Origin of the sequence: Ciceribacter sichuanensis (genome assembly GCF_024055605.1) — a bacterium.
GTDB lineage: Bacteria > Pseudomonadota > Alphaproteobacteria > Rhizobiales > Rhizobiaceae > Allorhizobium > Allorhizobium sichuanense.
The window spans coordinates 56,953-106,276 of the sequence record NZ_JAMXLX010000012.1 but is presented as its reverse complement, the minus strand read 5'-3'; the positions used below and the strand labels follow the sequence as shown (position 1 = coordinate 106,276).

Below are 49,324 nucleotides of genomic sequence, written 5' to 3'. Positions count from 1 at the left end.
GGCCGAGAATTCTCATGTGCCGCTGCGAAAACGGGAGCGAGTGATGCAAGGCCTCCGTTCACCGGGAGGCCTTCGGCGCTTCGTCTCGGTTTTCTCCGCTGTCCGTAACCTTTGCGTCCCACCCCGCACAAAACGCTCCGCATTCCAAAACCGCGTTCACCGCATCCAGGCGATCGCAGAGTGAAAAGCTGCGACCGGATCCATGGCCTGAGATCAATCCCCAAGGCCGAACGTCTCACGTGCATCCAATTCAAGTTAACGTGACATCCTCAGCAGGGCTGACATAAAGTATCTTCTGGGTGAGGTCGGAGAAGAGCCAGGAGGCATTCCATGCCGTTTCTCAATCGCAGTGAAGCGGGAAAAAGGCTCGCGGAGGCATTGCGGGACTACGCCGGTCTTCCCGTGGTCGTCTTTGCCCTGCCCCGTGGCGGATTGCCGGTTGCCCTGGAGGTCGCCAAGGTTCTCAGGGCGCCGCTCGAACTGGCGCTGGTGCGCAAGGTCGGGCTTCCCTTTTACCCTGAACTGGCAATGGGAGCCGTCATCGACGGAAAGACGCCGGCTGTTATCCGCAACGAGGGCGTGATTGCCGCCAACGGGATCTCGGAGGACGATTTCCTGGCCTGCTGCGAGCGGGAACTGGAGGAGATCAAACGGCGGCGTCACCTTTATCTCGGCGACCGGCCGGACAGGGACATCAAGCGCAAGATCGCGATCATCATCGACGATGGCCTCGCAACCGGCGCCACCATGCGCGCGGCGATCAAGGGTCTGCGACTGCGTCATCCGGACAGGATCGTGGTTGCCGTTCCCGTTTCCGCCGTCGACGTTCTCGACGTCGTGCGTCGGGAGGTTGATGACATCGTCTGCCTGGAAACACCCGCCGGCTTCCAGGCGGTCGGGCTCCACTACCGCGACTTCCCTCAACTTACAGACCAGGACGTGCTTGATGCCCTGGCTGAGGCGAAGGCAACGGCGCGAGGCGATCATGGCGAACAATAGGCGAAATCGGCCTGCGGCGCTGATCGCGGCACTGAAATACATGGAGCTTGGCTGGGTTCCCCTGCCGGTCGTGCCGCGCGCCAAGCAACCGCTGATATCCTGGGCCGATCTGCAGCAACGCCAGCCGGAAAAGGATGAGGTGCGAGGTTGGTACGAGAAGTGGCCGCATGCTGGCGTCGCCGTCGTGACCGGTATTGCATCGGGACTGGCGGTTCTCGACGTCGATCCCGCGCATGGCGGAAACGAGGCGCTTGCCGAGCTTGAGCGGCTGCACGGCAAGCTGGCCGAGACGGTCGAATCCGTGACCGGTGGAGGCGGGCGCCATCTCTATTTCGCCCACCCCGGCGGCAATATCCGCAACCGGACGGGACTTGCGCCCGGCATCGACCTGCGCGCCGACGGCGGGATGATCGTCGCTCCCCCGTCCATCCACCCGAGCGGCAACCCCTATCGCTGGCGGGAAGGGCATTCGCCGCAGGAGATCGCCCTTGCCCGCCTGCCCGTCTGGCTTCGCGACCGCCAGGAGCCGGAGGCGCATGGGCTCGGACACCCTATGTCTTACTGGCGGGGACTGGCGCGGGAGGGCGTGGAGGCGGGCCGCAGGAATACGACGATTGCATCCTTCAGCGGTCATCTCCTGTGGCACGGCATCGATCCGGAGGTCGTCACGGAGCTGGTGCTTGCCTGGAATCGTTTCCGTTGCCGCCCTCCCCTTTCCGACGACGAGGTCGTCCGCACGATCCGTTCGATCGAGGAAACGCAACGCCGCCACAGAGGGGATGCGAAGGTCGCCGACGACATATGATAAAGGGAGCACAAGATGGTATTCACGCTGACATCGCCCGTATTTGCCGACAATGGAGAGATCCCGATCCTTTATACCTGCGAGGGAGAGGATATCTCGCCGCCGCTCCGCTGGACGGGCGTGCCCCCGGAAGCGAAGAGCCTGGTCCTGATTGTCGACGACCCGGACGCGCCGGACCCTGCCCATCCGAAAATGACCTGGCTCCACTGGGTTCTCTACAATCTGCCGGCCGAGCTCACCGGCCTTGCCGAAGGCATTTCGCGATTGCCCGGGACAAGCGTGACCGGCGTCAACAGCTGGAACCGCCACAACTACGGTGGACCCTGCCCGCCGATCGGCAGACATCGCTATTTCTTCAAGCTCTATGCCATTGACCGTCTTCTCGACCGTCTCGTGCCCGGCTCCGGGGAACAGGTCGAGGCGGCGATGCGCGGTCACGTCCTTTCCAGCACACAGATCATGGGCACCTACCAGAAGACAAGGAAATAACGGCGAAAAACGAACGCTGCTCTGGTGAGCGCCCCTGAGACGGAACGTCTCGCCCCCGCGGTCATTCATCATTTGCCGGCTTCAGGCGGACAAGCCTTCTCCGCCTCGCTCAATTTTCTCCTCTTCGGGAAGCTCGGTCATCGTCGCTTCCGTGAGCAGCAGGATACTCGCCACGGAAACAGCATTTTCGAGCGCGACCCTGACAACTTTCGTTGGATCGATGATCCCGGCTTCGAAAAGGTCCACATAACGGTTCTGCGCTGCGTCAAAACCTGTATTGCCGGTTCCCTCGAGCATCTTGGCGACCACGACACCGCCGTCGACGGCGGAGTTTTCCGCGATCTGCCGCGCCGGAGCGCTTAGAGCGCGGCGGAGGATTTCAAGCCCGGTCTTCTCGTCCCCATGGCTTGCGGTCTCCTCCTTTTCGAGCGCAACGGTGCAGCGCAACAGCGCCAGCCCACCGCCCGGCACAATCCCTTCGGACACCGCGGCCTTGGTCGCGTGGATTGCATCGTCCAGGGCCTCCTTCCTGCTCTTGAGCTCCGCCTCGGAGGGCGCCCCGACGCGGATGACGGCGACCCCACCGGAAAGCTTTGCAGCTCTTTCCTCCAGTTTCTCCCGGTCATAGTCGCTTTTTGTTTTTTCGATCTGCGAGCGGATCTGCCGGATGCGGGCTTCGATAGCGTCCTTCTGTCCGCCGCCGCCGATGATCGTGGTCGTCTCCCGGTCGCTGACAACGCGCTTGGCATGGCCGAGATGGTCAATCTCAACCAATTCCAGCTTGGTGCCGAGGTCTTCCGAAACCAGTTGTCCGCCAGTTAGCGTGGCGATGTCTTCCAGCATCGCACGCCGCCTGTCGCCGAACCCTGGGGCCTTCACTGCGATGGCGTGGAAGACGCCGCGAAGCCGGTTGACGACGAGCGTCGCCAGAGCTTCTCCATCGACATCCTCCGCGATGACGAGGAGCGGCCTCCCAAGTTTCGCGATCTGCTCCAACAGAGGAACGATATCCTTGATGTTGCTGATCTTCCGGTCGCACGCGAGAACAAGGGCATCCTCGACGACAGCCTCCATCTTATCGGGATCGGTGATGAAATAGGGGGAGATGAAACCGCGGTCGAACTGCATCCCCTCGACGATTTCGAGCACGGTCTCAGTGGAATTGGATTCCTCCACCGTAATCACACCCTGATCCCCAACCTTTTCCATAGCGTCGGCGACCAGATCGCCGATGGTGGGATCGTTGTGCGCGGAGATCGAAGCGACCTGCGACTTTTCCTTCCGCGTATGGACCGGTCTGGACATCGAGCGCAGCGTCTCGACACAGATCTTCAGGCCGCGGTCGATACCGCGCTTGAGGTCTATGCCGCTCGCGCCAGCCGTTACATTGCGCGTACCGTCGGAGAAGATCGCATGGGCGAGAATGGTCGCCGTGCTCGTCCCGTCGCCGACGGCGTCTCCCGTCTTCTCGGCGGCCTGCCGCAGCATCTGTGCGCCGAGATTTTCTTCCGGGTCCGCCAGATCGACTTCCTTTGCTATGGTGATGCCGTCATTGCAGACGATGGGCGTGCCCCATTTTTTCTGGATCAGCACGGATTTCGATTTGGGCCCAAGCGTGATGCGGACCGCATCCGCGAGGGCGCCGGTCCCCCGCAGGATTTTTTCCCGTGCCGCGGAGTGAAAGAGAATGTTCTTGTGCGCCATGATGGTCCACTTCTCCGGTTCGACAGCGACTGACTTTGGGATTTTTACCCCTTTCTCCGGCGGCCCCGCTTGATGGCCGTCAATGCACCGCGCAGGCCGGGCTGGAAACCTGCCCTTTGCCACGAAATCAATGGAGATAGGACCATGGCATATCGTAGCTGGCTGCCCTCACTGTGGGGCGAAAAAGAAAGCGTAGAAAGCCCGTTCGGTGATCTTCGCAAGCGCATCGACAGCCTCTTTGACGACTTTGACCGAGGTTTTCCGGCGCTTGCGGGGAGTTTCGCCGTTCGATCAAATGTCAGCGAGACCGACAAGGAAATCTGCATCACCGCCGAATTGCCCGGCGTGGAACAGAAAGACATCGATGTTTCGATCAGCGGCAACCGCATCTTCATCAAGGGCGAGAAGATGTCGGAAAAAGATGAAAAGAAGGAGGACAAGGGTCGGGAGTTTCATCGGATCGAGCGCTCGTCCGGCTCTTTCCAACGGGCCATGACCCTGCCCTTCGAGATCGATGCCGGAAGCGTCAAGGCCGATTTCAAGAACGGCGTGCTGACTGTCACGATCCCGAAGCCGGCCGAGGCTGTAAAGGAAACCCGCAAGATCGAGGTCAAGTGAGACAGTTTGCGGTTCGCTGCCAGGGCCTTTCCGGCACCTTGAAAAAAGGTGCCGGAGCTAGGCTACCTTCTCCGCAAGATAGTCGACAATACCTGTGAAGCTTCGAAGCCTCGGATAGTCGTCCTCCGGGACAGGAAGGGAAAAGCGCTTGCTCAACACTGCGATCAGGTTGAGAAAGTCGATGGAATCAATGTCGAATTCTTCCCGCAGGTCTCCGTCCCTGTCGATCTCTCGTGGATCGACCTCCGGTGCTATATGTCGAAGCGCACCCGAGAGCAGCGCTTCCAGTTCCTGCTTGGTCATAATCCCTCCGGCTTTTGCAGAAGATGGTCTATGTGGGAAAGAAAGAGTGCGCCGCGATGGCCGTCATTCACCCGATGGTCGCCGGCAAGGGTCATGTGTACGACGGTGCGCGGGCCGATAAGACCCTGAACTGCCCGGACTTCGGTCATCGGCGTTCCGAAACCCACAATCGCCACCTGGGGCGGATAGATGACGCCGTAAAGCGTCGCCACTCCGCGATCGCCGAGGCTGGAGATCGTGATGGTGGGATCTGACAATTCGGATGCGCGGAAACGGCCCGCCCTTACCCGCGCGATAAGGTCGCGCATGGCAGCCATCAATTCGGGAACACCAAGGGCGTCGGCATCATGGATGGCGGGCGCGACGAGGCCGGTGCCACGGATATTGATCGCCAGGCCGGCGTGAACAACCGGGCTTTGCCGGAAAATTCCATCGATGAAATGCCCGTTGAATTCCGGGAATTTCCGGATCGAGAGCGCTACGGCCTTCACGAAAAGCGCCCCGACGACCAGGCGTTCCTCCGGGTCACGCCGGGTGTTGAAGTCAGCGACCCAGGCTTCGGCTGCAGTCAGGTCGACGGAATGCTCCAGGTAGTAGTGCGGGATTTCACGTTTCGATCGGGCCATGGCCGCCGCAATAGCCGCTCGCATTCCCTCCATTGGCCGGAGAGCCTGTGCCGGCGCAGCTTCGGCAGGAGGTGTGGGTGCTCGCATACCTTCGACATCGCCGAGCTGGATTTCGCCATGCAGTCCGCTGCCGCGGACCGAGACAAGGTCTATCCCATGCTCGGCTGCATATCGCCGGGCCGCGGGCGAGGCACGAACCCTTTGTCCGCCGGAACCGGCCACGGGCGCGAACGGCACGACTGTAACGGGCGCGGCGCTCGCCTCCTGTCCGCTTGCCGGTTCCTGCCCCTTGCCCGCCGTCGCCGCTGGACGTGCCGGCTCGCCCGACACCGCCTCCTCGTGCGTGCGATGGATACGCGCAATCGGTGTCCCGACAGGTACCCTTGCCCCGATATCCACCATGGGGCCTTCAAAGATGCCGTCCTCGAAATTCTCGATCTCGATCGCCCCTTTCTCGGTTTCGACCACGGCTATGACATCGCCCCGCCGCAGGGCTGTTCCGGGCGCGACCAGCCATTCGACGAGCGTTCCGGCCTGCATGTCCGCACCCAGCGAAGGCATCAGAAACTCGGCCATCGTCACGCCTTCCCGAACATTGCGCGGACGGCGGCGACAATCCGGTTCGTCTGCGGGATCGCCGCCTCCTCGAGATGCCTCGCATAGGGAATTGGCACTTCCTCGCTGCAGAGCCGGGAAATCGGCGCATCGAGATCGTAGAAACATTTTTCGGCAATCCGCATGCCGATTTCCGCCGAGAGACTGCCCGAACGCCAGCCCTCGTCGACGATCATGGCTCGGCGGGTCTTCGCTACAGAGGCAAGGATCGTCACCTCGTCGAGCGGCCTCAGGCTACGAAGATCGACAACTTCCGCCGACAGGCCGGCGGCCTCCAGTTCCGCGGCGGCATCGAGTGTCTTGAACAGCGACCCGCCATAGGTGATGAGTGAAACGTCGCGGCCCTCCCTGCGAATGGCGGCGCGGCTGATGTCGACCGGTCCGGCATTGGGAGCAAGGGGGCCGCTACGATTGTAGAGCATGACATTCTCAAAGATCAGGACCGGGTCCGGATCTTCAAGGGCGGTCCAGAGCATCCCGCGCGCATCTTCCAATGTCGCCGGCGTCAGGACGCGGATGCCCGGTATATGCGCATACCAACCTTCGAGGCTGTGGGAATGCTGGGCCGCCAGCTGCCGGCCCGCCCCCGTGGCCATACGGATTACCAGCGGAACACCGAACTGGCCATTCGACATATGCCGAAGGGTCGCAGCCGTATTGAGGATCTGATCCAGAGCCAGCATCGAGAAGTTGACCGTCATGACTTCAACGATCGGGCGCATTCCGGCGACGGCCGCGCCAATGCCCGCGCCGGTGAACCCGGACTCCGAAAGCGGCGTGTCCCGGATGCGTTCCGGACCGTATTTCTCCAGGAGCCCCTTGCTGACGGCGTAACAACCGCCATACATGCCGACATCCTCTCCCATCAGGAAGGTCCTGTTGTCACGGTCCAGGGCATCTTCGATCGCCATCTTCACCGCCTCGCGATAGGTCGTTTCCACCGGAGGGCCAGTGGGCTCGATCCTTGGCGGAGAGGCCGGACGGACGGAGGCCACCACATGCCGGCCGAGGCTGTCGACGGGTTCGAGACTTCCGCTTTCCGCATAGGCGACGGCCTCGGCGATTTCGGCATCAACCTCCGCGGTGATCCTTTCGACATCGCCGGAATGAATGATGCCGTTATCCAACAACCATGACTGGAAGCGGACGATCGGCCCCTTGTTCCGCCATTGCTCGACCTCCTCCTTCGGCCGGTAGAGCTGGGCATCGAACATCGAATGGGCACGAAAGCGGTAGGTGTGGCATTCGAGAAAATAGGGTTCGCCCACCTCGCGGATCGTCTCCAATGCTCGCCTGGCTGCCGCCTCCACCGCGACGACGTCCATTCCGTCAACGACTTCGCTAATCAACCCGTAGCTTTCGGCCTTCCTGTGAATGTCGACAACCGACTCCGAACGCTCCAATGCGGTGCCCATGGCATATCGATTGTTTTCGCAGACAAAGAGGACCGGCAAATGCCAGAGCGCCGCGATATTGAGGCTTTCATGAAATTCACCCTCGGCAACCGCGCCCTCGCCGAAGAAACAGGCCGTGACATGGTCGTCTCCGCGCATCTTGTCGGCCAGCGCCAGACCGGCGGCGAGCGGCAGGCCACCGCCGACAATCGCGTTTCCGCCGTAGAAATTGGCAGCGGCTGAAAACAGGTGCATGGAGCCGCCGCGCCCGCCGGAACAGCCTTCCAGCTTGCCATACATTTCCGCCATTACCGTTTTCATCGGCAGGCCGCGCATCAGCGCATGGCCGTGCTCGCGATAGGTTGCGACGACGCGATCCTCCTTCCCCAGGACAGGGATGATGCCGGCCGCGATCGCTTCCTCGCCATCATAGAGATGGAGGAAGCCACGGATCTTTTCCTCCGTATAGAGTTCAGCGCATTTGTCCTCGAAGCGGCGTATGCGGATCATCTGTGCGAGCAGTTCGAGGACGTGCCCGCGTGTCAGATGGGGTTTCAGTGGGCGCCCGGTCATCGTTCGTCACTCTCAAGCGTCGAGATATCGCCTTCCGGCAGCCCCAGTTCCCGCGCCCTGAGCAGCCGGCGCATGATCTTGCCGGAACGGGTCTTCGGCAGGTTGCTTCTGAAGGCGATATCCTTCGGTGCGACGGCGGGTCCCAGGCGCTTTCGTGCATGGCCCAGGAGGTCGAGCATGAGTTCCTCGTTGCCTTTATAGCCGGGCTTCAGGGCAACAAATGCCTTGACCACCTCGCCGATCGTGTCGTCCGGTATTCCGATCACGGCCGCCTCGGCAACGGCGGGGTGCTCCATCAGCGCGCTTTCCACTTCGAACGGGCCGATCAGGTGGCCGGCGCTCTTGATGACGTCATCGTCGCGCCCGACAAACCAGAAATAGCCATCGTCGTCCCGCATCGCCAGGTCGCCGCTCAGATACCATCCGTCGACGAAGCATTTGCGGTAGCGCTCGTCTTCGTGGAGATAGGCCCGCATCATCGACGGCCAGCCCGGCTTCAACGCCAGTTGGCCGATCGTCATCGGTTCTGCGATCTCGTGCACGCCGCCATCGTGACGGCCGACAATCCCCGCCGCGATGCCGGGGAGCGGCTTTCCCATGGAACCCGGTTTGACGTCCATCGACGCGTAATTGGCAATCATGATGCCGCCGGTCTCCGTCTGCCACCAGTTATCGTGAAACGGCTTGCCCAACGTCCTGTCGCCCCAGATCACCGCCTCCGGATTGAGCGGTTCACCGACGCTGGCAAGGAAACGCAGCCTGGAAAGGTCGTATTCTCTCGCCAGGTCCGGGCCGGCTTTCATCAACATGCGGATGGCGGTGGGCGCCGTATACCAGACCGTGACCTTCTCGCTTTCCAGAATACCGTACCAGCGACCCGCATCGAATTCCGCCTCGTCGACAATCATGGTAACGCCGTTGGTCAATGGCGAAACGATGCCGTAGGAGGTGCCGGTCACCCAGCCCGGGTCTGCCGTACACCAGAAGACGTCGTCCGGGTGGAGGTCGAGCGCAAGACGGCCGGTCATGTTGTGCGCCACGACCGCCCGGTGGACATGGACGGCACCCTTTGGCCGACCGGTGGTACCGGACGTGAAATGCAGCAACGCCATGTCTTCCGGACCGGTCTCGGCCACGTCGAAATCGGCGTCCGCATCTGCCATCAAGGCACCTAAATCATGGCTCCCCATTTCGTACTGCCCCTCGCCTCCGATCAGCAGGAGGGCGCGGAGATCCTTCAGTTCGTGGCGCCAGGGTGCAATCTTCTTTCTGTAGAGCGCATGCGACGTCACAAGAACACGTGCATCGCCAATCGTCATGCGCGCCTTGATCGGTTCGGGACCGAAGGCGGAAAACAGCGGACAGAAAACGGCACCGTATTTGAGGGTACCAAGGGCCGCAATGTAGAGTTCCGGCACCCGGCCGAGCAGGGAGAACACCCGCTCGCCCCTGGCTGTCCCGAGACGGCTCAGTACATTGGCGAAGCGAGAGGTCTCGCGCTGCAATTCGAGATAGGAGAAATCCCGACGCACGCCCTCTTTGGACATCCATCGTATCGCCGTCTTGTCGCCATGCCCATGGATAACGTGACGGTCGACGGCCTGAAACGCGATGTTCAGACTGTTGCCGGGAAACCCGTCAAGCAGCGCCTCCGCATCCTCCCATCGGAAGGACGCACAGTACTCCGCATAGTCCTGCAAATTAGCGAACTGCTTCGAGGCATCGCTCTTGCGGATTACTTCCATCGAGCCCTCCCGCTCGTGAAAAAAACTGACGCAGACGACTATTGCGACCGGCAAGAACCAGGGAAACTTCAAGGGTTCGCCACTTCGAAAACCTCTCACCAAGGTTCGCCAATGACAGGTTCCGGCGGATAGTCTTCGCCTCTGTCATTCGTAAGGCGCACTCGGCGCGGGGGCATTGACGCGCGTCAACGATGCCCGCTCGTCGATTGCCTCTCAAACTTAAGTCGGGATTCATCGTTCCGCAGATCACGCAAGCTGAAAGCGCAAGGCGGCTGCGAACGTACCGCGCCGGCGCTCACTTCGAAGCCGCTTCGCCGGCCCGCCGGGAGCCTGTAGCCGGGCTGAATTCGGTCACCGCGGGCTTATGCTCCCCCGGCAACGAGTGCTCCTTCCGCCACTCCTCCCAATGCTGTTTGGAAAGTGTCTGCAGGCGCCCAAGGTTGAGAATCTCGAAATGGGACTTGTCCATGATGCCGATGATCCGTTGGCGGGCAAGCGTCTGGATATGCCTGCTGATCGTCTCTACGGTCGTGCCCAGATAGCCGGCGATATCACGGCGTCCGATGGGAAACTCGATGACATGGTCATCGCCAGCCAGTCCCACCATTCTCATCCGCCTTCGAATATGGAGCATGAAGCTGACGACACGTTCAAGAGTGTTCTGGCAACCGAGAACCATCATCCATTCCCGGCTGACCTCAAGGTCGCGCAGCAGACCCATCATGACCATGTGTTCTACATCGTGATCTCTGGCCATCATCGCCTCAAAGGCGCTCTGGGCATAAACGCAAGCCGTCACGTCTGTTGCGGCCTCATACAGGAAAGTGCTGCCGCTGCGAAAGAAATGCCCGAAAAATTCGCCCTTTATGGCAAGTCCCACAATCTGCTGACGGCCGTCGTCAAGGGTTTGCGTTATGCGCACCACTCCGGAAACAACATGGCCGACAATTGTCGGCTCATCGCCCTCCGCTATCAGGGTGCTTCCAGCTTCGTAATTTTTCGTGCGACCTATGCAACTCACACTCCGCTGCAAGTCATCGCAGCAGTTGAGGTCGGGCATGTTTCGGCTTCCGGAGGGCGATGCGAACGCCCTTATCGTGACTGAACTGCCTGGCATGCTCCCCTCCTCAAAGAAGTGCCTCTACCCAGTCATTTCCAAGCGTTAACGAGTGCGTTCAATCTTGAGGCGTGGCATTGATCCATGTCAACCGCGCCCCGGGAACCCATCGACGAATAGAAGTAGCGAGTATGGGCGCTAACCCGATTGCCAGCTAATCCCTTTGGTGGATCTCTGGCTGACCTCAAGCACGGCGGGCGGGCCGAGGATGGGAGAAATTGTCGAGCGGAGCAATTCCACCAAAAGCAGGAACCGGTCTTGCGTCCGGAATTGTGAGAAAACAAAAAGACAGAGCATGGAGGGCGACTTGGTTCCCGCCGGATACTCTAGGGTTTAGGCAATGCGCGGGGCGAAGACGCCAGCATTGCACGGGCGAAGGTCGCGGAAACATCTACGATCTCCAGGCGGGAGATTTGTTTTTCGCAAGCGACTGTATTTGCCACGCAGATCGCGCTTATAAATGGATCGGACAGTGTGTCCGCAGCACCGGCGCTGAACAGGCCGTGTGTTGCAGCCAGAAGAGCGTCGATCGCGCCGCGCTGCCGGCACGCCTCGGCGGCGCGCATCATGGTCGTTCCGGAACTGATCATGTCATCGAAAACGACGACCCTGCGGCCGGCGACGTTACCGGCAAAAAGGTCTCCCGTGACCACGCCCATGGAGCGCTGCTTCTCCATGAAAGCTTTCTCGACCGGTCTGCCCAGATGGCTCTCCAGTGCCGTTCGAAACGCCTCGGCCCGTTTCGCGGCCCCCATATCCGGCGCCACGACCGTGACGTCGCTACCGTGAAGTCGCGCCACAAGGTGGTGGGCAAAGGCATCATGGCTTTCGAGGTGGATCAACGTACACCGGAAACCGTTCTGCAATGCGGCGATATTATGCGCCTCCATCGTGATCACCTGATCAGCACCGACCGCTTCGAGGAGCTGCGCGACATACCGCGAGGTCAGCGGATCGTATGGCTTCGTCTGCCGATCCTTGCGCTGGTAACAAAGATACGGGATCACCGCCACGACGCGGGCCGCCCCGTTAGTCTTGAGCGTGCCGATGAAGAAGAGCAGCCGGCAAAGTCGGTCATTGACAGATTGCCTTTCATCGCGATGGAGACTGGCGATGATGAAGGCATCCTGTCCCGATACATCGACCAGGGGCCGGGCCTTGTGCTCGCCGTCTTCGAATTCGCGCTCCTCAAGAGGCGCAAGTTCGAGCCGGAGGGAACGGGCAATCGCTTTCGCGAGGGACTCGTCACGCGCGAAAGCAAACACCTTCGGCGCGCGAGAATTCCACTGACGCCCATTGATTGCCGGCACGGCCCGCAGACCCGATCTCCAGGAAACGCCAACAGCCACCGCCTCAAGCGCGTCTCCACTCCCGGATAATGGAAGGGCGAGCAGTTCGTAGGCCAGAATGGCATCCCCGTTACCCTGTTCCGCCGTAAATTCCACAAGCAAAGGCTCCCCGGTTTGGATGACCTTATCGAAGACGCGGCGGCAACGGGCGGCATTGCGCCTGTAAGGCGCCTGCGACAAGCGCTCACCTTCATGCAATCTGCCCAGAAGCCGCCTCGCGAATTGCTCGCCCATACGAAGCCGATAGTCCCTGCGCCCCTCTTCCTTAACGAAGATCAGCAAGGCACCCGGCATCATCGTTTCGAGGTCTAAAAGGCCAGGCGCCAACCGGTCTGCTTTCGCCCCGGACCAGCTCTCGAGCAGCAGCTGCGTGTCCCGTGCGTGAGGCTGCGGCGCACTGTCGATACGCGAGAACAGCCGGCCGAACGCCGGAGCCGTCAATGCCATCGTCGTCATCGAAATCTCCCTGATGCCGATGACAGTTGCAGCATTGGCGAAACCGCGCGTTGACGCCCGTCAATGGCCAGACCCGAAGATGGTGTCTTGACTGGCATCAACGCCGTGGATCGCCGGCTACCACACCCGACACGAAAGAAGACGCTGATGGTCGCCTCCGATTGCACAATCAAGGACAAGGTCGAATTTCTGACGCGACCTGCCGCCTATCCCGCTCTTCCGGCTACGGTCGACATCATCGAGACCCATATGTCCTGGGTTTTCCTGGCCGGCAGTCATGTCTACAAGCTGAAGAAGCCCGTCGTCTTTCCGTTTCTGGATTTCACGAATGTGATGGCGAGACGCACCAATTGCGAGGCGGAGGTGCGGCTGAACAGGCGGTTGGCGCCGGATATCTATCTCGGCATCGAGGCCCTGACGCAGGAGAAGGATGGATCGCTTCGGCTGGGCGGCGCAGGCGTCCCGGTGGACTGGCTCGTCCACATGAAACGATTGCCGCGAGACCTGATGCTGGATGTCATGATTATGGAGAAACGGCTCGCGTCAAACCACCTTGACGCACTGGCGAATACGCTCGGCCGCTTCTACCGTTCAGCCGAACGACCGAGCACCGATCCGGCGGTGCATCTCGAAAATCTCGAACAGCAGCAGAAATGGAACCGGGAAACGCTTGGAGACAGGGCGGTTCCACTCGATCATGCCCTCGTGGAACGGCATCTCGCCGAAATGGATGCGGCAAGGCAGCGGGTAGCCTTCCTGATAGAGGACCGCATCCGGAGGAAATGCTATGTCGACGGTCACGGCGACTTGCGACCCCAGCATGTCTGTTTCAGCGATCCGATCGCCATATTCGATTGCCTCGAATTCGATGACAGGCTTCGCTTTGTCGATCCCTTCGACGAAATCGCATTTCTTTCTCTTGAATGCGATTTCCTGGGCGCGGCATGGGTGGGACGCGAAATCCTGGATCGCATGAGCGTGCGCCTGGCTGACGGAGCGCCGCCCGTGCTGGTCGATTTCTACACCGCCTTTCGCGCCACGTTGCGTGCCCGTATGGCCTTGAGCCATCTTGCGAGGGGCGCCGTTCCTTCCTCCACGCCCTGGGTTGCCAAGGCAGGGCGCTATCTGGATTTGGCGCATGCGGCGCTCGTGCGTATCCGCGTTGGCATTTAGGGTCGAAACGCAATCAGGACGGGTGAGTCGCCCTGAATCATCTGGCCTTGAGTTCCGAATTCAGATGATCGGCCAGTCTGATTGCAAAGGCGATAATCATGAGGGTGGGAGCAGGCAGGCCCTGGCTCACGAGAGCTGCGCGTGAATAGCCCCTAGATTTGTAGACGCCTTATTTTCTAATTTTGAGGCAAGAAGAGCATCATGAGCAAATCGAATTTCAGCGAAGATTTTAAGCGTGACGCGGTGCGTCAGATCACGGAGCGAGGATATCCAGGACGAGCTGCCTTACTACGGATATCGACGCGTAACGCACGAGCTTCAGCGAAGAGGCCACCTCGCCAATCATAAGCGCGTCGCCCGCGTCATGCGGGCCAATGACCTCGGGATCAAGCCTCGCAAGCGGTCTGTTCGCACTACGGATAGCAACCACGCTTCGCCGATCTACCCGAACCTCTATCGCAATGTGATCCCGCCCCGGCCCGATATGGTTTGGGTGGCCGACTTCACCTACATTCGCATCGCCGTCGGCTTCTGCTACCTGGCTGTCATTCTCGATGCCTGCAGCCGGAAAGTCATTGGCTATGGCCTGTCAAAACGCCTGGACACGCCGCTGGCATTGGCAGCTTTGCATTCCGCGCTCGATAACCGAAAGCCTCCTGCCGGCTGCATTCACCACACCGACTACGGATGCCAATACGCAAGTGAGACCTACCGAAGGGCGCTCGATGTCGCTGGTCTACAGGGATCCATGAGCGCCGTCGGCAGCCCTTATCACAATGCGCAGGCAGAAAGCTTCATGAAGACCTTGAAAGTCGAGGACATCTATCCCACCGGCTACGAGACCTTCGCAGACGTGGCCGAACACTTGCCCAGGTTTATCGAACAGATTTACAATAACAGACGGCTGCATTCAGCCCTTGGCTACTTGTTGCCAGCAGAATTCGAAACTCAACTCGCCCAGCAGGCGGCTTAGCTTGAAGCGTTTCGATGGTCCAGCCCGAGGGGTTCACTCCAAAACCGGCTCAGTTCTCGGTGGAAACCAACAATGGGTCTGACGCCAGAAATCTGTGTTTTCGTCCGTAGTCAAACGCAATATCTCGTCGCGCGGCGACCATTGACGAGGTTCATTGTGCCAGATGCCTCTGTCGAGCATATACTCTCCCTGTTCTCTGAAATCAGACATAGCATTCCCGTGTCGATCACGGCAAAAACTGGGAACCACCACTGGTGCTCAATGGGTTTTTTGCCCGCAAAGAGCAGGGCTGCCGTCGCCGATCCGATGACGATGAGGCAGCCGAGCGTCGCAAGGGCAGAAATGGGCGATAGGGTGCTGCTGCCAGTCACCAAGGCTGCGTCTCCCATTTGCACAAAACCCAGGAGCGCCGATGCAAGCCCGGCCTGCCGACCGAATGGTTGCAGGGCAGCCGCTGTCATAATCGGAATGGCAAGCCCAAACCCGGCGAGGAAGACCACGATGGCCGCAGCGAAGCTCCAGAATGAAGGCGCATGGACCGACAGGAACAACAGGCAGCCACCGAACAGCGCAAGTGAAAGGCCCACAACAATGGTGAAATGGACGCCAGTGCTGCGCGCCAACCCGGGTGCGGCCATGCCAGCACCAAAGACCACGAACACGGTGGCTGCATAAAAAAGTCCAAGATGCACCGGCGCGAGCGAAGGGAATGCAGGCAGAATGATCGTGGTGGACAGCGTGCCAAGGGCCGCGAAGGCTGCAAGCATGGGCAGAATGTGCCGACCGTCCGGTCGCAGTTCATCCGTCGATTCGAGGTCACGTATCGGCGAAGCATCAGGCATTATTGGCACCTCAGCGAGCGATCGGCGGCGGCCAACGGGACTGGTTGCACCGCAAAGACACCGGCTCCCTCTGAAATGAAGGGAGCCGCGTTGGATCGCTGCAGTCGGTACGCGAGAGGCGAATGGATGTCTTCGATACCGGCACCAATCACCCAGAATCGGTTTGAGCCCGGTTTGTCGACCTCTGTCAGTTGCGGTATCGCGCTGCCGGCTGCGCATTGCTGAAGCCGCGTGCCAAAACCATGCGCGCCTGTTCGAAGGCCTCCCAATTAGCAGCATCCGGAACCGGGGGAATGGTGACGAGCTCCTTCCGGTCAAAGCCGATAAGTGCTGCTTCGACGAGATCATCGACCTCCATCACATCCGGCACCTTGCTGATATCGCCGCCCATGCGATCGTAGATTTCTGTGCGGGTAGCGGCTGGAAGCACTGCTTGGACATAAACACCTCTCGAACCGACCTCAGCATGAAGGCTCTGCGACAACGTCAAAACGTATGATTTCGTCGCGGCATAGATCCCATGCGAATATTCCGGCAGAAGGGCCAGAACGGACGCGATATTGATAATCGAGCCATGGCCGCGATTGAGCATTGCCGGAAGCACAGCGGCCGTGAGCAGGGTGGGCACCAGCGAATTGAGCCGAAGCAGATTTTCCAACGCGACCGGATCGGCGTTGGACAGACCGCCACTCAAACCGGCACCCGCGTTGTTGACCAGAATCTCGACGGGAGGATCGGAAAGCAGGCGCTTGGCTACGGTCTCCGTCTGTGTCGCATCGGTCAAATCGGCGGTTATCACTTCGATGGTCACGCCATGGGCGGCGCGAAGCTCGTTGGCCAGGGTATTCAGGCGGTCGGTCGCACGGGCGACCAGAACGAGATCATGGCCGCGGGCAGCAAGACGGCGTGCGTAAACCGTGCCGATGCCACTGGAGGCGCCGGTAATGAGGGCGATTGTCATTGTTATATCCTTGAGTTGTTTCGCGACGTAACCAACGTCGCAATCTGAGCGAAGGCGCCTCGTGTCTTGAGGCACGGTGCCTTGAAGTCGTCAGCCGCGGGCTTTCAGGTGCAGCATCGGGTGATGCTCGTAATGGCCCACACCATTCGCCACGATTGGATCGCGAGAGGTGAATGATGCGATATCCTGGTCATCGGCGATCCGGTAAAGCGAAACGCCATAGCCGCCAGCTGGGTCCATAACTGGGCCGTGGGCCACGATCACACCCTGTTCCAGCAGGTCGTCAAGAAAGGCGCCGTGCCCAGCCATCCACGTCTTCTCGTCGGCGCTCATCGTCGCCAGAAAATCCTCGCGTGGGGGAATAAACTTGCAGAGGTAGAATTTCATCAGGGGTCGCTCCGGCGTTCCATCATAGGGTCAACAGCAGAACCGATTTTCCGCTGGACCGTTGACGAGCCTTTAGTTACTATCATTTTCATACTATGTCACTATGAAAATGATATCGACATGAAGAATCTTGAATCTCTCCCCTGCGTGATCGCAAGAAGCCTCGCACTCGTTGGCGATGCGTGGAGCATGTTGATCATGCGCGATGTCCATGCGGGCCTCACCCGCTTCGACGAGATCCGGAAAAACCTCGGCATTGCGCCGACAATGTTAACGAGCAGACTGGCTTCGTTGACTGAAGAGGGCCTCCTGGAGAAGCGTCGCTACTCCGAGCGGCCGCCACGGGACGAGTATTTGCTGACAGAGGCTGGCCGTGACCTGCTGCCCGTTCTATTCGCCCTGGCCGCTTGGGGTGGAAAGCACAGAGGCGGCGGTGAATTCACGCGCTTTTTCGATGCTGAAGCAGGAACTGAAATCGATCCTGTCACAATAGACAGGACCACCGGCGCAGAGATTGGAACTCGGCCTATTCGGATCATCTGGCCGGACTTCAGTTAACTGAATCGCAGGAACTGAACGCGGGACTTCAGAAAAATCAGGCCCCCTTTCAGGTCTTGAAAGGAATCGAACCGCACCCCAGTCATCCGCCTTCCGGTCCCTGAAATTTGCAAGACAAACCATGGCTGCTTCGGTATCCCCGGGGATATGATGGGACCGCCAGGCAGCCTTTCAGACAAGACGGAGCTTCCATTTTAAACAGTCTCTCACGTTTGAGGAAGACAAAGCTATTTTCTCCCCGTAGTTAAATCCTAGCTGCCAACAAACTCCTTACTTTCGAAAACCTCGGCGAGCACCCGCGTCCCCATATCCGCCTCCTCCTCCGAAAGCCCGGAAAACCCAAGCAGTAGCCGTAAGCGTTCGGTGGAGATCACATTCATGCGCGACAACGGCATCACCACAACACCTTTCCTAAGCGCCGCAGCAGAGACGGCGGTGTCATCGTCCCAGTTGCCGGTGCTCCTGACCGTGAGATTGATCCCCTGATCCGGCAGCAGCACCGCCAAATGCTCCACCAATCGCTCCGTAAGGAACCCCGCCAGCAGATCGCGCGAAGCCCTGAGCCGTTCCCTCAGGCGCCGCAGATGCGCCGGGAAATAGCCCTCCTCCAGGAAATCAGCGATCACCCGTTGCTGGAAACTCGGCGGGCAACGGTCGACGGCAGGGCGGACGGCGCGGAAAGCGGGGGCAAGGTCGGCGGGAACGACGAGATAGCCGATGCGCAGGCTAGGCAGCAGCACCTTGCTGAAGGTGCCGGTGTAGAGAACGCGGTTTGCCTTGTCGAGACCGTGTAGCGAGGCGATGGGGTGGCCCCGATAGCGAAATTCGCTGTCGTAATCGTCCTCGATAATCCAGCAATCGTTCTCTTCGGCATAGGAAAGAAGCCCGAGACGACGCGAAAGTGAGAGGACGGAACCGACGGGATACTGGTTGGAGGGTGTCACGTAGAACGCAGCGGGCGACGCGAGCGTGCCGTCGAGCAGTCGCGTAATGTTGATGCCATCGACGTCGACTGGCAGGCCGACGACGTCGATACCATTCAGCGCTAGGCATTGCCGGGCGGGCGGATAGCAGGGATCTTCCACGACGGCTGTATCGCCTGGCGTCATCAGCACGCGAAAGGCAAGGTCGAGCGCCTGCTGCGTGCCTGCCGTGATGAAGATCTGCTCCGGGCTGCAGCGCACGCCGCGCGAGACGGCAAGATGGGCGCTGATGGCAGCCCTCAGCGCATATTCGCCCTGGATGTCGCCATAGCCTTCGAAGGCATAGTTCATATGCCTTGCCGCGATGCGGTTTAAAAGCCGTGCCGTGCGTTCGTCATGGGCAATTCGGCCGGTGACGAATGGCAGGGGCTTCTGCGGCTCGAGGCTTGGTCCGCGCGTGAGGATCGCGGTTGCAGCGGCCGACACGCCACGGCGGATCGGCTCTATGCTGGCGGTACCCGCGGGATCGATGCGTGCCGCACCCTCGGGAATGGACGAGGCGATATAGGTGCCGGAGCCATGACGGGCGACCGCGAACCCCTCCGACATCAGGATCTCGTAGGCCTCGCTGACCACGCCGCGCGAGATCGCCCATTCCGCTGCGGCAAGCCGTGTCGATGGCAGCCGCTGCCCGCTCATCAGCCGCCCCTCGGCGATGGCTTTGCGGAGCGAAAGGTAGAGTTGGCGCGCCAGCGGCGCGGCCGAAGCAGGATCGATGGACGGCCGGAAGGCCGCCGATGGCCCTTCGCGTCGTCTTCTCAGTGTCATGAAACTTCCCCTATGGCCGGCTCAAGTGGCCCACACGGCCCAGGCAAAGTGGCTCTTAATACATGCATAGATTTGCAGTTAGATTAAGCCACTTACAAGCGGAATCGCAATGCCTGATGGAGAAGACATGAACCGGACGAAGCTCGACGTGCCCTATTTCAGCCAGTGGGAGTCACCCGAGATGACCCTGCCCGTGCTGGCGGAAGGTGCGACTGCCCTGCATCGCGATATCAGGTGGAGGAATTCCGGTGCCGAGACACCGGAGGAATATGCGCACTGGGCGGTGAATATCTGCGGCATGGCCTGCCTGAAGATGATCCTGGCCGCCCGCGGCGAGGATCATCCTATCCTGACACTCGCAAAAGCCTGTACAGCCTATGGCGGTTACGTCGTCAACGAGGTCGATGCCTCGATCAAGGGGTTGATCTATGCGCCCTTCGCCACCTTCGTGCGCGAGCGCTTCGGGCTTGCGGCCGATGTGAGGACGCAAGTGCAGACGGAGAGCATTCCCGAGATCCTCTCGGCACATCGCTTCTTCATCGCCTCGGTCAGCAGCGCGATCCGCTGGCCGGAGCGCGAGCCGCCGGGCAAAGGCGGCCATCTCGTGCTGGTGACGGCGGCCGATGAGGAGCATGTCCGCTTCCACAACCCGTCAGGCCACGATCGCGCCAGCCAGACCGATGTCACCCTGCCGCTTGCCACCTTCGACCGCTTCTTCGCCAACAGAGGCATCGCGGTCAGCTTCTGAATTACGAGAAACTTTATGAGCCCTTCCTCCTCCCGGCTGCGCATCGCCGTGCTCTTCGGTGGCCGTTCCAGCGAACACGACGTCTCAATCATGTCGGCCACCAACGTCATGCGCGCGCTCGATCCGCAGCGTTATGACGCCCTGCCCGTCTTCGTGACCAGGGACGGCCGCTGGCTGCAAAGCCTATTTACCGATGGCGAGCTCGACAGACCCGCCTCCGGCACCGAGCTCTGCCTCGTGCCCGGCGGGTGTGGGCGGATGCTGGCGATCAGCCCCAGTGGAAAGGCTGCCGAAGCCGGGATTGTCGATATCGTCTTCCCGGTCCTGCATGGCCTGCATGGGGAAGACGGTGCCGTCCAGGGGCTTTGCCAGGTTGCACGTGTGCCGCTCGCCGGCTGTGGCATTCTCGGCTCAGCAACGGCGCTCGACAAGGATATCGCCAAGCAGCTTCTGAAGGCGGCCGGCCTGCCCGTGGCCCGCTCGGTGACGCTCGATCAGGCGGCACCGCCTGCGCTCGAAACCCTCGAAGGCACGCTCGGCCTGCCGTTCTTCATCAAGCCGGCCCGCCAGGGCTCTTCCGTCGGCGTGCGAAAAGTCTCCGGCAGCCAGGAATTCGCCCCCGCCCTCGCTGAGGCTTTCAGCTATGACCGGAAGCTCATCGCCGAGGAGTTCATTGCCGGGCGCGAAATCGAATGCAGCGTGCTGGAGGACGTAAACCACGGGCTCTTCGTCTCCCGCCCCGGCGAGATTGCGCCTGCCGAAAGCCATGGCTTCTATAGCTACACCGCCAAATATCTTGACGAGAACGGTGCGGCCCTGAAAGTGCCCGCCGAGCTTCCCGCCGATGTCGAAACCAAAATCCGCGACATGGCCGCCCGCGCCTTCCGCGCACTCGGCTGCGACGGCATGGCCCGCGTCGATTTCTTCCTGATGGAAGATATGCGCTTCGTCATCAACGAGGTGAACACCATTCCAGGCTTTACCAATATCAGCATGTATTCCAAAGCCATGGCTGCGAGCGGGATCAGCTATGTGGAAATCATCGACCGGCTGGTGGAACACGGGCTAACAAGAGCAGCTTGAGGGGTCGAGACAAATGCGAACCATTCTCGCCTGGCAATAATCAGGACCGTGAAGACCGGATGGAGCCGGTGCCGTCTTGCAGGTGAAGGAATTCGAACCAGCGACCCGACAATTCCATGGGATATGGTGATATCCCGACTTGCCTGCTTCCTATAACAATCACGGGTGCGAGTTTAGACGGTCCAGTCCTCGATGCGCAAACCGGGCACGCGATCAAATTCGCGCCGGTTATTCGTTACCACGATCAGGCCGCGGGAGCGCGCGTGGCCCGCGATCAGCTGGTCATATGGTCCGATAGGCGTTCCACTGCGGGCAAGTTCGGCACGCAACTGGCCTGTATGGACGGCCGCTAACTCATCATACGGCAACACCTCGAGGCGGGCTGCAAAACCTTCAACGACAGTCAGATTGCGCTCCGGGCTCGCCGACTTTTCCGCCCCGTAAATCAATTCCATCAAGCTGACTGAACTCATGCATAGCTGACCGTAGTGGCGATTGAACGCGTCGCGCACCTGTTGTGGTCTGTTCTTGATGGTGAAAATGCAGATGTTGGTATCCAGCATGTATTTCAGCATCAGAACGCCTCGCGCTCCTGCAAGGCTGGCTGATCACGTTGGCTCATGAAGTCGGATGTCGCCTCGGGACCCTCGAACCAACTATCCCAAACCTCACCTGCAGGGGCTATAATTCGAGTACGTCCGATCACAACGATGTCGACACGCTTCACGTCATCAGGCAGAGCGACTGCCTTGGGCAGTCGGATGGCTTGGCTACGATTGCTCTGGAATACCGCACCCTGTTCCATGGCTCACCTCTTTGGCATCCACAAATAGCATATCCCCGGACATAATTCGCGAAAGGGGATATGTCAATGGGATATACATCGAAGAGAGGCCTGGAGGCTTTGAACTTTGAGGGGGATCGAACCAACGGCTCCCCATCTCCGGGATAGGATCTCTGCCTTGCTGCGATCAGGATCCATGCCGTCCTCAATTAATTGCCAGCGTGGAAACGGCAATTCGCGCACCCCGCGATCGACCAACAATCATCCGAATGGCAATCACCGCTTGCGGAAGTGGTTGTAGCGTCCTGACTGGCAGGTTCGGCTATCAACCACCTCTCGACTGTTTTGGCGAAAATATGCTCCACCGCCGCGCCCGACCGCCTTTCATACTCGCCGAAAGTGCCGAAGGCCGCTGGCCATGGGCTTGCGAAGTTTGTTTGCCCGAGTGAAGGAAAAGACGTGCGCTTCTGCCGAGCCCTTGGCTTTCCTGACCTGTCATCGATTGAAAATGCGGGTGCCGGTCATGGTGCCGCCGCGCGGACCGGTGCGGGTCACGGTGCAAGAGCGATCATTGGCGCTGCAGTTCCTTACCCTTGAAGCCGAATTGCCGTAGGGACCGACCGTGTTGCGCGTGGCGGTGCATTCGCCGCCGGAGCATGTCCTCGTCTGGCTGGTCGAGCCGCCATAGACACCGGTAGTCGAACGCGTGCCCGTGCAACTGCCATTGGCGCAGGTCAGCGAACGGTCATGCGCGGTAATACGCGGCGGCGGGGCGACCGCATAGGGACGATAGTAGTAACCCCAGGAACCATACCAGGGATAGGCCCGGTAATAGGTGTTCCAATAAGCTTGATTGAAAGCCACGACCGTGACGCCGACAGCGGTCGCGACGGTCGGAGAAAGAACGACCGGAGCGCCATTGTAGACGATCTGGATATATCTCGCCGAGACCCAACCGCGGAAGGTACTGAAGGCGATGTCACACCAGGAATAGCCGGGAAGGCAGCCGTGGGTGACGATCCGGGCGCCGACCGGCACGGTGGTGACGACGGGATAGGCGGTCGAGGGACCGGCCCGCAGGTTGACGTTTCCGGTTGCGATCGCAACCGTTGCCGCCGAAGCGGCAGAAGCGCCGGTGGCCAGAAGCGCCAGCACCATGAGCAGTCTTTTCAGCATTTTTTTTGCCTCCATTCGGGGTGACCGCCCTCGTGGCGGCATGGGGTGAATTTCCATCCTGAGCTTGGCCGCCATCTTTCGGCCGCGTTGCTTTTTGTAGCGATTTGTTTCAGGCGGCGATCATTGTGCCGGACGTGCTTCATTCCGCGACGATCCGGCCGTCGCGCAGTTCGATGGTGCGGTCGAAGAGGTCGAAGACGCGCTGATCGTGGGTAACCACGGCGACGGCCGCCTGACGCGTGTCGGCGATCTCGCGGAAAAGCCCGATGACCTGCCGACCGCGGACACTGTCGAGGGCGGCCGTCGGCTCATCAGCGAGAATGAGAGCCGGATCGTTGGCGAGCGCACGGGCAACCGCGACACGCTGCTGTTCGCCACCGGAAAGCCTACTTGGAAGATTGTTCATCCGGTGGCTGAGATCGACATTGGCAAGAAGAAACTCGGCATAGGTTCGGGCCGGCCGCGCCGGCACATCATCGATCTGCAGGGCCAGTGCGACGTTTTCGGCTGCGGTGAGAAAGGGTATGAGATTGGCCTTCTGGAAGACGAAACCTATGTTCTTGCGCCGGAAATCGCGAAGATTGTCGAGATCCGCGCCGGGTGCGGAAACAAGTTGATCGCGGATCAGGACCTCGCCTTCGGTGGGAGGCTCCAGCAGGCCGGCAATGAGCAGAAGCGTACTCTTGCCGGAACCGCTCGGTCCCAGGATACCGACCACCTCGCCAGGCTGGATGTCGAAGGAAACGCCGTCAAGGGCGCACACTGTGCTTTCGCCGCTGACATAATGGCGCCGCGCGCCGCGCACGGAGAGCACCGGGACGCCGCTCATGAAAGCACCTCCTGCGCCCGCACCTTCAACGCCCGCGATATGCCAAGAAGGCTTGCGAAGCCACAGATGACCGCCATGGCGAGGCCGAGAAGCGCAATATCGGATGCCTCGATGATCACCCGTCGCGGGAACCACGGAAAGATGACGTTGGAAAGAACGAGGCCGAGCGCCAGTCCTCCTGCGCCGATCAGGTAGGCCTGTTCAGCGATCATGACGACGATGACGGTGTTACGCGCGCCGATGAGTTTCAGCATGGCGATCTGATGCCGTTTTTCCATGGTCAGCATGTAGATGATGAGGGAGATGACGATGACCATGACGGTGAGCAGCACCCCCGTGAAGGCGAGGATCTGGACGCGCAGTCGCCAGAGCCGCTGGTCGAGAAGCAGGCTCTGCTGCTCCGCGCGGCTGAGTACATTGGCGTCGCCCCAGGCCATGATGACGCGGCGCACCGCCGCCTCGTCGGTTGCCGGGTCGAGCGTCACCAGGGCAGCGGAGATCTTGCTGTCCTGCGCCACCGAACTGCCGGAGGTGGCAGCCGACGTTGCGTCTGCGGCGTTGCGGGCCAGGAGCACTTCCTCGCTGGTCCGCCGCTGGGCGACAGCCATGGCGTCATTGATCGTGACAACAAGCAACCCGTCGCCGCCCATGTCCACCATCCCCCGTGTCAGGCCGACCACAGTGAAGTCGTCCCTTCCCAGCCGCACAGTCTCGCCGAGTTTCAGGCCGATACTGATGTCGGCGATCGCCTCGAAATGGCCGCTCGCGATATGCCGGCCGGCGGCGAGAGGAACCCAGCCGCCGTTGTCGCGGGGATAGTCGAGACCGGTCAGCGAGGCGCGCAACGAACGGCCGCGATGCTCGAACTGCTGGCTGATCTGCACGAAACGGCGAACGCTCGTCACGCCATCGACACCCTCCACCCGCCGGTCCATGCCGGAGGAAATGGCCGAGCTCTCGGAAAATGGGCCGGCGCGTCCGCCCTGTACGACCCAGAGATCCGCTCCGATCCGGTCGATGACAAGAAGGGCGTCGGCGACAATACCGCGGTATAGGCCGATCATGCCGATGGAGGCCGTGACGAGGAAGGCAACGCCCGCCGCCGTCATCAGGAAACGGCCGATATTGTGGCGGACGTCCTTGAGACCGAGATTCACGATACCGCTCCCGTCCTGGCGACCGGCATCCAGCGGTAAATGCCCACGGGCGTCGTGACGAGCCGATCGCCGGGACCAAGCCCGCGCAGAACCTCGGCCCTCCTCCCACCTATACGACCGAGATCGACGGACTGCCACACGGCGCGCCCGTTACGGACGAGCCAGACGCCGGCCTTGCCTTCGCGGCGGGCGATGCTTTTCACCGGCACCGCGATGACGCCTTCGCTGGCGGCAAGATCGACGACAGCCGTGCCGCGCTGGCCAAGTGCCCAGTTCGGCGGCAGCCGTATCGGTGCTATGTCCACCGTGAATTCCCGCGTTTCCTGGTCGACCTCGCGGCCGACGCGTACAACCTTGCCGGCATAGCGCGCCTCGTCATCGCCGCCGAAGCGGATGGTTGCGGTCTGGCCCGGCGCCATGCTGGAAATCACGCTTTCGTCGAAACGGGCCGACAGCACGATGCTGGCGGGATCGGCAATCGCGACAATGGCGTTCGTCGGCGAGGCCATGTCGCCGAGATTGAGATTGCGGGCGACGATCACTCCGTCGATCGGGGCGCGGATCACCGATTTCTCGATCTGGGCCCGGCTTGCCGCGACATTGGCTTCGGCGGCGATGGCCTGCGCCTCGGCCTGAAGCAACTCCGACTGGGCCTTGGCGAGATCGGCTTCTGCCTGCTTCGCCGTGGTTTCTGCACTTTCCAGCGCCGAGCGGCTGGTAACGCCGGAGCGGATGAGATCGCCCTGTCGAACGAGATTGGAGCGAGCATTTTCAAGCGTCGCCTCAACCCGCGCGACATCGAATTTCGCTGCCTCGACCGCCTTGCCGGCCGCCTCTCGGGAAGCGAGCGTGGAAGCGAGCGCAGCCTTGAGGTCTAGAGCGCTGATTTCGGCGACAAAGTCGCCCTTTGCCACGATATCGTTGCGCTCCACGGAAAGTCGGGTGATGGCACCCTGAATACTGGCTCCGACATTGGCGAGCGAGGTTGCGTCGAGTACGCCGGGACCGGAAAGCTCCGGCTGAAAAAAACCGGGCGCAAGAGTCACGAGATCGACTGTCCGGGGAACGAAATAGCGAATGCCGAGGAGGGCGACACCGAGAGCGACGGCGATGACGAAGGATGCAAGCAACGCCCGGTTGGCGCGACGTGGCGCGGAAGGCGGACGAGCACCGACGGGGGTCGCGGGACGAGGCGCACCCGGTTGTAGAGGCCGCGTTTCCGCAGGTCGCAACGGTTCCGGGGATGGATCATTGGCTCTCGCGTGCTGGTTCATGATGTCTGGCCTGTCATGCTTGCGATACCGATTCTGGGGATAATCCGGCCTGAAATCTCGAAGACGGTGACGCCCGGCGGGTGGGGGCTCGGCATTAGAACCGCCGGGCGCCCGGCATCATCGCGAGATGCTGCCGCTTCTGGTGACCGTGCCACCGTTCGACCCGGTCACCGTGCTGGAGCCGGCGCAGACGCCGGTTGTCGCGTTGCAGCTTACGCTGCCGGATCTGGAGAAGCTGCCGCCATAGGGGCCGGTGCGCTGAACGCTGCGGCTGCATGTGCCGCCGCCGCATCCTCCGCTTGCCGAAACGCTGGCGGTGCCGCGCGGGGTGCTGATCGAGCCGTTGCGCGTGAAGGCGTTGGCTTCGACGACCGAGAGGAGAGCGAGAATGCCGGCAAAAAGGCCGGCGGCGATCGGCTTGCGCATGATCTGAACCCTTGGGATTGTTTCGGGGGACTGTCTGGGCGGCCCGTCAGGTTGGCCGGTATCGCCAGACTGGGATCCCATCTTTGCTGCGGATTGAACCGCTAATGTCATCATGTTGAGAGTGATTTCCCGTTTGTAGCGTTTTGTAAAAACCGCGTTTTTCCAGTTGATTTTCTCCACGCGAAGTGTCGTCCTCCGGTCATGGAACAGAAGGCCAAAACCATTCTCGTGGTTGATGACGACCCGGAAATCCGCCGCCTCGTCGGCGATTTTCTCGGGCGCGAGGGTTTTATGGTGGAACTCGCCGAGGACGGACAGGAGATGGACCGGGTGCTCGAGCGGCTGGTACCCGATCTCGTCGTGCTCGACCTCATGCTGCCGGGCGAAGACGGACTTTCGATCTGTCGCCGCCTGCGGGCGACGGGCGACATGCCGATCCTGATGCTGACTGCCAAGGGAGACGAGACCGACCGGGTCGTCGGCCTCGAGATCGGCGCGGACGATTATGTCGTGAAGCCCTTCGGCTCGCGCGAACTCCTCGCGCGCATCCGCGCGCTCCTTCGTCGCTCCACACCGCGTCCTGTGCAGGCCATGACACGCCGCTTCGCCTTCGATCGCTTCATTGCCGATCTCGACGCCCGCCAGCTCATGACCGAGACCGGCGAGTTCGTATCGCTGACCAGCGCCGAGTTCGAGCTGCTTTCCTGCTTCGTGATACGCCCGCGCCGCGTGCTCTCGCGCGACCAGATCCTGGACTGGACGCATGGCCGAAGCGCCGACCCTTTCGACCGCACGGTGGATATTCTCGTTTCCCGCCTGCGCAAGAAACTCGATGCGCTGAGCCCCGGCTGCAACCTCATCAATACGATCCGCAACGGCGGATATCTGTTGACCGTACCGGTGCGGCAGGTGCCCTGATATGGGTTTTGGGCTTGCCGCACGCTTCATCGCCATCGGCGCCAGCGCGCTTCTCGCCCTCTGGCTGGCGCTCATCGCCTTTTTCTACTGGACGAACGGTCTCTCGCAAACCGACACCAGACTGCCGGCAACGCAGTTGCAGGCGATCGTCGAACTCGTGGAAACAGCGCCGCCGGCGCAACGCCCGTTGGTGTTGAAAGCGCTGGAATCCTCCATGCTCTCCGTCTCCCTGTCACCGCCCGAGGTTCGGCCCGAGCTCGGCGAGGACCTCAGCGGGGAGGCTGAGTTCTCCGCCTATCGCGACCTGATCGGCGCACGGCTTCTTTCCGTGAGGCTCTTCGCGGCGCCGAAGGGGCTTGTCCGTCCGCGGGTTCTCCAGCGCACCTCCCGTCCGCTCGTCTTCGAGGTGGCGATGAACGACGGCGAGGTGATGGTGATCGAGGCGCGAACACCCTTCATCGTCACCTTTTACGGACTGCCTGCCGGCATGGGCGCGGGCATCGTCGGCACGCTCTTCGCCCTCGTCGCCTTTCTTCTCCTGCATCGCGAAATCCGGCCCCTGACCCGGCTTGCCAATGCCGTCGATGCCATAGATCCCTCCGGGGAACCGGCGCCCCTGCCTGTGATACGCTCCACGACACCGGAAATCCGGGCGCTTATGCGCGCATTCGAGCGGTTGCAGAACAGGCTGAGGGTCATGACCCGCTCGCGCATGGCGCTGATTGGCGGCATCCAGCACGATGTTCGAAGCTTTGCCACCCGGCTGCGGCTCAGGCTCGAACGTCTGCCCGACCCCGCCGAGCGTGACCGTGCGACAGCCGACATCTCCGACATGATCGATCTTCTCGACAATGCGTTGCTGACTTCCCGTGCCGGCGTGGGGGCGCTGGAGGAGGAAATGCTCGACCTCCCCGAACTGCTGCGTGGCGAGATGGCGGATTTTCGTCGCGGCGGCCAGCCTGTTTCGCTGGAAGCGACGCTGCCCGATGGCGAGGTGTGGATCATCGGCGACCGACTGGCGTTGCGCCGGGTGATCGGCAACATCGTCGACAACGCAGTGAAATACGGCGGATGCGCCCATGTCAGGCTTGATGCGGACACACATGAGGTCCACCTTTTCATAGAGGATGAGGGGTCAGGATTTTCCGCCAAGGATGGCGAGCTTTTGCTCGAACCCTTCGTGCGGGCCGAGCCCTCGCGGGCCCGGGCGACCGGAGGCGCCGGCCTCGGCCTTGCCGTCGCCCGCACGCTGATCGAGGCTCTGGGCGGCACCATCGCGCTCGGCAACGGCAAGCGTGGCGGACAGGTAGTGCTCTCGCTACCGCGCTTCACACCTCTCTGAGACGGCTACAAAACGATACATTTTCGAACAGCCGCGACATTTCAGCGAAATGCGCGAAATCCATGCTCCGATCATCGAAACAGGAAAGGAGCATACCGTGAGAAAAACGGTTCAAGTTTCGCTGGTGGCCATGTTCGCCCTCACCCTGCCGCTGGTCGCCCACGCCCAGGATGGCGCGCAGGTTGCCCCCTTGCCGGTCGAGCCCGCCGGTGGCTGGTATGCCGGCGACGAAATTTCCGAAAGTTTCAGCATCGGCGAACGCCTCGATTCCGTCCGCCGGTACTATAGCGGCAAGTTCATCCGCCTGCGTCTTGCCGCAGCGCTTTCCGTCCAGGAAACGGCCATTGGCATCCGGGCCGACCAGATGGACGCCTGGCGGGCCTATACCCAGGCGCTTCTCGCGCTGGTCCCTGAGCGGGAGGCCGTGCTTGCCCTGATCGGTGAGCCGGACGAAGATCCGAAGGGGCCGGAGGCCTTTGCCCGTGCGGAGGCTGCAGCCGATGCGCTCGCCTCCTATGCGGCCAGGGCGGAAATATTGAAGAAGGCGATCACCTCCCTGCGTGCCACATTGACGCCGGAACAGCTTGAGGCCGCACGCGTGCCGCGCTTTGCGCGCGGTTGATTACATCTGAAATCCAACAATTCGGCGCCCGCCGCGCCGAACGCAGACGGGTCGCCATGCCCCGAACGTCCGGCCCGTCTGCCCCCTTTCAAAACACGAATGGAGACAAACATGCGCATCGCTCTCGCCAGCTTTCTCGTCCTTCTCGCAAGTGTCGCATCCGCCCAGCAGCCCAGCCGTCAGCAACTCATGGAACTCCGCTCCGTCTGCGAGGCAGACCTGCACACGCTCTGCGCCGGCATCCAGCCGGGCGGCGGCAGACTTGCGCAGTGCCTTCAGCAAAACATCTCGAGCGTCTCACAACCCTGCAGGGAGAAACTGGCAGAGTTGAAAGCAGCGCGCTCGACGAACTGAAAGAAAGATCGATAGAGCCTGGCCTCACTCCGGCCGCGACACCTGAGAGCGGCGGTGCAAAATTAGTCCACGGTGGCGGCGGGATCGTCACGCTTCGGCGGAGTAACACTCGGCCACCTATTTACCCTTCCGCGACGAATGCAGGAGGGCTTGGGGATCTACACTGTGGAATGATATCTGAAGGTTCGACTGGCTTGTTCTGAAGGAATGAGCCGGCGTCAGGCAGCAAAGGATGACGTCCCGGACGTGGTGCAGCAAGATAGCGATGGGCATCTATTTTTCGGTAGGGTTGGGCTGTTCAAGCACAACCTGATGGAAAAAGCACCGCTATCTTGCTGCACCACGCCCGGGACGTCATCTTGGCAAGTCCAAGGCAGCGCCTAGCGCATCGGCCCGAAAATCGGAATCGATTTTCGGAAAGTTCGATGCATAGATTCAAGATGTTAGAGCGTCCTTTGTGCGTCCATTTGAACGCACGGTGCTCTAGCATCACAGTTCCGCAAGCGCCTCGCGGCGCAATACGTGTTTCATCACTTTCCCGGAACCGGTCCGTGGCAGGCTGGTGACGAAGCGGAATTCCTTCGGTACCTTGTAGCGGGCGATCAGCGACTGGCAGTGCCGCGCGAGTTCGTCATGGTCCGGCTGTCGATCCGGGGCCATGACCACATAGGCGCGGCCGACTTCTCCCCAGCGCTCGTCTGGAATGCCGATGACGGCCACCTCGCGGATACCCGGGTGTTCCGCAAGTGCTGCTTCTATCTCGACCGGGTAGACGTTCTCGCCGCCCGAGATGAACATGTCCTTGCGACGGTCGACGATCGAGATGAAGCCGTCCTCATCGCGGCGACCGACATCGCCGGTACGGATCCAGCCATCCGCCGTGAAGCTGCGTCCCCGCTCTTCCGGCCGGTTCCAGTAACCAGTGACAACGTTCAGGCCAAAGACAAGGATTTCTCCCGGAGAGCCATCAGGCACGTCGCGGTCGTCTTCGTCCACCAGCCGGATGGCCGTCAGCGGCCCGGCGAGGCCAACGGCACCCGCCTTGCTGCGCAGAAGATCCCGCGACAGCGGCATGCCGAGCGTGGTTCCGGTTTCGGTCATGCCGTAGCCGTCGACCATGCGAACGCCGCGATCGAGCCACCAGCGGATATGGGCCGGCGGGTTCGGTGCACCGCCGGTGAAGAGCGCCTTGAGCTTCTTCCAGTTTTCAGGTGCGAAGTTCGATGCATGGCGCAGGGCCTCGGCCATCTGGGGTACGCAGAAATAATGCGTGACGCCGAAATCGGGATTGCCCAGCCGCTCATTGGTCTGTTCGGGGTCGAAGCCTGGCGAGACGATGAAGGTGCCGCCGCGCAGCATCGGCGGCCAGATCTGCGTGACGATGCCGATGACATGAAACATCGGGCTGTCGCAAAGGAAGACGCAACCGGTGTCCACCTCGCCAAGGATGTTGAAGTTCACCGCCGTCGCCAGCAGAAACTGCGAGGTGAGCAGCGCACCCTTCGGCACGCCTGACGTGCCCGAGGTGTAGAGGATGATGCAGGTGTCATGGCCGGAATGCGGCGTGCATCGCAGCCCCGGTTCCGCAACCGCGATGGTGGAGGCGAATTCGCGAAAACTCTTCGATCGGCAACCGGGCGGCAGCTCTGGAATGTCCTCGTCGGTATAGAGGATCGACGGGGTGCAGTCTTTCAGCAACAGGCCGAGTTCCTGCTGCGACAGGCGCCAGTTGAGCGGAACGAAAATCGCGCCCAGCCGCATCAGGGCCTGCTGCAGGATGACCTGATGCACGTTGTTGCGGGCAAGGATGGCCACCCGGTCACCCTTCGCGATGCCTTCGGCGCGCAACACCGTCACGGCGCGCTGAATGTCGGTATCGAGTTCCCTGTAGCTCCAGCTTCTGTTGCCGGTGAGGTCGACGCAGGCCGCCGCCTCCGGCCGGAGGCGCGCATGAAGCGCCACCGGGTCAGGTGAAATGAAGTCCAGCATTCTTTCCTCCTCCCTTTCTCCTCCTCCTTGGATATCAGCGAACCTTGCGGTCCTTGTCATAGGCTCCGAGGCCCGGCTTGTAAGATTTCTCGTCGATGAACTGGCGGATGCCTTCCTTGCGTCCGTCGTTGTCGAAGGAGTTGGCAGCCTCCTGGGCACGGACGAGATAGTCTTCCGCCTCGTCATACGTCATCACGCCGACGCGGCGGATGGCATCCTTGGTCGCCTTCAGCGCAACCGGGTTCTTCGCACGCAGGATCTTTGCCACCTCGGTGACCCGATCCTTGAGTTCGGCAAGTGGCAGGCTTTCGTTGACGAGGCCCCACTCGGCAGCCGTCTTTCCGTCGATCGGCTCACCCAGCAGCGCATGATACATGGCCTTGCGGAAGGGCAGCAACTCCACGGCGACCTTGGTTGCTCCGCCGCCCGGCAGGATGCCCCAGTTGATTTCCGAGAGGCCGAACTTCGCTTCATCCGCCGCGAATGCGAGATCGCAGGCAAAGAGCGGACCGTAGCCGCCGCCGAAGCACCAGCCGTTGACCATGGCGATGGTCGGCTTCTGGTACCAGCGGAGCCGGCGCCACCAGCCGTAGCTCTCGCGCTGCGATCTGCGGACACCCTTGAGCCCTTCGCTTTCCGTTTCCCGGAAATATTCCTTGAGGTCCATGCCGGCCGTCCAGGCGGGCCCCTCCCCGGTCAGCACCAGCACGCCGACATCGGAACGGAATTCGAGCTCGTCGAGCACCTCCATCATGGCCCGGTTGAGCGTCGGGCTCATCGCATTGCGTTTGTCGGGACGGTTGAAGCGTACCCATGCGATGCCGTCGATGACATCAAATGCGACAGTATCGGTATCGTTGGCCATGTGGCCCTCCTTGAAAATGCATCAATTGGAGCGGGCCGGCGAAGTGTGTCGCCGGCTTCTGATCTTGGCGGCGGGCACTGTCCCCGCCGGTCAGAGCGGGAAGTGACCCGGCTGTGTCTCGACAGTAATCCAGCGCAATTCGGTGAATTCAGCGATACCCGCCTTACCGCCGAAGCGGCCATATCCGGAGGCCCGGGTTCCGCCGAAGGGCATCTGGGCCTCGTCATGCACGGTCGGGCCATTCACATGGCAGATGCCCGAGCGGATGCGCCGGGCAACCGACAGCGCGCGAGACGTATCGCGGCTGAACACAGCGGCCGAGAGACCGTATTCGCTGTCGTTGGCAAGACGCACCGCGTCTTCCTCGTCCTTTGCCCGGAGGATGGCGACAACAGGGCCGAAGCTCTCCTCGGAGTAAAGGCGCATGTCGGCGGTCACCTTGTCGACCACCTGGGCGGGCAGAAGCACGCCCTCTGCGGCGCCTGCGCCCGTAACGCTGGCTCCCTTGGACACGGCATCGGCAATCAGCGCTTCGACTTTGGCAACCGTGCGGGCATCGACCACGGCGCCGAGCGGAGCCTTGCCCTCACGCGGATCGCCGGCCTTCAGCGCCTTGGCCCGTTCGGTGAACTTCGCCACGAATTCCTCCGCCACCTCGGGCACGACGATGACGCGCTCGGTCGACATACAGATCTGGCCCTGGTTGAAGAAGGCGCCGAAGATCGCGGCCTTTACCGCCTCATCGACATCCGCATCCTTCAGCACGAGAAGGGGGGCCTTGCCGCCGAGTTCGAGCAGGACGGGCTTCAGCTGCCGGGCGGCGCGTTCCGCGATAATGCGCCCGACACTGGTCGAGCCGGTGAAGTTGATCCGGCGGATATCGGGGTGATCGATCAAGGCGCCGACGATCTCGGCTGCGTCTTCCGGCGCATTGGTCACAAGGCTGACGACGCCGGCCGGAAGACCGCCCTCCTCCAGCGCCTCGACGATCAGCGCATGGGTGCGCGGGCAGATTTCCGATGCCTTGAAGACCACGCTGTTGCCGCAGGCAAGCGGAGTGGCCAGCGCGCGAACGCCAAGAATGACGGGCGCATTCCACGGCGCGATGCCGAGCACCACGCCGGCCGGCTCGCGGATCGCCATGGACAGGCAGCCGGGTTTGTCGGACGGGATCACTTCGCCAGAGACCTGCGTCGTCAGGGCGGCCGCCTCGCGCAACATGGATGAAGCGAGCATGACGTTGAAACGCGCCCAGGCGACGGTCGCCCCGATCTCCGACGCCATGGCGGCCACAAAGGCGTCGCCCTTGGCCGCCAACGCATCTGCCGCCTTGAGAAGAACGGCACGGCGCGCATTCGGCCCGAGGGCCGCCCAGGCGGGGAACGCAGCCGCAGCCGCATCGGCCGCCGCAACGGCATCCGCGACGGTGGCCGCAACAGCCTCGCTCGCCACTTCACCCGTCACCGGGTTCAGACGCCGAAAGGTTCGGCCGGTGGAGGCGGCGTGTTCCGCCCCTGCGATACGCATGGAAACAAAAGTCATCTGGCTCCTCCCAGAGCGACCCGGCAGCGGTTATTATCTGCCGGCGGGTTAACCGCTATGCGATATAGCGGATTGACTGCTATGTCGCATAGCATTATGGATATTGCAAGAGGACATCGTGAAGGACGACGACATGCCACTGGAAATGCCGAAGGTAGAAGCCGATGCCGAGGCCTCGATCAACCGGCTCGAGGATCTCGTTGGCTATCATCTTCGACGCGCCTCGGTCTTCGACTTGCAGGGAGCCGTCCCGGCACTCGATCCGGCCAATACCCGGCCAGTGCCGATGAGCGTCCTGCTCAGCATCGTCGAGATGCCCGGCATCAGCTCGGCCGATATCTGCCGCGCGCTGGGCATGCAGCGCGCCAATATCGTCTCGATCCTGGCCGATCTCGAGGAACGCGGGCTTTTCCTGCGTGAGGCGGATTCGTCCGACCAGCGGATCCAGCGGCTTTTCCCGACCCGTCGCGGCGAGGAGGAAGCCGCCCGATGGCTGGCGCTGATCGCCGAACATGAGCGCAGCATGCTTTGCCGCCTGAGCGCGGCCGAACAGAAGGAGCTTCGCCGGCTTCTGGCGAAGATCTGGCAGGAGGATGGGCCGAAGCTGGGCTAGGCCTGAAACCGCGGGGGGAGGCCCCGCTTTCTGGGAGGACTGAATGCAAACCAATATCGACCACCGCTCCGGCGGGCGGCGAGCGCTTTCGCTTGCCTTTCTGGCGGCCGTCATCGAAGGTTTCGACCTTCAGGCAGCCGGTGTCGCCGTACCCAAGCTCGCGCCGGCCTTCGGGCTGACGCCGCAGCAGATCGGGTTCTTTTTCTCGGCCGCGACGATCGGCCTGATCTTCGGCGCGCTTGCCGGCGGCCGTATCGCCGACGGATGGGGAAGGCGCACCGGGCTCGTGCTGTCGCTCGTGACCTTTGGCATCTTCTCGATTGCGACGGCCTTTGTTTCCACCTTCGAGCAGCTCGTCGTCATGCGCTTCCTGACCGGTGTGGGCCTTGGTGGCGCCTTGCCGAACCTCGTCAACATCGCCGCGGAATCGACCGATCCGACGCGTCGAGGACGGGCGGTATCGATCATGTATGCCGGCGTGCCGCTCGGCGGCGCTGTCGCAAGCGGCGTCGCCATGCTCGGCCTGCACGGTGACGACTGGCATTCGATCTTCGTCGTCGGCGGTATCATGCCCCTGCTTCTGGCGCCGTTCATCCACACGCTGCTTCCGCCGCTGCGAGTGGTGAAGAGCGAGGTGAAAACCGTCTCGGGCGCCGTTTCCCGCATCTTCGCACCACAGACGCTGCTGACGACGACGGCGCTCTGGGTGTCCTTTTTCCTCGGGCTGCTGGTGGTCTATCTGCTCTTGAACTGGATGCCGCAACTCCTCGTCGCTCGCGGTCTCGCTCGCAACGAGGCTTCGTTCGTACAGATCCTGTTCAATCTCGGCGGCGTGGTCGGCAGTCTCATCGGCGGCCGTATGCTCGACCAGAAGAACCCGGTCATGCCGGTTGCCCTCGGCTTTGCCGCAGCGGCAGGCGCGCTTCTCATGCTCGGCCTGCTGCCGGCCAATCTCGGCCTGACACTTGTGGCCGGAGCGCTGGTGGGCGGAGCCATCCTCTGCGTGCAGGCCATTCTCTATGGTGTGGCGCCGCAATGCTACCCGTTCGAGATCCGCGGCACGGGCGTCGGCGTTGCGGTTGCGGTCGGACGGCTGGGCTCGATTGCCGGTCCGCTGCTGGCGGGCTTCCTCGTGGCCGGCGGTAGCACGCCTTCCGACGTGATGTTCGCTCTCGTGCCGATCACCCTGCTGGCCGGTCTGACGACGGTTCTGCTGCTGATGCGCCGCGGGCGCAGCCTGCAGATGGCCTGACGGAAAGGGCAGCCGCATGCTTGATCTCTCAAGGCTTCGGGCCATCGATTTTCACACCCATGCCGAGGAGCCCTGCGGCTGCCACGCCGATGACGGCTATGACGATCTGCAGGCTGCCATGGCGCGTTATTTCCGCGCGCCATGGCAGCATCCGCCAACCATCGACGAAACGGCGGCGCATTACCGGGAGCAGAACATCGCTGCCGTCATCTTCCCCGTCGATGCCGAACGGGAGACCGGCTATCGGCGCTATGCCAACGAGGAGATCGCGGAAGCGGCCTCCCGCCACACCGATATCCTGATCCCCTTTGCCTCGATCGATCCGGCGCGCGGACGCATGGGCGCGCGGGAGGCACGGCGTCTCGTCGCCGATTTCGGCATCCGGGGCTTCAAGTTCCATCCGACCATGCAAGGCTTTTATCCCAACGACCGGATGTGCTGGCCACTCTATGAAGCGATCGCGGAAGCGGGCGTTCCGGCGCTCTTCCACACCGGCCAGACCGGCGTCGGGTCGGGCATGAAGGGCGGCAATGGAATGCGGCTGAAATATTCCAATCCGATGCATCTCGATGATGTGGCTGTCGATTTCCCCGACATGCCGATCGTCATGGCCCACCCCTCCTTTCCCTGGCAGGAAGAGGCGCTCGCCGTCGCCGTACACAAGCCCAATGTCTGGATCGACCTGTCGGGCTGGCGGCCCCGTTATTTCCCACCGATCCTTATCCAGTACGCTAATACCCTGTTGAAGGATCGGGTTCTGTTCGGTTCCGACTGGCCGATGATCACGCCGGAAGGCTGGCTCGAGGAGTTTGCCGGCCTGCCGATCCGGGACGCGGTCCGCCCGAAGATCCTCAAGGAAAATGCCATGCGGCTGCTCGGCCTGTCGTCCGCCAATGAAAGAAAAGAAATTCCATGATCCCCTTCGAAGCTCCGGTCGAGGATATCCTCTTTTCGCTGCAACATGTCGCTCGCGCCGGCAGAATTCCCGGCTGGGACGACGATCTTGTGCAGGAGGTTATCAGGCAGTTCGCGCGCCTGGCCGAAGGCGTCGTTGCGCCGGCCGATGACGCCGCAGACCGTGAGGGCTGCCGGCTCGAGGATGGGCGGGTGCATATGCCCGCAGGATTGGTCGCGGCCTACGCAAGCTTCGCCGAGCAGGGTTGGCCGGGCCTTTCGATACCGGAGGAGGCCGGCGGCCAGGGCATGCCGGCGCCGGTGCTCGGGGCCGTGACGGAGATTTTCGCCGGAGCCAGCCATGCGCTGCAGATGATTGCCGGCCTCGTGCCCGGCGCCTCGCGAACGCTCGTCGATTATGGCACGCCCGATCAGCAGGAACGATGGCTGCCGCGTCTCGCCTCGGGCGACTGGCTGGCCACCATGGCGCTGACCGAACCCGGCGCCGGTTCCGATCTCTCGGGCATCAGGACCCGTGGAGAGCAAAGGCCCGAAGGCTGGCGGGTCTCCGGCGAGAAGATCTTCATTTCCGGGGGCGACCAGGATCTGACTCCGCGTATCCTCCATCTCGTGCTTGCCCGCACGCAAGGAGCGGTGGGCAGCACTCGCGGGCTCAGTCTGTTTCTCGTTCCCTCCCATGACGATGCCGGCACGAAGCTGCCGGTAACCGTGACGCGGATCGAAGAAAAGATGGGCCTGCATGGCTCACCGACCTGCCAGATGCTGTTCGATGGCGCACCGGCCGAGCTTCTTGGCAACGAGGGCGAAGGGTTGAAGGCCATGTTCACGATGATGAACCACGCCCGCCTCGACGTTGCCTTGCAGGGCGTTGCCCATGCCGCCCGCGCGACGCGGATCGCAACCGAATATGCTCGAGGCCGGCGGCAGGGGAAAATTGCTGGCGAGACAGGCCCGGCGCTGCTGGCGAGCCATCCGGACGTGCAGCGGATGCTCGATGAGGCCGAGGCCATTGCCATTGCCGGACGCGCGCTTTGCCATGTCGCCCTGGTCGAGCTGGAGTTGCAGGAGGCACCCGAACTCGTCGATTTCCTCACGCCCGTCTGCAAGTTCGCCTGCACCGAGGGCGGCGTGGTCGCGGCCAATCTCGCGATCCAGGTTCTGGGCGGGTATGGCTATCTGCGGGAATACCGGGTCGAGCAGATCCTGCGCGATGCCCGCATCACCGCGATCTACGAGGGTGCGAACGGTATCCATGCGCTTACGCTGGCGACGCGACTGCTGCGCCACGACGGAGGGAGCGCCGCAAACGCCTTCGCACAGTTTGTCCGCTCTTCCGGTGCGGATTTCGAGCTTTCCATATGGCAGAAGGCGCGCGAGCACATGCTCGCCGCCACGGATCCCACGCCGGCGGACGATGCCTTCATGCGGCTAACGGTGGAGACTGCATATGCGGCCATCTGGCGTCGCCTGTCTGCCGTCGCCGATCATGCTCCGGTCCCTGCCCGGCTCCGCGCGCTTGCGGCACGCCAGGCAATATTCGGTCCGTCATCTCTGCGGCACAAGGCTGAAATCGTCTCAATAGCCTTGAGGATGGACGAGCCGTCCCCGGGAGCCGCCCATCTGCAAGAAGAAGCGTGGACCTGAGCGGAAGTCCCGAATTGGCGCGGAATTGCGCCAGCGTCTCACCCGCATGTGTTGACTTTCGCCGGACTACTGCTGACAACCCGCTCGAGAAGGGCGCGATATCTCCGTCGGTCGTCCCCCATTGACACGAGCATTTTTCATTACAATAGGGTCAAGCCGAAGAGGGTGGTGATCGCCAGCCGAGAGACAACAGGAGTGCAAGGTGAGCGAACCGACCGTAGCAGACGCAACGAACCGTATTTATGAATCGCTTCAGGCCGACAATGCCGATATCGACGCACATATCGCAACGCTCAAGGCGGCGTTGGCGCGTGCAGGTTTGAAAGAGGCTGTATTTGATCCGGCGAAGCTCGTGCAGAACAATCGTTCTGGCCGGAAGTTGATGCAGGCCTACTTCCGGCAACGCGGAGTGATGGTAAAATTTTCGACTGATTAGGGGGTTCCTATAATCTCGGGCAGGCCGTGTTCACGGCGCTGCCCGAAGGAAGCTGCCGGGATGCCGCAACGGTCGGAAGCCTTCCGGCATCTGCGGCTTGGTATCCCAAGGATACGGCCTACAAGCGTGGATCGATTGCAGGCGTCCGCAGGAATGCGATGCGTTCGGTCAATCCAGCCAGATTCGTTGCTCCTGGCGCATCCGGCGCCGATCGCAGCCAATGAAAGCGCGTCTGGCCGATCGCCGAGTCTACAATAAGCAGACTGTCCAGCATTTGCAGCGTGCCGGGATCGAAGTCTGAGATCAGTGCATGCTCTGCGTGCCGGCGGGCAATCGCACGGGTTGCCAATCCCATGCGCTCGACCGTGTTTGCGGCTGGCAGCAGCGCCCGGTGCTCTCTGAACGAGGTGATAATCGCATTTGCGATCGGCATCCCTTTGTCGGTCTTTGTGGCAGTCTCGATCCCAGCGACAAGAGCCTCCCGCCGATCCTCGGCTGTCGGACTTCGCATTTCCAGATAAGAGAACAGGTGAGTGGCATGGTTCATGCGCGTCTCTTCCCGGCGGGCATACAGGTCGAATGAAGCTGGATCAGCTCCGATTTTCTCGGCAATTCGAACGGGATTTGCTGATCGAGCGAACCCAATCCGGCCTTAAGCGCGTCAAGTCGGAAGGAAAAGTCCTCGGCCACCCGTCGACCCTCAGCGAAAAACAAAAACAGGATGTGCGCACCGATCTCGCGACAGGGGCGGGCATTTCGGCGATTGCACGGAAATTCGCAACAAGCCTCCAGACGATCATGCGCGTACGAGACAAAGATTCATGCTCCGTTCGCTCTTCGCGCAGGATTTTCAACTGTTCTTGTCCTGGCCCCTATTTGGCGTCTTGGGGCTACCGCTCATTGACGCTTCTTGGTGTTCGCTTTGGTCGCCGGGAATTCAATATTCATCCCTTCAAGCTTCCTAGATATATAAATTCTTGGGTTTGCAGACAACTGCAGGCCTCAGCCTCCTCATCGTTAAGCTCGCCGCGATCGAACTACGTCAGCCATAACGGGATGAGGTTGGCCGAAACGCCATACGTGCGCTGTGCGTCGCGCCGTCTGATGACGCCGTTTCGGATATCCTGGCAAAGCTGCAACTTGAACGGCGTCGATAGGGACCTCGGGACTTCATGAGCCTTCTTCGATTGAGGCCCGCAGAGTCTATCAGTTTTTACGTGTCCCGAGGTCCAAGCCAAAGGGGTTCACTCCAGGTAATGTGACCCAGCACAATAGCGACGGCACCGAGAAAAGATCGGCGCTGGAGAAATGTTCGTGCTGCCGATCGGCTGGCGGGGAGAGTGGACCATTCACGAGCAAACCCGCAAGATCTACGCCATGATCGACGAAGGCGTGTAGTCGCTGCAATCCGGCGGCCCAGATCAGCCAGCCGGAGCATTTTTAGCGCTTTGCCTGACACCAGCTTCGCGAGTGTTACAGATGCTCAGGCGAGAGCGAGAATTATCTGCGAGGCCTTGATGAGGGCGCAGAGCCGCAGGCCGGGCTTGATTTCGAGCGTCTCGGCGCTGTCGTCCGTCACGATGGCACAGAGTGTCTTGCCGTCCCCGATATCGAGAATGACTTCCGCATTGACGGCGCCGGGCTCGACGGAGACGACAGTGCCGCAGATACGGTTGCGGGCCGAGGTCTTCGTGCTGTCGGGTTCGCTCATCAGGATCGGCGTGCTCGCCTTGATCAGCGCATAGGCCTCGACACCGGGCGCGATGTTGAGGTTTGCGACGCTCTGCTCGGTGATCATAACGGTCAAAGTGACGTCTTCGGCGACCTTCAGCATGACCTCGGCATTGATCGCGCCGTGATGAACGGCGGTGACGATGCCGTGATAGGTATTGCGGGCACTGGTTTTCATGATTGGGCTCCAAAGCAGGGACTGGGCGGGGAAGGAAACAGTGGGGTCTCCGGAAATGGTGGTCTCCAGATTTGCGACGATCTCGCCGATCGAGGCAGTCAGCAGCCGATGAACGGTGAGCGCCCGCAGCCCCTCCGCCGTGACGCGGGCGCTGCCGCCCTGCCGACCACCCGGACTGGCGATGACGATCGGCCGGGGAAAGAGGTTGTTCAGCGAATTCACCGCGTCCCATGCGCCCCGATAACTGATCCCGACAACCTTAGCGGCTGCGGCGATCGAGCCGGTGCGGTCGATTGCCGCCAGGAGCTGGAACCGGTCTTCACCGGCGCGGTTGCCGTTGACGCCACGGAAATCGAGAACGGGGCGCAGTGAGTTTGGACGCATGGAAACCTCGATCATTCGTTAGGAAGTTTGACTTCATATCGGTGACCAGAACCGATAAACGATCGGAAGCAATCTCCATTCCAATTGAGATAATTATTTCAAATCAATACTTTGACACGAAGAACAGACGAGCCGGCCCGACATTGTCGCGAACCAGACAATTGCAATGGTCGCAATTGCTACAAAAACCCGGCCACCGGTGGCCGGACCGGCGATACTCGTCAGGCCCATTGAACCATCCCGTTTTTCAGGCGCGCCAGACGGCTCTCACCGGTTTCCTCGCCGAAACAGGCATCGAAGTCGCCGCATTCGCGGCAGCTCGGCGCCGTGCAGAGCGAGAAGCCTTCCGCCTCGCAGAGCCTGCGATAGAAATACTTCTTCCACTTCATGTTCCCGGTGTTTCCTGCCGCCAGCATCGGAAAGTGGCGGTTCAGGAGCCGTGTGAGCTCGGCGCGTTCGAACAGGCCGAGATCCTGCCAGAGGTGGTCATCACGCATGGCGCGGCGGGCAATGATGCGGGCAAAGTGCAGGCTCGCCGCAATCCCCGGATCACGGTGCTGCAGGAGCAGTTCGAACAGGATTTCCTCTTCCTCGTCCCATTCGGGCTCGGCCTCATCCGGATCGATGCCGAAGCTGTCGAAGGGAACGGCAGGAAAATTGCGGGCGACGAGGCGCATCAGTTCCTTCGGACCGAGGCCTGTCGCCTCGGCGATGGTCGCACGGCCCGAAAGGTCTTCGTCGCGCGCAATCGACAGGACGCAGGCCAGCGCGTGGCGGTCGAAAGCAGTGTCGGCATCGATGGCCGGCCACTGGCCGGCGATCAGGCAGGCATAATGATCGGCAAACATCGGATGTCTCCTTCAGGTCATGCGGCGAGTTCGCCCGCCGCGACGTGGGTCTGGCAGTTCTTCGGACAGACGCGCGCGCAGGCGCCGCAGCCGATGCAGGCGCCAGCGTGATCGACGACCATAATCATGCGGTTGAGTTCGCCATCGAAGTCGTCCCCCTCCTCCTCATCGTAGAGCCCGAGGATCTCCCCTTCCTCGTTCACGCCATGGAGATGCATCACATCGCGCGAACAGACCTTGTAGCAGCGGCCGCAGCCGATGCAGGTCCTGCCATCGATCGCCGTCAGGTATTCCGGCATCCATGGAGAGCCGTCGCGGGTGGAGAAGGAACCGCTCATCATACACCCTCCAGGGCCGCCAACTCGGCCTTGGCGGCCTCCAGTTCGGCAAAGACGGCGTAGGTGCGTTCGGCGACCGCCCTGATCTCGGTCCAGTTGACCGGCAGATCTTCGGCAAGGTCGTGTAGCTCCATCTTGGCATTTCCGGCCCTGGAGTTGAGCTTTCGGACCTTTTTCTGGAGTTCCTCAAGTTCGGACATGTTCGCCTCCCCAGTCAGTATCTGGCGACTTCAGGGAATTGGCCGATCATTTCGACGGCATCCTGCACAAGCTTGTTGCCGGCATCGGCAAGCTTGGTCAGGGTCTCGAAACCGAAGCGGTGGACGTCGCGCAGGGATTTCAGCACGACGACAAGACGCCCGGCCGTCAGCAGCACCCGCCCGAACCCCTCATGGCTCATCTTCATCATCGGCGACGCGATGATCCCGGTCTCCTGCTCGATGGCAAGTCCGACCGCCGAATAGAAGATTTCCAGCCGCCACAACACATCCGGATCGGGGTCCCCAATAATCGGGATCTCACGGCGCTGCTCCTTCGTCACAATGAAATCGCCGAGGATGGAAGCATCGGAGCGCCCCTCCCAGGCGTCATAGGTATCCTGCGCACGCATCAGCCGGACGAGGCATTTCATGAACGGCGTCGCCATGGCGTCGACGTCGTCGTTGGCGGCGGTCTTTTCAAGAACGGCAGTCGGGGTCATGGGCAATCTCCTTTTTCAGTCTTCATCATCGAAGGATGGCTTGGTGACGGAAACGCCGGCCTCGGCCAGCACCTTGCGCAGCCAGGGGGGCGGCGCGGTTTTCAGCATGGTCTGGGTGCGCGACAGCACCTCCTCTATGGAGGAGGGCTGCAGAACCTTGATCGGATGGATCTTCGCGGACACCACCTTGGCGGCCGATGGACCACCGATCGCCAGACAAAACAGAAGATGGCAGCCCTTGAGCGCCTCGACCTTCGGCGTGATGCGGTCATCGCCTTCCGTCTTGTGCTTGCCGCTCTCGTCTGAGACATCGCCGAAGCCGACGGCCTCGACGAAGTTCCAGCTTTCGGGCGTGACGTCATAGACCGCGAACAGCTTCGCCGAGCCGAAATGGGCGTTGAGCCCCTTCATGTCCTGCGTGGCGATTGCGATGCGCAAGGCGCCCTTGGGGCGGTCCGGCGCGAGCGCCGGACCCTCGTCAGTGACGAGTGAAAGACGTCGGACGGCTGTCATTGTCAGTCTCCCTGTTGCGGAAAGGATTGAGTTCTTCCGGAGTGGGTTGATACTGGCTGGCCTGGAAGATGTTGGCAGCCTCGAAGATCAGGTCGCGGGCACCCTCGTAGAGAACGGTAAGCTTGTGTTGGCTACCGAGCCGATCGAAGATCGGGAAGCCGACCCGCATCAGGGGTACGCCGAGCCGTTCCGCCGCCTGACGACCGTGGGAATGGGTCACGATCAGATCGACGCCGGCGGCTTGCGCCATCGCCTCGAGATCGGCGAGGTCACCGACCTGAACTACCTCGGTCTGGACCTTGGAAAGGATGCGATTGGTTCCGGCCGTCGTGACCGCCACGGACACCTCGGCACCGAGCCCGGTGAAGAACATCGACAACTGATAGAGATGGTCCGGCTCCGCGGCGATCGCGATCCGCTTGCCGCCGAAATGGAAGTGCCCGTCGAGCAACGCATCCTGTAACTGGGCGCGGCGGCGGCGAACCTTGGCCGGCACCGGATTGCCGGAAATCATCGCCAGCATGGTGATGAAGCGGTCGATCGCCTTCATGCCGGAAAGCTGCTGGAAGAGCGCATAGGGAACACCGGTCCGCGTTTGCAGGGCTTCCGCCGGTCCGCGCATGTGCTCGCCGATCGCAATTGCCTGGAAGCATTCGCCGAGAGTGCGGATGTCCTCCACCTTCGTGCCCCCGTAGGTGGTCGGGATCCAGCGATCCGGCACCGTGCCGTCGAGCGCGCCGGATACATCCGGCAGGATCACCGGGGTGAGACCGAAGCTTTCCACCGTCTCGCGGATGTGCTCGATATCGGCGACCGTCAGATGCCAGCCGGGCAGGATCGCGATTTTCTTTGGATCTCTCGGCCTTTCCCCGGCAATGGTGACGCCCTCGATCATCGAGGTTACGGCCTTGGCCCAACCCTCCTCTATCGCACCGTCGAAATCCGGTGTGCTGGATAGCACCACCTCGGTACCGGCGAGTTCTTCCGCGCGCTTCGCCTTGATCTTCACGAGATCGCCGGCGAAATCCTCGCCGCGGGTCTCGACCAGGGCCGTCGTGCAGATGCCGATCAGGCTTGGCTTGGTGCGATTCTTGAGATTGAGGATCGCCTCCTCGAGGTGATCCGCACCGCCGAGAATGGTGGCGATCTCGTCCATTGCCGTCGTCTGCAGCGGGATCGTCTCCTTGAAATGGCGGACGAACAGGACGAGCGCGAAGGAGGTGCAGCCCTGGCTGCCATGGAAGAGCGGCATGGCGCCGTTCACCCCGAGATAGGCGAAGGCAGCCCCCAGCGGCTGCGAGGATTTGAGCGGATTGATCGCGACCGGTTTCGTCTGATGCACAACACGGGCCATCAGCATTCTCCCATTTCATCGGCATTGGAATTGGCGAACTTGCGGAAGGCGTGCACTGGCTCGGCAAGCGGCGTGTCGTCGTTTTCGCCGGGGTTCGGTGCGCTTGAGATCAGATTGCCGTCTGCGTCCCATGGCGAGGCCTCGCGCACGGTCTCCCAGACGGGATTGTGGATGGCGATGTCGATCTGGCGCGCCAGTTCCACCATGCCGTCGTAACCGGCATAGGGGTGGTGCCGTTCCTGATTGATGTCGAGCCAGGGCATCTTCGCCTTCAGCGCGATGAACTGGGTGCGCCCGCCCGAGAGCATGATGTCGGCCTTGTGTTCGGCGAGCATGGCATAGAGGTCGCGCGGCGCCATGGAGTCGAACATGTGGTTCTCGTCCTTGAGGATCTGCTTGATGCGCTCCTTGTCCTCGGGCGTCGATTTTTTGACCGAGGTGCCGACGATCTCCACGCCGATCTCCTGCAGCGCATGGACCACCGACCAGCTCTTCACACCGCCGGTGTTGAGCAGCACACGCTTGCCTTCAAGGCGGGGACGGAATCCCTCGAGTGCGGTCCAGGCTCTGGCCTCCTCCTCCGCGATGAGGGATTCCGTCCGGTCAAGGAGCTCAGGGGACGCTCCTTGTTGTACCAGCAGGCGGGCAAGTTCCCGGAGCGCTTCGGACGTATCCGAAATCCCGTAGAACGAGCCTTCGAAATAGGGGATACCGAAGCGTTCCTCCATCTTGCGGGCAAGATTGATGAGAGCCGTGGAACAGACCATCATTGTCGCCTTTGCCCGGTGGGCGGTGGCGATATCAAGGTAGCGGGCGTCGCCGGGAATGCAGGCCCTGACACGCATCCCGAGTTTTTCGAGAAGCGGCTTCACCATCCAGAATTCGCCGGAAAGATTGAACTCGCCGAGAATGTTGATGTCGTAAGGCGTGGCGTCATCAGGCTCTTGCGTACCGATCACGTGATCAAGCAGGGCCTCGCCGGCAAGCTTGTTGCCAAGGTTCTTCGAGCCGACGAAGCCTGGCGCATTGACCGGAACGACCGGCAGGCCGAATTTTTCCGCCGCGCGCCGGCAGACCGCCTCGATATCGTCACCGATCAGTGCGGTGACGCAGGTGGAATAGACGAAGATCGCCGGGGGCGCATAACGCTCCGAAATCTCCCTGATAGCTCTGAACAGCTTGCGTTCCCCCTGCCCCATGACGATGTCGAGTTCGGTGAGGTCGGTGGTGAAGCTGGTGCGCCAGAGGCTTGAACCGGACGAGGCAGCGCCACGATTGTCCCAGCTATTGCCCTCGCAGGCGAGCGGCGCGTGGATGAGATGGGCGACATCGGTCACCGGCTGCAGCACGATCTTGGCGCCGTCGAAGGCGCAACCGCCGGCCGCCGCTCCCGGCGTCAGCGGCTTGGAACAGCCCTTCTTGCGGACTTTCGCGTCCTTGCCCTGGTTCTTGTCGCAACCGGGCTCGTTGAACACGTCCTCGATCTTCGCCTTCAATGCCGACATCGCACCTGTCTCCACCATGAAAGTTGAAACCGTTGGGAACCGGCCCCCGGTGTCAGGGGGCCGGTATGGATCAGCGTGTCAGATCGAAGGAATAATCCGTCTTCGACGGGATCATCGTCTGCTGGTCGTAGACGTCGAAGAACTTGTCGAGGATCGTCGTCAGCACCCGCAGCCCGCCCTGATACCCCATTAGCGGGAAGCGATGGTGATGATGGCGGTCGAAGATCGGGAAGGTGAGGCGCAGCAAAGGCGTGCCGGTATCGCGTTCCAGATACTTCCCGTAGGAACTGCCGATCAGAAGATCGACCGGCTCGGTGAAGAGCAGCGAGCGCATGGCCCAAAGATCCTTGCCGGGCCAGACCTGGCAATCCTTTCCGAAGGGAGAGGAGGCAAACAATTCCTTCATCTCGGCCTCCCAGGCCGCAGAGCCGTTGGTGGCGAGGCAATGGGTCGGCTCGCCGCCGGTTTCCAGAATGAAGCGGGCCATGCCGTAGACGAAATCCGGATCGCCGTAGATCGCGTATTTCTTGCCATGCAGATAGGCTTGGCTGTCGGCCATGGCGTCGACCAAGCGGCCGCGCTCCATGCGCAGCTCTTCCGGGATCTCCTTTCCGGTCATCTCCGAGACCTTCATCAGCAGGTCGTCGGTGCCCCGGACGCCCATCGGATAATGCAGTGAGGCGACCTTCTGGCCAACCTCCTTGCAGTAATCCTCGGTCTTGCGGGTGTTGTAGTGCTGCAGCGACAGCGTCCATTCGGCGTTCAGCGCATCCTTAACGTCATCGATCCTCGTGCCGCCGTCATACATGCGGTATTCGCCGTCCGACGGCGTGTCGTACTGGTCGGACGCATCCTGGATGAAGGTGTAGTCTACCCCCATCAGCGACAGCATGCGCTTGATCTCGCGATTGTTGCCGACGCAGAAGCCGTCGAAGCCGGGGATGAGGTTGAAGCGGCCCTTGATCTCGGTCCGCGGCTGGCCCTTCCAGAAGTGCTCGAACACGCCACGCACCATGTTGTCGTAACCATCGACATGGCTGCCGACGAAGGCCGGCGTATGGGCAAACGGCACGTCGTAGTCGGCCGGCACCGAGCCTTCGTTCTTGGCGTTCTCGATGAAGCTGCGCAGGTCGTCGCCGATGACTTCAGCCATGCAGGTGGTCGACACCGCGATCATCTTCGGCTCATAGAGCGTGTAGGTGTTGGCAAGGCCGTCGATCATGTTCTTGAGCCCGCCGAACACCGCAGCGTCTTCCGTCATCGATGACGAAACGGCCGAGGACGGCTCCTTGAAGTGGCGCGACAGGTGCGAACGGTAATAGGCGACGCAGCCTTGAGAACCGTGCACGAAGGACATGGTCTTCTCAAAACCGGCAGCGGCGAAGACGGCGCCAAGCGGCTGGCAGGCCTTGGCCGGATTGACGACGAGCGCCTCGCGGGCGAGGTTCTTCTCGCGATATTCCCAGGTCTTGGTCAGCTCGCGCTGATCGTCGACCCATTCGCCCGGATGCGGGCATTCGAAGTTTTCCTTCTTGTTCTTCAGCATCTCGACATATTCAGGCTCGCGGAAGAGCGGAGCATGGTCGAGGACTTTTTCGGCTGACTGCGGCATGACTGGTCACCTCCATCCTTGCGGGCCGCGCCATACGGCGGCACCGGGACAATGACGTTTCGACAGGTCCCGAACGGGCTTTTCCCGTGGGCGTTCTTTATGTACCGGGGCCGCGTGAGCCCCTGCCCCCGCCCTGAAGCGAGGGCGGAACCGTCACTCGGCGGCAATCGGCAGCGGTTCGGCCTGCTTCTTCTTCCAGGGTGCGTCGTAAAGGCCCCAGACCGGATTGTTGATCGCAAGGTCCATGTCGCGGGCGAAGATCGCAAACCCGTCATAACCGTGGTAGGGGCCGGAATAGTCCCAGCTATGCATCTGGCGGAACGGGATGCCCATCTTCTGGACGGGATACTTTTCCTTGATGCCGGAACCGACGAGGTCCGGGCGAATACCCTCGATGAACTTCTCGAGCTCGTAGCCGGTCACGTCGTCATAGATCAGCGTGCCGTTCTTCACATAGTGGCTGGTGCGCTGGTAGTCGTCGTTGTGGCCGAACTCGTAGCCAGTGCCGACGATCTCCATGCCGAGATCCTCATAGGCCGTGATGACGTGGCGGGGGCGAAGGCCGCCGACATAGAGCATCACCGTCTTGCTTTCGAGACGCGGGCGGTACTTCTCAATCACCGCATCGACCAGCGGACGGTACTTGGCGATAACCGCCTCAGCGTTCGCTTCGATCTCGGGACCGAAATACTTGGCGATCTTGCGGAGCGAAGCCTCGATCTGGGAGGGGCCGAAGAAATTATATTCCGTCCAG

At 61.6% G+C, this 49,324-nt stretch carries 49 protein-coding genes and 2 pseudogenes (1 of these 51 cut by a window edge); 19 read left to right on the top strand and 32 right to left on the bottom strand.

Annotated elements, in window-relative coordinates; translation table 11 throughout:
- The 4 genes and pseudogenes from NBH21_RS24355 to NBH21_RS24340 form a co-directional block, all read left to right on the top strand.
- A pseudogene (locus tag NBH21_RS24355) lies at positions 1 to 184 on the top strand (IS6 family transposase); the annotation flags it as partial.
- A gap of 146 nt (positions 185 to 330) precedes the next feature.
- Positions 331 to 999: a phosphoribosyltransferase gene (locus NBH21_RS24350; RefSeq protein WP_250913716.1), complete on the top strand. Its 669-nt coding sequence runs from the start codon at positions 331 to 333 to the stop codon at positions 997 to 999.
- Positions 986 to 1,804 (top strand): bifunctional DNA primase/polymerase, encoded by an 819-nt coding sequence (locus NBH21_RS24345; protein WP_250913717.1) that lies wholly within the window; start codon positions 986 to 988, stop codon positions 1,802 to 1,804. The genes NBH21_RS24350 and NBH21_RS24345 overlap by 14 nt, the downstream gene beginning before the upstream one ends.
- A gap of 15 nt (positions 1,805 to 1,819) precedes the next feature.
- Positions 1,820 to 2,293, top strand: coding sequence for a YbhB/YbcL family Raf kinase inhibitor-like protein (locus NBH21_RS24340; protein WP_250913718.1), 474 nt, complete (start codon positions 1,820 to 1,822; stop codon positions 2,291 to 2,293).
- An 81-nt stretch (positions 2,294 to 2,374) separates the two neighbouring features.
- Here NBH21_RS24340 and groL read toward each other — a convergent pair whose 3' ends face one another.
- Entirely contained in the window at positions 2,375 to 3,997 is a 1,623-nt protein-coding gene (gene groL, locus NBH21_RS24335; RefSeq protein WP_250913719.1) for a chaperonin GroEL, read from the bottom strand.
- Between the two features lie 144 nt (positions 3,998 to 4,141).
- On the opposite strand from groL, the gene NBH21_RS24330 reads away from it, so the two are divergent.
- Entirely contained in the window at positions 4,142 to 4,615 is a 474-nt protein-coding gene (locus NBH21_RS24330) for an Hsp20/alpha crystallin family protein (protein WP_250913720.1), read from the top strand.
- 57 nt (positions 4,616 to 4,672) lie between these two features.
- Here the strand turns inward: NBH21_RS24330 and NBH21_RS24325 are convergent, their stop codons facing one another.
- The 6 genes from NBH21_RS24325 to NBH21_RS24300 form a co-directional block, all read right to left on the bottom strand.
- A complete protein-coding gene (locus tag NBH21_RS24325; protein ID WP_250913721.1) occupies positions 4,673 to 4,918 on the bottom strand; it encodes an acyl carrier protein in 246 nt (81 codons plus the stop codon).
- Entirely contained in the window at positions 4,915 to 6,120 is a 1,206-nt protein-coding gene (locus tag NBH21_RS24320; protein WP_250913722.1) for a dihydrolipoamide acetyltransferase family protein, read from the bottom strand. Before NBH21_RS24320 ends, NBH21_RS24325 begins: the two co-directional genes overlap by 4 nt.
- Positions 6,121 to 6,122: 2 nt before the next feature.
- Positions 6,123 to 8,126, bottom strand: coding sequence for a pyruvate dehydrogenase (acetyl-transferring) E1 component subunit alpha (gene pdhA / locus NBH21_RS24315; RefSeq protein ID WP_250913723.1), 2,004 nt, complete (start codon positions 8,124 to 8,126; stop codon positions 6,123 to 6,125).
- Positions 8,123 to 9,871 carry an acetate--CoA ligase gene (gene acsA, locus NBH21_RS24310; RefSeq protein WP_250913724.1) on the bottom strand — a complete coding sequence of 583 codons (1,749 nt, stop codon included), beginning with the start codon at positions 9,869 to 9,871 and terminating at the stop codon, positions 8,123 to 8,125. The genes pdhA and acsA overlap by 4 nt, the downstream gene beginning before the upstream one ends.
- A 295-nt stretch (positions 9,872 to 10,166) precedes the next feature.
- Positions 10,167 to 10,931, bottom strand: a complete 765-nt coding sequence (locus NBH21_RS24305) for a Crp/Fnr family transcriptional regulator (RefSeq protein ID WP_250913725.1) — start codon at positions 10,929 to 10,931, stop codon at positions 10,167 to 10,169.
- A 383-nt stretch (positions 10,932 to 11,314) separates the two neighbouring features.
- Positions 11,315 to 12,793 carry a ribose-phosphate diphosphokinase gene (locus tag NBH21_RS24300; RefSeq protein ID WP_250913726.1) on the bottom strand — a complete coding sequence of 493 codons (1,479 nt, stop codon included), beginning with the start codon at positions 12,791 to 12,793 and terminating at the stop codon, positions 11,315 to 11,317.
- An 87-nt stretch (positions 12,794 to 12,880) separates the two neighbouring features.
- Here NBH21_RS24300 and NBH21_RS24295 point away from each other — a divergent pair, with 87 nt between their 5' ends.
- Positions 12,881 to 13,966, top strand: coding sequence for a hypothetical protein (locus NBH21_RS24295; RefSeq protein ID WP_250913727.1), 1,086 nt, complete (start codon positions 12,881 to 12,883; stop codon positions 13,964 to 13,966).
- A gap of 235 nt (positions 13,967 to 14,201) precedes the next feature.
- Positions 14,202 to 14,939, top strand: coding sequence for an IS3 family transposase (locus NBH21_RS24290; protein ID WP_250913728.1), 738 nt, complete (start codon positions 14,202 to 14,204; stop codon positions 14,937 to 14,939).
- Positions 14,940 to 15,049: 110 nt separating this feature from the next.
- Here the strand turns inward: NBH21_RS24290 and NBH21_RS24285 are convergent, their stop codons facing one another.
- The 3 genes from NBH21_RS24285 to NBH21_RS24275 form a co-directional block, all read right to left on the bottom strand.
- Complete coding sequence (locus tag NBH21_RS24285; protein ID WP_250913729.1) at positions 15,050 to 15,781, bottom strand: MFS transporter; 732 nt, start codon at positions 15,779 to 15,781, stop codon at positions 15,050 to 15,052.
- Positions 15,782 to 15,968: 187 nt separating this feature from the next.
- Positions 15,969 to 16,742, bottom strand: a complete 774-nt coding sequence (locus NBH21_RS24280) for an SDR family NAD(P)-dependent oxidoreductase (RefSeq protein WP_250913730.1) — start codon at positions 16,740 to 16,742, stop codon at positions 15,969 to 15,971.
- A gap of 90 nt (positions 16,743 to 16,832) precedes the next feature.
- Positions 16,833 to 17,129, bottom strand: a complete 297-nt coding sequence (locus NBH21_RS24275) for a YciI family protein (RefSeq protein ID WP_250913731.1) — start codon at positions 17,127 to 17,129, stop codon at positions 16,833 to 16,835.
- A gap of 120 nt (positions 17,130 to 17,249) precedes the next feature.
- Between NBH21_RS24275 and NBH21_RS24270 the strand changes: the two genes are divergently transcribed.
- Positions 17,250 to 17,687, top strand: a complete 438-nt coding sequence (locus NBH21_RS24270; protein WP_250913732.1) for a winged helix-turn-helix transcriptional regulator — start codon at positions 17,250 to 17,252, stop codon at positions 17,685 to 17,687.
- Positions 17,688 to 17,938: 251 nt separating this feature from the next.
- On the opposite strand, the gene pdxR is transcribed toward NBH21_RS24270, so the two are convergent.
- Complete coding sequence (gene pdxR / locus NBH21_RS24265; protein ID WP_250913733.1) at positions 17,939 to 19,438, bottom strand: MocR-like pyridoxine biosynthesis transcription factor PdxR; 1,500 nt, start codon at positions 19,436 to 19,438, stop codon at positions 17,939 to 17,941.
- A 127-nt stretch (positions 19,439 to 19,565) separates the two neighbouring features.
- On the opposite strand from pdxR, the gene NBH21_RS24260 reads away from it, so the two are divergent.
- Both NBH21_RS24260 and NBH21_RS24255 read left to right on the top strand, forming a co-directional pair.
- Positions 19,566 to 20,186 carry a C39 family peptidase gene (locus NBH21_RS24260; protein ID WP_250913734.1) on the top strand — a complete coding sequence of 207 codons (621 nt, stop codon included), beginning with the start codon at positions 19,566 to 19,568 and terminating at the stop codon, positions 20,184 to 20,186.
- A gap of 15 nt (positions 20,187 to 20,201) precedes the next feature.
- Positions 20,202 to 21,269, top strand: a complete 1,068-nt coding sequence (locus NBH21_RS24255) for a D-alanine--D-alanine ligase family protein (protein ID WP_250913735.1) — start codon at positions 20,202 to 20,204, stop codon at positions 21,267 to 21,269.
- A 173-nt stretch (positions 21,270 to 21,442) separates the two neighbouring features.
- On the opposite strand, the gene vapC is transcribed toward NBH21_RS24255, so the two are convergent.
- The 7 genes from vapC to NBH21_RS24220 all read right to left on the bottom strand — a co-directional run bounded on the left by vapC (position 21,443) and on the right by NBH21_RS24220 (position 26,915).
- Positions 21,443 to 21,844, bottom strand: coding sequence for a type II toxin-antitoxin system tRNA(fMet)-specific endonuclease VapC (gene vapC / locus NBH21_RS24250; protein WP_250913736.1), 402 nt, complete (start codon positions 21,842 to 21,844; stop codon positions 21,443 to 21,445).
- Positions 21,844 to 22,074 (bottom strand): type II toxin-antitoxin system VapB family antitoxin, encoded by a 231-nt coding sequence (gene vapB, locus NBH21_RS24245; protein ID WP_250913737.1) that lies wholly within the window; start codon positions 22,072 to 22,074, stop codon positions 21,844 to 21,846. Before vapB ends, vapC begins: the two co-directional genes overlap by 1 nt.
- 474 nt (positions 22,075 to 22,548) lie before the next feature.
- Positions 22,549 to 23,229 (bottom strand): SH3 domain-containing protein, encoded by a 681-nt coding sequence (locus NBH21_RS24240; protein WP_250913738.1) that lies wholly within the window; start codon positions 23,227 to 23,229, stop codon positions 22,549 to 22,551.
- Between the two features lie 139 nt (positions 23,230 to 23,368).
- Positions 23,369 to 24,058: an ABC transporter ATP-binding protein gene (locus NBH21_RS24235; RefSeq protein WP_250913739.1), complete on the bottom strand. Its 690-nt coding sequence runs from the start codon at positions 24,056 to 24,058 to the stop codon at positions 23,369 to 23,371.
- Positions 24,055 to 25,215, bottom strand: coding sequence for an ABC transporter permease (locus tag NBH21_RS24230; protein WP_250913740.1), 1,161 nt, complete (start codon positions 25,213 to 25,215; stop codon positions 24,055 to 24,057). Before NBH21_RS24230 ends, NBH21_RS24235 begins: the two co-directional genes overlap by 4 nt.
- On the bottom strand, positions 25,212 to 26,489 hold the full coding sequence (locus tag NBH21_RS24225; protein WP_250913741.1) for an efflux RND transporter periplasmic adaptor subunit: 1,278 nt from the start codon (positions 26,487 to 26,489) through the stop codon (positions 25,212 to 25,214). Before NBH21_RS24225 ends, NBH21_RS24230 begins: the two co-directional genes overlap by 4 nt.
- Positions 26,490 to 26,606: 117 nt before the next feature.
- The gene (locus tag NBH21_RS24220) at positions 26,607 to 26,915 is read right to left on the bottom strand and encodes a hypothetical protein (protein WP_250913742.1); all 309 of its coding nucleotides are present in this window, start codon (positions 26,913 to 26,915) and stop codon (positions 26,607 to 26,609) included.
- Positions 26,916 to 27,116: 201 nt separating this feature from the next.
- Between NBH21_RS24220 and NBH21_RS24215 the strand changes: the two genes are divergently transcribed.
- The 4 genes from NBH21_RS24215 (at position 27,117) to NBH21_RS24200 (ending at position 30,151) form a co-directional block, all read left to right on the top strand.
- The gene (locus NBH21_RS24215; RefSeq protein ID WP_250913743.1) at positions 27,117 to 27,833 is read left to right on the top strand and encodes a response regulator; all 717 of its coding nucleotides are present in this window, start codon (positions 27,117 to 27,119) and stop codon (positions 27,831 to 27,833) included.
- Between the two features lies 1 nt (position 27,834).
- Positions 27,835 to 29,175 carry a sensor histidine kinase gene (locus NBH21_RS24210; protein WP_250913744.1) on the top strand — a complete coding sequence of 447 codons (1,341 nt, stop codon included), beginning with the start codon at positions 27,835 to 27,837 and terminating at the stop codon, positions 29,173 to 29,175.
- Between the two features lie 97 nt (positions 29,176 to 29,272).
- Entirely contained in the window at positions 29,273 to 29,797 is a 525-nt protein-coding gene (locus NBH21_RS24205) for a hypothetical protein (protein ID WP_250913745.1), read from the top strand.
- 111 nt (positions 29,798 to 29,908) lie between these two features.
- A complete protein-coding gene (locus tag NBH21_RS24200; protein ID WP_250913746.1) occupies positions 29,909 to 30,151 on the top strand; it encodes a cysteine rich repeat-containing protein in 243 nt (80 codons plus the stop codon).
- A gap of 489 nt (positions 30,152 to 30,640) precedes the next feature.
- Here the strand turns inward: NBH21_RS24200 and NBH21_RS24195 are convergent, their stop codons facing one another.
- The 3 genes from NBH21_RS24195 to NBH21_RS24185 form a co-directional block, all read right to left on the bottom strand.
- Positions 30,641 to 32,140 (bottom strand): AMP-binding protein, encoded by a 1,500-nt coding sequence (locus NBH21_RS24195; protein WP_250913747.1) that lies wholly within the window; start codon positions 32,138 to 32,140, stop codon positions 30,641 to 30,643.
- 34 nt (positions 32,141 to 32,174) lie between these two features.
- Complete coding sequence (locus NBH21_RS24190; protein ID WP_250913748.1) at positions 32,175 to 33,005, bottom strand: p-hydroxycinnamoyl CoA hydratase/lyase; 831 nt, start codon at positions 33,003 to 33,005, stop codon at positions 32,175 to 32,177.
- Positions 33,006 to 33,095: 90 nt separating this feature from the next.
- Positions 33,096 to 34,547, bottom strand: coding sequence for an aldehyde dehydrogenase (locus NBH21_RS24185; protein WP_250913749.1), 1,452 nt, complete (start codon positions 34,545 to 34,547; stop codon positions 33,096 to 33,098).
- 118 nt (positions 34,548 to 34,665) lie between these two features.
- On the opposite strand from NBH21_RS24185, the gene NBH21_RS24180 reads away from it, so the two are divergent.
- From NBH21_RS24180 to NBH21_RS24160, 5 genes are all read left to right on the top strand, one after another.
- Complete coding sequence (locus NBH21_RS24180; RefSeq protein ID WP_250913750.1) at positions 34,666 to 35,160, top strand: MarR family winged helix-turn-helix transcriptional regulator; 495 nt, start codon at positions 34,666 to 34,668, stop codon at positions 35,158 to 35,160.
- 43 nt (positions 35,161 to 35,203) lie between these two features.
- Entirely contained in the window at positions 35,204 to 36,412 is a 1,209-nt protein-coding gene (mhpT, locus tag NBH21_RS24175; RefSeq protein ID WP_250913751.1) for a 3-(3-hydroxy-phenyl)propionate transporter MhpT, read from the top strand.
- Between the two features lie 16 nt (positions 36,413 to 36,428).
- Positions 36,429 to 37,328: an amidohydrolase family protein gene (locus tag NBH21_RS24170; RefSeq protein WP_250913752.1), complete on the top strand. Its 900-nt coding sequence runs from the start codon at positions 36,429 to 36,431 to the stop codon at positions 37,326 to 37,328.
- On the top strand, positions 37,325 to 38,971 hold the full coding sequence (locus tag NBH21_RS24165) for an acyl-CoA dehydrogenase family protein (protein ID WP_250913753.1): 1,647 nt from the start codon (positions 37,325 to 37,327) through the stop codon (positions 38,969 to 38,971). The genes NBH21_RS24170 and NBH21_RS24165 overlap by 4 nt, the downstream gene beginning before the upstream one ends.
- 202 nt (positions 38,972 to 39,173) lie before the next feature.
- Positions 39,174 to 39,407 carry a hypothetical protein gene (locus NBH21_RS24160; RefSeq protein WP_250913754.1) on the top strand — a complete coding sequence of 78 codons (234 nt, stop codon included), beginning with the start codon at positions 39,174 to 39,176 and terminating at the stop codon, positions 39,405 to 39,407.
- Positions 39,408 to 39,528: 121 nt separating this feature from the next.
- On the opposite strand, the pseudogene NBH21_RS24155 reads toward NBH21_RS24160, so the two are convergent.
- From NBH21_RS24155 to nifD, 11 genes and pseudogenes are all read right to left on the bottom strand, one after another.
- Positions 39,529 to 40,020, bottom strand: a pseudogene (locus NBH21_RS24155) (DUF4158 domain-containing protein); the annotation flags it as partial.
- Positions 40,021 to 40,890: 870 nt separating this feature from the next.
- Positions 40,891 to 41,700 (bottom strand): TOBE domain-containing protein, encoded by an 810-nt coding sequence (locus NBH21_RS24150; protein WP_250913755.1) that lies wholly within the window; start codon positions 41,698 to 41,700, stop codon positions 40,891 to 40,893.
- A gap of 221 nt (positions 41,701 to 41,921) precedes the next feature.
- The gene (locus tag NBH21_RS24145; protein ID WP_250913756.1) at positions 41,922 to 42,548 is read right to left on the bottom strand and encodes a nitrogen fixation protein NifQ; all 627 of its coding nucleotides are present in this window, start codon (positions 42,546 to 42,548) and stop codon (positions 41,922 to 41,924) included.
- A gap of 17 nt (positions 42,549 to 42,565) precedes the next feature.
- A complete protein-coding gene (gene fdxB, locus NBH21_RS24140) occupies positions 42,566 to 42,886 on the bottom strand; it encodes a ferredoxin III, nif-specific (protein ID WP_113340032.1) in 321 nt (106 codons plus the stop codon).
- The gene (locus tag NBH21_RS24135; RefSeq protein WP_113340033.1) at positions 42,886 to 43,086 is read right to left on the bottom strand and encodes a CCE_0567 family metalloprotein; all 201 of its coding nucleotides are present in this window, start codon (positions 43,084 to 43,086) and stop codon (positions 42,886 to 42,888) included. Before NBH21_RS24135 ends, fdxB begins: the two co-directional genes overlap by 1 nt.
- Positions 43,087 to 43,100: 14 nt before the next feature.
- Complete coding sequence (locus NBH21_RS24130) at positions 43,101 to 43,586, bottom strand: NifX-associated nitrogen fixation protein (RefSeq protein ID WP_250913757.1); 486 nt, start codon at positions 43,584 to 43,586, stop codon at positions 43,101 to 43,103.
- 15 nt (positions 43,587 to 43,601) lie between these two features.
- Positions 43,602 to 44,099, bottom strand: a complete 498-nt coding sequence (gene nifX, locus NBH21_RS24125; RefSeq protein WP_250913758.1) for a nitrogen fixation protein NifX — start codon at positions 44,097 to 44,099, stop codon at positions 43,602 to 43,604.
- A complete protein-coding gene (gene nifN, locus NBH21_RS24120; protein ID WP_250913759.1) occupies positions 44,065 to 45,453 on the bottom strand; it encodes a nitrogenase iron-molybdenum cofactor biosynthesis protein NifN in 1,389 nt (462 codons plus the stop codon). Before nifN ends, nifX begins: the two co-directional genes overlap by 35 nt.
- Entirely contained in the window at positions 45,453 to 46,958 is a 1,506-nt protein-coding gene (gene nifE, locus NBH21_RS24115) for a nitrogenase iron-molybdenum cofactor biosynthesis protein NifE (protein ID WP_250913760.1), read from the bottom strand. Before nifE ends, nifN begins: the two co-directional genes overlap by 1 nt.
- A 70-nt stretch (positions 46,959 to 47,028) precedes the next feature.
- Entirely contained in the window at positions 47,029 to 48,570 is a 1,542-nt protein-coding gene (gene nifK / locus NBH21_RS24110) for a nitrogenase molybdenum-iron protein subunit beta (RefSeq protein ID WP_250913761.1), read from the bottom strand.
- 153 nt (positions 48,571 to 48,723) lie between these two features.
- Positions 48,724 to 49,324: the 3' portion of a nitrogenase molybdenum-iron protein alpha chain gene (nifD, locus tag NBH21_RS24105; RefSeq protein WP_250913762.1), read on the bottom strand. The gene runs 911 nt beyond the window's last position; 601 of the gene's 1,512 nt are visible here — the last part of the coding sequence; its start codon lies off the right edge, out of view; the stop codon is at positions 48,724 to 48,726.

What these genes read in the sequence shown, in the direction of transcription:
- NBH21_RS24350 (WP_250913716.1), top strand. Translation starts at nt 331, where the DNA reads ATGCCGTTTCTCAATCGCAGTGAAGCGGGAAAAAGGCTCGCGGAGGCA.
- NBH21_RS24345 (WP_250913717.1), top strand. Translation starts at nt 986, where the DNA reads ATGGCGAACAATAGGCGAAATCGGCCTGCGGCGCTGATCGCGGCACTG.
- NBH21_RS24340 (WP_250913718.1), top strand. Translation starts at nt 1,820, where the DNA reads ATGGTATTCACGCTGACATCGCCCGTATTTGCCGACAATGGAGAGATC.
- groL (WP_250913719.1), bottom strand. Translation starts at nt 3,997, where the DNA reads ATGGCGCACAAGAACATTCTCTTTCACTCCGCGGCACGGGAAAAAATC.
- NBH21_RS24330 (WP_250913720.1), top strand. Translation starts at nt 4,142, where the DNA reads ATGGCATATCGTAGCTGGCTGCCCTCACTGTGGGGCGAAAAAGAAAGC.
- NBH21_RS24325 (WP_250913721.1), bottom strand. Translation starts at nt 4,918, where the DNA reads ATGACCAAGCAGGAACTGGAAGCGCTGCTCTCGGGTGCGCTTCGACAT.
- NBH21_RS24320 (WP_250913722.1), bottom strand. Translation starts at nt 6,120, where the DNA reads ATGGCCGAGTTTCTGATGCCTTCGCTGGGTGCGGACATGCAGGCCGGA.
- pdhA (WP_250913723.1), bottom strand. Translation starts at nt 8,126, where the DNA reads ATGACCGGGCGCCCACTGAAACCCCATCTGACACGCGGGCACGTCCTC.
- acsA (WP_250913724.1), bottom strand. Translation starts at nt 9,871, where the DNA reads ATGGAAGTAATCCGCAAGAGCGATGCCTCGAAGCAGTTCGCTAATTTG.
- NBH21_RS24305 (WP_250913725.1), bottom strand. Translation starts at nt 10,931, where the DNA reads ATGCCCGACCTCAACTGCTGCGATGACTTGCAGCGGAGTGTGAGTTGC.
- NBH21_RS24300 (WP_250913726.1), bottom strand. Translation starts at nt 12,793, where the DNA reads ATGACGACGATGGCATTGACGGCTCCGGCGTTCGGCCGGCTGTTCTCG.
- NBH21_RS24285 (WP_250913729.1), bottom strand. Translation starts at nt 15,781, where the DNA reads ATGCCTGATGCTTCGCCGATACGTGACCTCGAATCGACGGATGAACTG.
- NBH21_RS24280 (WP_250913730.1), bottom strand. Translation starts at nt 16,742, where the DNA reads ATGACAATCGCCCTCATTACCGGCGCCTCCAGTGGCATCGGCACGGTT.
- NBH21_RS24275 (WP_250913731.1), bottom strand. Translation starts at nt 17,129, where the DNA reads ATGAAATTCTACCTCTGCAAGTTTATTCCCCCACGCGAGGATTTTCTG.
- NBH21_RS24270 (WP_250913732.1), top strand. Translation starts at nt 17,250, where the DNA reads ATGAAGAATCTTGAATCTCTCCCCTGCGTGATCGCAAGAAGCCTCGCA.
- pdxR (WP_250913733.1), bottom strand. Translation starts at nt 19,438, where the DNA reads ATGACACTGAGAAGACGACGCGAAGGGCCATCGGCGGCCTTCCGGCCG.
- NBH21_RS24260 (WP_250913734.1), top strand. Translation starts at nt 19,566, where the DNA reads ATGAACCGGACGAAGCTCGACGTGCCCTATTTCAGCCAGTGGGAGTCA.
- NBH21_RS24255 (WP_250913735.1), top strand. Translation starts at nt 20,202, where the DNA reads ATGAGCCCTTCCTCCTCCCGGCTGCGCATCGCCGTGCTCTTCGGTGGC.
- vapC (WP_250913736.1), bottom strand. Translation starts at nt 21,844, where the DNA reads ATGCTGAAATACATGCTGGATACCAACATCTGCATTTTCACCATCAAG.
- vapB (WP_250913737.1), bottom strand. Translation starts at nt 22,074, where the DNA reads ATGGAACAGGGTGCGGTATTCCAGAGCAATCGTAGCCAAGCCATCCGA.
- NBH21_RS24240 (WP_250913738.1), bottom strand. Translation starts at nt 23,229, where the DNA reads ATGCTGAAAAGACTGCTCATGGTGCTGGCGCTTCTGGCCACCGGCGCT.
- NBH21_RS24235 (WP_250913739.1), bottom strand. Translation starts at nt 24,058, where the DNA reads ATGAGCGGCGTCCCGGTGCTCTCCGTGCGCGGCGCGCGGCGCCATTAT.
- NBH21_RS24225 (WP_250913741.1), bottom strand. Translation starts at nt 26,489, where the DNA reads ATGAACCAGCACGCGAGAGCCAATGATCCATCCCCGGAACCGTTGCGA.
- NBH21_RS24220 (WP_250913742.1), bottom strand. Translation starts at nt 26,915, where the DNA reads ATGCGCAAGCCGATCGCCGCCGGCCTTTTTGCCGGCATTCTCGCTCTC.
- NBH21_RS24215 (WP_250913743.1), top strand. Translation starts at nt 27,117, where the DNA reads ATGGAACAGAAGGCCAAAACCATTCTCGTGGTTGATGACGACCCGGAA.
- NBH21_RS24210 (WP_250913744.1), top strand. Translation starts at nt 27,835, where the DNA reads ATGGGTTTTGGGCTTGCCGCACGCTTCATCGCCATCGGCGCCAGCGCG.
- NBH21_RS24200 (WP_250913746.1), top strand. Translation starts at nt 29,909, where the DNA reads ATGCGCATCGCTCTCGCCAGCTTTCTCGTCCTTCTCGCAAGTGTCGCA.
- NBH21_RS24195 (WP_250913747.1), bottom strand. Translation starts at nt 32,140, where the DNA reads ATGCTGGACTTCATTTCACCTGACCCGGTGGCGCTTCATGCGCGCCTC.
- NBH21_RS24190 (WP_250913748.1), bottom strand. Translation starts at nt 33,005, where the DNA reads ATGGCCAACGATACCGATACTGTCGCATTTGATGTCATCGACGGCATC.
- NBH21_RS24185 (WP_250913749.1), bottom strand. Translation starts at nt 34,547, where the DNA reads ATGACTTTTGTTTCCATGCGTATCGCAGGGGCGGAACACGCCGCCTCC.
- mhpT (WP_250913751.1), top strand. Translation starts at nt 35,204, where the DNA reads ATGCAAACCAATATCGACCACCGCTCCGGCGGGCGGCGAGCGCTTTCG.
- NBH21_RS24170 (WP_250913752.1), top strand. Translation starts at nt 36,429, where the DNA reads ATGCTTGATCTCTCAAGGCTTCGGGCCATCGATTTTCACACCCATGCC.
- NBH21_RS24165 (WP_250913753.1), top strand. Translation starts at nt 37,325, where the DNA reads ATGATCCCCTTCGAAGCTCCGGTCGAGGATATCCTCTTTTCGCTGCAA.
- NBH21_RS24150 (WP_250913755.1), bottom strand. Translation starts at nt 41,700, where the DNA reads ATGCGTCCAAACTCACTGCGCCCCGTTCTCGATTTCCGTGGCGTCAAC.
- NBH21_RS24145 (WP_250913756.1), bottom strand. Translation starts at nt 42,548, where the DNA reads ATGTTTGCCGATCATTATGCCTGCCTGATCGCCGGCCAGTGGCCGGCC.
- fdxB (WP_113340032.1), bottom strand. Translation starts at nt 42,886, where the DNA reads ATGAGCGGTTCCTTCTCCACCCGCGACGGCTCTCCATGGATGCCGGAA.
- NBH21_RS24135 (WP_113340033.1), bottom strand. Translation starts at nt 43,086, where the DNA reads ATGTCCGAACTTGAGGAACTCCAGAAAAAGGTCCGAAAGCTCAACTCC.
- NBH21_RS24130 (WP_250913757.1), bottom strand. Translation starts at nt 43,586, where the DNA reads ATGACCCCGACTGCCGTTCTTGAAAAGACCGCCGCCAACGACGACGTC.
- nifX (WP_250913758.1), bottom strand. Translation starts at nt 44,099, where the DNA reads ATGACAGCCGTCCGACGTCTTTCACTCGTCACTGACGAGGGTCCGGCG.
- nifN (WP_250913759.1), bottom strand. Translation starts at nt 45,453, where the DNA reads ATGGCCCGTGTTGTGCATCAGACGAAACCGGTCGCGATCAATCCGCTC.
- nifE (WP_250913760.1), bottom strand. Translation starts at nt 46,958, where the DNA reads ATGTCGGCATTGAAGGCGAAGATCGAGGACGTGTTCAACGAGCCCGGT.
- nifK (WP_250913761.1), bottom strand. Translation starts at nt 48,570, where the DNA reads ATGCCGCAGTCAGCCGAAAAAGTCCTCGACCATGCTCCGCTCTTCCGC.